This is a genomic window from Streptomyces fildesensis, assembly GCF_016107395.1.
Classification (GTDB): Bacteria; Actinomycetota; Actinomycetes; order Streptomycetales; family Streptomycetaceae; genus Actinacidiphila; species Actinacidiphila fildesensis.
On the sequence record NZ_JAAIKO010000023.1, the window covers coordinates 1 to 55,281 of the forward strand.

At 69.9% G+C, this 55,281-nt stretch carries 62 protein-coding genes and 3 pseudogenes (1 of these 65 only partly in view); 19 read left to right on the forward strand and 46 right to left on the reverse strand.

All coding sequences use genetic code 11. From position 1 onward, the window contains the following. Window positions 1-331: 331 nt before the first annotated feature. Complete coding sequence (locus C6N31_RS44180) at window positions 332-559, forward strand: hypothetical protein (protein ID WP_232485659.1); 228 nt, start codon at window positions 332-334, stop codon at window positions 557-559. A 469-nt stretch (window positions 560-1,028) separates the two neighbouring features. Here the strand turns inward: C6N31_RS44180 and C6N31_RS25720 are convergent, their stop codons facing one another. Continuing rightward, complete coding sequence (locus tag C6N31_RS25720) at window positions 1,029-2,738, reverse strand: serine/threonine-protein kinase (RefSeq protein WP_198358297.1); 1,710 nt, start codon at window positions 2,736-2,738, stop codon at window positions 1,029-1,031. A 227-nt stretch (window positions 2,739-2,965) separates the two neighbouring features. Between C6N31_RS25720 and C6N31_RS25725 the strand changes: the two are divergent. Further along, window positions 2,966-3,058 (forward strand): annotated as a pseudogene (locus tag C6N31_RS25725) (IS5/IS1182 family transposase); the annotation flags it as partial. A 306-nt stretch (window positions 3,059-3,364) separates the two neighbouring features. On the opposite strand, the gene C6N31_RS25730 reads toward C6N31_RS25725, so the two are convergent. The 17 genes from C6N31_RS25730 to C6N31_RS25805 form a co-directional block, all read right to left on the reverse strand. Continuing rightward, a complete protein-coding gene (locus C6N31_RS25730) occupies window positions 3,365-4,741 on the reverse strand; it encodes an SPDY domain-containing protein (protein ID WP_198358298.1) in 1,377 nt (458 codons plus the stop codon). Between the two features lie 63 nt (window positions 4,742-4,804). After that, window positions 4,805-5,932, reverse strand: coding sequence for a DnaB-like helicase N-terminal domain-containing protein (locus C6N31_RS25735; protein WP_198358299.1), 1,128 nt, complete (start codon window positions 5,930-5,932; stop codon window positions 4,805-4,807). Beyond that, window positions 5,932-7,128 carry a DNA cytosine methyltransferase gene (locus tag C6N31_RS25740; RefSeq protein ID WP_198358300.1) on the reverse strand — a complete coding sequence of 399 codons (1,197 nt, stop codon included), beginning with the start codon at window positions 7,126-7,128 and terminating at the stop codon, window positions 5,932-5,934. Before C6N31_RS25740 ends, C6N31_RS25735 begins: the two co-directional genes overlap by 1 nt. Beyond that, window positions 7,125-7,988 carry an adenine nucleotide alpha hydrolase family protein gene (locus C6N31_RS25745; protein WP_198358301.1) on the reverse strand — a complete coding sequence of 288 codons (864 nt, stop codon included), beginning with the start codon at window positions 7,986-7,988 and terminating at the stop codon, window positions 7,125-7,127. The genes C6N31_RS25740 and C6N31_RS25745 overlap by 4 nt, the downstream gene beginning before the upstream one ends. A 258-nt stretch (window positions 7,989-8,246) precedes the next feature. After that, complete coding sequence (locus C6N31_RS25750) at window positions 8,247-8,717, reverse strand: hypothetical protein (RefSeq protein WP_198358302.1); 471 nt, start codon at window positions 8,715-8,717, stop codon at window positions 8,247-8,249. 102 nt (window positions 8,718-8,819) lie between these two features. Next, entirely contained in the window at window positions 8,820-8,951 is a 132-nt protein-coding gene (locus tag C6N31_RS45240; protein WP_269770821.1) for a hypothetical protein, read from the reverse strand. Then, on the reverse strand, window positions 8,948-9,697 hold the full coding sequence (locus C6N31_RS25755; RefSeq protein ID WP_198358303.1) for an SPDY domain-containing protein: 750 nt from the start codon (window positions 9,695-9,697) through the stop codon (window positions 8,948-8,950). Before C6N31_RS25755 ends, C6N31_RS45240 begins: the two co-directional genes overlap by 4 nt. Then, window positions 9,694-10,311: a hypothetical protein gene (locus C6N31_RS25760; protein ID WP_198358304.1), complete on the reverse strand. Its 618-nt coding sequence runs from the start codon at window positions 10,309-10,311 to the stop codon at window positions 9,694-9,696. Before C6N31_RS25760 ends, C6N31_RS25755 begins: the two co-directional genes overlap by 4 nt. A gap of 482 nt (window positions 10,312-10,793) precedes the next feature. Further along, window positions 10,794-11,117 (reverse strand): hypothetical protein, encoded by a 324-nt coding sequence (locus C6N31_RS25765; protein ID WP_198358305.1) that lies wholly within the window; start codon window positions 11,115-11,117, stop codon window positions 10,794-10,796. 62 nt (window positions 11,118-11,179) lie between these two features. Then, window positions 11,180-12,967: a type IV secretory system conjugative DNA transfer family protein gene (locus C6N31_RS25770; RefSeq protein ID WP_198358306.1), complete on the reverse strand. Its 1,788-nt coding sequence runs from the start codon at window positions 12,965-12,967 to the stop codon at window positions 11,180-11,182. Window positions 12,968-13,167: 200 nt separating this feature from the next. Continuing rightward, window positions 13,168-13,482, reverse strand: coding sequence for a hypothetical protein (locus tag C6N31_RS44185; protein ID WP_307811542.1), 315 nt, complete (start codon window positions 13,480-13,482; stop codon window positions 13,168-13,170). 277 nt (window positions 13,483-13,759) lie between these two features. Further along, complete coding sequence (locus tag C6N31_RS25780; protein WP_198358307.1) at window positions 13,760-14,608, reverse strand: SPDY domain-containing protein; 849 nt, start codon at window positions 14,606-14,608, stop codon at window positions 13,760-13,762. Further along, window positions 14,599-14,955 carry a hypothetical protein gene (locus C6N31_RS25785; RefSeq protein WP_198358308.1) on the reverse strand — a complete coding sequence of 119 codons (357 nt, stop codon included), beginning with the start codon at window positions 14,953-14,955 and terminating at the stop codon, window positions 14,599-14,601. The genes C6N31_RS25780 and C6N31_RS25785 overlap by 10 nt, the downstream gene beginning before the upstream one ends. Before the next feature lie 31 nt (window positions 14,956-14,986). After that, window positions 14,987-15,790: an SPDY domain-containing protein gene (locus C6N31_RS25790; protein WP_198358309.1), complete on the reverse strand. Its 804-nt coding sequence runs from the start codon at window positions 15,788-15,790 to the stop codon at window positions 14,987-14,989. Further along, a complete protein-coding gene (locus C6N31_RS25795; RefSeq protein WP_198358310.1) occupies window positions 15,787-16,167 on the reverse strand; it encodes a hypothetical protein in 381 nt (126 codons plus the stop codon). The genes C6N31_RS25790 and C6N31_RS25795 overlap by 4 nt, the downstream gene beginning before the upstream one ends. A gap of 271 nt (window positions 16,168-16,438) precedes the next feature. Further along, window positions 16,439-16,846 (reverse strand): hypothetical protein, encoded by a 408-nt coding sequence (locus C6N31_RS25800; RefSeq protein WP_198358311.1) that lies wholly within the window; start codon window positions 16,844-16,846, stop codon window positions 16,439-16,441. A 20-nt stretch (window positions 16,847-16,866) separates the two neighbouring features. Continuing rightward, window positions 16,867-17,619 carry a hypothetical protein gene (locus C6N31_RS25805; RefSeq protein ID WP_198358312.1) on the reverse strand — a complete coding sequence of 251 codons (753 nt, stop codon included), beginning with the start codon at window positions 17,617-17,619 and terminating at the stop codon, window positions 16,867-16,869. Window positions 17,620-17,853: 234 nt separating this feature from the next. On the opposite strand from C6N31_RS25805, the gene C6N31_RS45245 reads away from it, so the two are divergent. Beyond that, the gene (locus C6N31_RS45245; RefSeq protein WP_269770822.1) at window positions 17,854-17,985 is read left to right on the forward strand and encodes a hypothetical protein; all 132 of its coding nucleotides are present in this window, start codon (window positions 17,854-17,856) and stop codon (window positions 17,983-17,985) included. A 13-nt stretch (window positions 17,986-17,998) separates the two neighbouring features. On the opposite strand, the gene C6N31_RS25810 is transcribed toward C6N31_RS45245, so the two are convergent. From C6N31_RS25810 to C6N31_RS25825, 4 genes are all read right to left on the reverse strand, one after another. Further along, complete coding sequence (locus C6N31_RS25810) at window positions 17,999-18,847, reverse strand: relaxase/mobilization nuclease (protein WP_198358313.1); 849 nt, start codon at window positions 18,845-18,847, stop codon at window positions 17,999-18,001. Next, entirely contained in the window at window positions 18,844-19,269 is a 426-nt protein-coding gene (locus C6N31_RS25815; protein WP_198358314.1) for a hypothetical protein, read from the reverse strand. Before C6N31_RS25815 ends, C6N31_RS25810 begins: the two co-directional genes overlap by 4 nt. A 100-nt stretch (window positions 19,270-19,369) precedes the next feature. After that, complete coding sequence (locus tag C6N31_RS25820) at window positions 19,370-19,867, reverse strand: hypothetical protein (protein WP_198358315.1); 498 nt, start codon at window positions 19,865-19,867, stop codon at window positions 19,370-19,372. Between the two features lie 12 nt (window positions 19,868-19,879). After that, window positions 19,880-21,187 carry an MFS transporter gene (locus tag C6N31_RS25825; RefSeq protein ID WP_198358316.1) on the reverse strand — a complete coding sequence of 436 codons (1,308 nt, stop codon included), beginning with the start codon at window positions 21,185-21,187 and terminating at the stop codon, window positions 19,880-19,882. A gap of 127 nt (window positions 21,188-21,314) precedes the next feature. Here C6N31_RS25825 and C6N31_RS45660 point away from each other — a divergent pair, with 127 nt between their 5' ends. Continuing rightward, on the forward strand, window positions 21,315-21,653 hold the full coding sequence (locus C6N31_RS45660) for a hypothetical protein (RefSeq protein ID WP_306665020.1): 339 nt from the start codon (window positions 21,315-21,317) through the stop codon (window positions 21,651-21,653). Between the two features lie 54 nt (window positions 21,654-21,707). Here C6N31_RS45660 and C6N31_RS45665 read toward each other — a convergent pair whose 3' ends face one another. The 8 genes and pseudogenes from C6N31_RS45665 to C6N31_RS25860 form a co-directional block, all read right to left on the reverse strand. Continuing rightward, complete coding sequence (locus C6N31_RS45665) at window positions 21,708-22,409, reverse strand: hypothetical protein (protein ID WP_306665021.1); 702 nt, start codon at window positions 22,407-22,409, stop codon at window positions 21,708-21,710. A 130-nt stretch (window positions 22,410-22,539) separates the two neighbouring features. Then, the gene (locus C6N31_RS25835) at window positions 22,540-24,342 is read right to left on the reverse strand and encodes a vWA domain-containing protein (RefSeq protein ID WP_198358317.1); all 1,803 of its coding nucleotides are present in this window, start codon (window positions 24,340-24,342) and stop codon (window positions 22,540-22,542) included. Beyond that, window positions 24,339-25,484 (reverse strand): AAA family ATPase, encoded by a 1,146-nt coding sequence (locus C6N31_RS25840; protein ID WP_198358404.1) that lies wholly within the window; start codon window positions 25,482-25,484, stop codon window positions 24,339-24,341. Before C6N31_RS25840 ends, C6N31_RS25835 begins: the two co-directional genes overlap by 4 nt. 136 nt (window positions 25,485-25,620) lie before the next feature. Next, window positions 25,621-25,885: pseudogene (locus tag C6N31_RS44190) on the reverse strand (hypothetical protein). Window positions 25,886-27,074: 1,189 nt separating this feature from the next. Then, window positions 27,075-27,791: pseudogene (locus C6N31_RS25845) on the reverse strand (glycosyltransferase family 2 protein); the annotation flags it as partial. A 45-nt stretch (window positions 27,792-27,836) separates the two neighbouring features. After that, entirely contained in the window at window positions 27,837-28,352 is a 516-nt protein-coding gene (locus C6N31_RS25850; protein WP_198358318.1) for a hypothetical protein, read from the reverse strand. Window positions 28,353-28,459: 107 nt separating this feature from the next. After that, on the reverse strand, window positions 28,460-28,996 hold the full coding sequence (locus C6N31_RS44195) for a hypothetical protein (protein ID WP_232485661.1): 537 nt from the start codon (window positions 28,994-28,996) through the stop codon (window positions 28,460-28,462). A 24-nt stretch (window positions 28,997-29,020) separates the two neighbouring features. Beyond that, window positions 29,021-29,920 carry a DUF8094 domain-containing protein gene (locus C6N31_RS25860; protein ID WP_307811543.1) on the reverse strand — a complete coding sequence of 300 codons (900 nt, stop codon included), beginning with the start codon at window positions 29,918-29,920 and terminating at the stop codon, window positions 29,021-29,023. 111 nt (window positions 29,921-30,031) lie between these two features. Here C6N31_RS25860 and C6N31_RS25865 point away from each other — a divergent pair, with 111 nt between their 5' ends. From C6N31_RS25865 to C6N31_RS25875, 3 genes are read left to right on the forward strand one after another with little or no spacing between them, the layout of a single operon-like run. Beyond that, a complete protein-coding gene (locus C6N31_RS25865; protein WP_307811544.1) occupies window positions 30,032-31,225 on the forward strand; it encodes a site-specific integrase in 1,194 nt (397 codons plus the stop codon). After that, window positions 31,222-33,852, forward strand: a complete 2,631-nt coding sequence (locus C6N31_RS25870) for a tyrosine-type recombinase/integrase (protein ID WP_307811545.1) — start codon at window positions 31,222-31,224, stop codon at window positions 33,850-33,852. The genes C6N31_RS25865 and C6N31_RS25870 overlap by 4 nt, the downstream gene beginning before the upstream one ends. A gap of 9 nt (window positions 33,853-33,861) precedes the next feature. Beyond that, complete coding sequence (locus C6N31_RS25875; protein ID WP_198358319.1) at window positions 33,862-34,443, forward strand: DUF6262 family protein; 582 nt, start codon at window positions 33,862-33,864, stop codon at window positions 34,441-34,443. A 44-nt stretch (window positions 34,444-34,487) separates the two neighbouring features. Here the strand turns inward: C6N31_RS25875 and C6N31_RS25880 are convergent, their stop codons facing one another. From C6N31_RS25880 to C6N31_RS44200, 8 genes are all read right to left on the reverse strand, one after another. Then, window positions 34,488-34,727 carry a hypothetical protein gene (locus tag C6N31_RS25880; protein ID WP_198358320.1) on the reverse strand — a complete coding sequence of 80 codons (240 nt, stop codon included), beginning with the start codon at window positions 34,725-34,727 and terminating at the stop codon, window positions 34,488-34,490. 10 nt (window positions 34,728-34,737) lie between these two features. Further along, a complete protein-coding gene (locus C6N31_RS25885) occupies window positions 34,738-35,337 on the reverse strand; it encodes a hypothetical protein (RefSeq protein ID WP_198358321.1) in 600 nt (199 codons plus the stop codon). Next, window positions 35,321-36,088, reverse strand: a complete 768-nt coding sequence (locus C6N31_RS25890; RefSeq protein WP_198358322.1) for a hypothetical protein — start codon at window positions 36,086-36,088, stop codon at window positions 35,321-35,323. Before C6N31_RS25890 ends, C6N31_RS25885 begins: the two co-directional genes overlap by 17 nt. 40 nt (window positions 36,089-36,128) lie before the next feature. Further along, window positions 36,129-36,974, reverse strand: coding sequence for a hypothetical protein (locus C6N31_RS25895; RefSeq protein WP_198358323.1), 846 nt, complete (start codon window positions 36,972-36,974; stop codon window positions 36,129-36,131). Window positions 36,975-37,062: 88 nt separating this feature from the next. After that, window positions 37,063-37,206 (reverse strand): hypothetical protein, encoded by a 144-nt coding sequence (locus tag C6N31_RS25900; protein ID WP_198358418.1) that lies wholly within the window; start codon window positions 37,204-37,206, stop codon window positions 37,063-37,065. Between the two features lie 137 nt (window positions 37,207-37,343). Beyond that, entirely contained in the window at window positions 37,344-37,889 is a 546-nt protein-coding gene (locus C6N31_RS25905) for a hypothetical protein (RefSeq protein WP_198358324.1), read from the reverse strand. Window positions 37,890-38,042: 153 nt separating this feature from the next. Continuing rightward, entirely contained in the window at window positions 38,043-38,543 is a 501-nt protein-coding gene (locus tag C6N31_RS25910; protein ID WP_198358325.1) for a hypothetical protein, read from the reverse strand. Next, window positions 38,540-38,998, reverse strand: coding sequence for a hypothetical protein (locus tag C6N31_RS44200; protein WP_232485678.1), 459 nt, complete (start codon window positions 38,996-38,998; stop codon window positions 38,540-38,542). The genes C6N31_RS25910 and C6N31_RS44200 overlap by 4 nt, the downstream gene beginning before the upstream one ends. 120 nt (window positions 38,999-39,118) lie before the next feature. Between C6N31_RS44200 and C6N31_RS47155 the strand changes: the two genes are divergently transcribed. After that, on the forward strand, window positions 39,119-39,385 hold the full coding sequence (locus C6N31_RS47155) for a hypothetical protein (protein WP_486593468.1): 267 nt from the start codon (window positions 39,119-39,121) through the stop codon (window positions 39,383-39,385). Window positions 39,386-39,419: 34 nt separating this feature from the next. On the opposite strand, the gene C6N31_RS25920 is transcribed toward C6N31_RS47155, so the two are convergent. From C6N31_RS25920 to C6N31_RS25955, 8 genes are all read right to left on the reverse strand, one after another. After that, on the reverse strand, window positions 39,420-40,925 hold the full coding sequence (locus C6N31_RS25920) for a VirB4 family type IV secretion system protein (RefSeq protein ID WP_198358327.1): 1,506 nt from the start codon (window positions 40,923-40,925) through the stop codon (window positions 39,420-39,422). 21 nt (window positions 40,926-40,946) lie between these two features. Then, window positions 40,947-41,402: a DUF6238 family protein gene (locus tag C6N31_RS25925; protein ID WP_198358328.1), complete on the reverse strand. Its 456-nt coding sequence runs from the start codon at window positions 41,400-41,402 to the stop codon at window positions 40,947-40,949. A gap of 60 nt (window positions 41,403-41,462) precedes the next feature. Further along, on the reverse strand, window positions 41,463-42,035 hold the full coding sequence (locus C6N31_RS25930) for a hypothetical protein (RefSeq protein ID WP_198358329.1): 573 nt from the start codon (window positions 42,033-42,035) through the stop codon (window positions 41,463-41,465). Next, window positions 42,032-43,504, reverse strand: coding sequence for an SCO6880 family protein (locus C6N31_RS25935; RefSeq protein ID WP_198358330.1), 1,473 nt, complete (start codon window positions 43,502-43,504; stop codon window positions 42,032-42,034). The genes C6N31_RS25930 and C6N31_RS25935 overlap by 4 nt, the downstream gene beginning before the upstream one ends. An 81-nt stretch (window positions 43,505-43,585) precedes the next feature. After that, complete coding sequence (locus C6N31_RS25940; protein WP_198358331.1) at window positions 43,586-44,908, reverse strand: SCO6881 family protein; 1,323 nt, start codon at window positions 44,906-44,908, stop codon at window positions 43,586-43,588. Between the two features lie 32 nt (window positions 44,909-44,940). After that, a complete protein-coding gene (locus C6N31_RS25945) occupies window positions 44,941-45,630 on the reverse strand; it encodes a hypothetical protein (protein ID WP_198358332.1) in 690 nt (229 codons plus the stop codon). After that, window positions 45,630-45,944: a DUF6112 family protein gene (locus C6N31_RS25950; RefSeq protein ID WP_198358333.1), complete on the reverse strand. Its 315-nt coding sequence runs from the start codon at window positions 45,942-45,944 to the stop codon at window positions 45,630-45,632. The genes C6N31_RS25945 and C6N31_RS25950 overlap by 1 nt, the downstream gene beginning before the upstream one ends. 139 nt (window positions 45,945-46,083) lie before the next feature. Further along, window positions 46,084-47,199 carry a C40 family peptidase gene (locus C6N31_RS25955; RefSeq protein WP_198358334.1) on the reverse strand — a complete coding sequence of 372 codons (1,116 nt, stop codon included), beginning with the start codon at window positions 47,197-47,199 and terminating at the stop codon, window positions 46,084-46,086. Between the two features lie 513 nt (window positions 47,200-47,712). On the opposite strand from C6N31_RS25955, the gene C6N31_RS25960 reads away from it, so the two are divergent. The 11 genes from C6N31_RS25960 to C6N31_RS26010 all read left to right on the forward strand — a co-directional run. After that, complete coding sequence (locus C6N31_RS25960) at window positions 47,713-48,468, forward strand: DNA-methyltransferase (RefSeq protein WP_198358335.1); 756 nt, start codon at window positions 47,713-47,715, stop codon at window positions 48,466-48,468. Between the two features lie 249 nt (window positions 48,469-48,717). Then, window positions 48,718-49,260, forward strand: coding sequence for a DUF4913 domain-containing protein (locus C6N31_RS25965; protein WP_198358409.1), 543 nt, complete (start codon window positions 48,718-48,720; stop codon window positions 49,258-49,260). After that, on the forward strand, window positions 49,257-49,736 hold the full coding sequence (locus C6N31_RS25970) for a hypothetical protein (protein ID WP_198358336.1): 480 nt from the start codon (window positions 49,257-49,259) through the stop codon (window positions 49,734-49,736). The genes C6N31_RS25965 and C6N31_RS25970 overlap by 4 nt, the downstream gene beginning before the upstream one ends. A gap of 19 nt (window positions 49,737-49,755) precedes the next feature. After that, entirely contained in the window at window positions 49,756-50,457 is a 702-nt protein-coding gene (locus C6N31_RS25975) for a hypothetical protein (protein ID WP_198358337.1), read from the forward strand. Window positions 50,458-50,481: 24 nt separating this feature from the next. Next, on the forward strand, window positions 50,482-51,201 hold the full coding sequence (locus C6N31_RS25980) for a hypothetical protein (RefSeq protein ID WP_198358338.1): 720 nt from the start codon (window positions 50,482-50,484) through the stop codon (window positions 51,199-51,201). Between the two features lie 282 nt (window positions 51,202-51,483). After that, the gene (locus C6N31_RS25985) at window positions 51,484-51,969 is read left to right on the forward strand and encodes a hypothetical protein (RefSeq protein ID WP_198358339.1); all 486 of its coding nucleotides are present in this window, start codon (window positions 51,484-51,486) and stop codon (window positions 51,967-51,969) included. After that, a complete protein-coding gene (locus C6N31_RS25990) occupies window positions 51,966-52,415 on the forward strand; it encodes a hypothetical protein (protein WP_198358340.1) in 450 nt (149 codons plus the stop codon). The genes C6N31_RS25985 and C6N31_RS25990 overlap by 4 nt, the downstream gene beginning before the upstream one ends. 10 nt (window positions 52,416-52,425) lie before the next feature. Continuing rightward, window positions 52,426-52,836 (forward strand): hypothetical protein, encoded by a 411-nt coding sequence (locus tag C6N31_RS25995; protein WP_198358341.1) that lies wholly within the window; start codon window positions 52,426-52,428, stop codon window positions 52,834-52,836. Between the two features lie 46 nt (window positions 52,837-52,882). Beyond that, window positions 52,883-53,734: a winged helix-turn-helix transcriptional regulator gene (locus C6N31_RS26000; RefSeq protein WP_198358342.1), complete on the forward strand. Its 852-nt coding sequence runs from the start codon at window positions 52,883-52,885 to the stop codon at window positions 53,732-53,734. Further along, window positions 53,731-54,225, forward strand: coding sequence for a regulator (locus C6N31_RS26005; protein WP_198358343.1), 495 nt, complete (start codon window positions 53,731-53,733; stop codon window positions 54,223-54,225). The genes C6N31_RS26000 and C6N31_RS26005 overlap by 4 nt, the downstream gene beginning before the upstream one ends. Beyond that, window positions 54,222-55,281, forward strand: partial view of an MFS transporter gene (locus tag C6N31_RS26010; protein WP_198358344.1) — the 5' portion only. Its footprint extends 176 nt past the window's final position; only the first 1,060 of its 1,236 coding nucleotides appear in the window; its start codon is at window positions 54,222-54,224; its stop codon lies off the right edge, out of view. Before C6N31_RS26005 ends, C6N31_RS26010 begins: the two co-directional genes overlap by 4 nt.

Below are 55,281 nucleotides of genomic sequence, written 5' to 3' on the forward strand. Positions count from 1 at the left end.
AAGCGGTCCGTTCGCGCGTGGGGCGTCGATCCATCCGCCGGGACGGGTAGCCGTCGCCAGTCCTCGTTCGCCAGCGAGGGCCTGTTGCTCCCGCAACGCAGCAAGGCAACCCCATGATTCCGTTGCGAGCTCGCTGGACGCGCGGAACCAGGTGCCTTCGTCAGCTCCTCCAAGCCCCGGTGTCTTCTGCACCGGGCCAGCCGGCGCAGGCACTGGCCCTGCTGCATGTGCTGGATCACCTCCAGCAGGCCACCAGCGACTCCAGTGCGAAGCAGCCGCCAACGCGGCGCACGCGGGCGCCGGCTACCCGCAGATCGGTGCCGCCTGCGGCATGACCCGCCAAGGGGCACGGCGCCGCTGGCCGGGGCTCTTCCACCAGACCCTCGCCATTTGCGGCTGGCGACAGCGTTCCTACCGGCACCCCCGGTACGGCGGCGGAAGCCTCTCGCTGATCGTGGCGCCCGGACTGCCCGACACCGACCTGGTGACCATCGGCCGCCACCTCGGATCCCCCGGCGGCCCGTACTGGCACATCAGCGTCGGCTGCACCCCGCTCTGACGCCCGATCACGCCCGCACAGACCACCAGACCGCGGTGCCGTCCGGCGCGCACCCAGCGGTACCGATCACTACCTGCCCGCGCCGGTCGGTACCGCGCCAGCGGGGGTCTGGGGGCCGGCGAAGGCCAATGCCGTTGCTTTAGGGGTGAGGGAAGGATCACGGACGGTCGGTACGTGTCGTGGCGGGTGAGCCCAAGGCCCGTACGTCTGAGGTGGGTGAAGCTCTGCGAGGACGATCGGCGATCGTGGCCCGTACTCCGCTGGACCTGGGTGAACTCGTACACGCGCCCCCGCCGACGTCCTATAGACCGCGACCTGCTCGGCATCGAGCGGAGGGGTGACGGTTGGCCGTGTCAGTGCCACGCAAGGCATGTTGCCTCCTAGGCTCCTCGGGCGTACAAGGCGTTCCACCGAGGGGAGCAGACGGCCAGCCATTGTCCTTGCCCGGTGATCGTTCCTCAGCTGACGATTACTGCGTGGTGTGGGGTTCTTGGGCGTTGCGCCAGATGGTGAGGTCGAGGGTGATGTATTGGCTCGGTTCGGTTTTGGACGATCTACCGCGGTAGGTGGCTACGGCGATGTGTCCGGCGTTGCTGAGCACGCACAGCTGCGAGCCGTCGCTGAGCTGGTCGAGGCTGATCGTGTCGGCGTATCGGGTCTCCGAGCGGCAGAGGTCCAGGGAGCCCTTCTGCGCGTTGTTGAGCAGGACCAGCTTGCCGTTGCCCGAGCCGACCTCGTCCTTTTCCACCACGTTGGTGCTTCTGGGTTGGAAGTACAGGTCGCCCTTTCTGCCGAACGCCTCCCCTTCGATAGGACGTGGCGGGCTGTCGGCCAACATGACGAGGTAGTTCTCCGTCATGTTGATGCCGTTGTAGGTGACCGGCTTCGGGTCGGGCTGCTGGCTGCTGGTGGCACTGCTGAGGGTGCTGCTGGAGTGGGTGTCCTTGGCTTCGTCCCGGTTGCTGGAGCCTGGCAGTTGGGAGAAGACGACGGCTAGGCCCACGACCGCGGCAGCCGCTGCCGCGGCGACGACCAGGTTGCGCCGCTTGCGTTGCGGCGGCGGACGGTGCGCGGCAGGCGGCTGCACCCACGGCTGCCGGCCGCCGTCAACAGGAGCGGTGGACGGGCCATAGGGTCCGGCCTGCAGTGATGGGCTCGGCCGGTTCGGCGCGGCCTGCGTGGGTGAGTAGGCGGGACCGAAGCCCGGCCGCGGGGTGTGCGGGGAGAATTGCGTGGGCGTGGCAGGTGCGGGCGGCGGGGTGCGGGCGGGCTCGGGCATCTGCCGGCGCTCGGTCAGGGAGCCGGCCAGCGACTGCGGCAGCCAGTCCTCACCCTGCCGCAGCGGGTCGGACGAGAGCGCCTGGCACCGCTCGATGACCTCGGCCGGGGTCGGCCGGCCGGTCGGATCACGGCTCAGGCACCGGGACACCAGCAACCGCAGCGCGGCGGGCAGTTGGCTGAGGTCGGGCTCCTCGTGCACGATCCGGTACAGCACCGCATGCGAGGGACCGTCACCGTACGCGGACGCCCCGATCGCCGCGAAGGCCACGATCTGCCCGAGCGCGAAGAGGTCGGTGGCGTGGGTGACGATGCCGGCCGACGCCTGCTCGGGCGCCATGAAGGCCGGGGTGCCCACGGTGACTCCGGTGCCGGTCAGGGCAGTGCTGTCGGCGGCGCGGGCGATGCCGAAGTCGATGACACGCGGCCCGTCCGCGGACAGCAGCACATTGGCAGGCTTCAAGTCGCGGTGCACGATGCCCGCCGCGTGGATGGCATGCAGCGCCTCGGCAACGCCAACCGTCAAAAGGAGCACGGTGCGCAGCGGCAGGGCACCGTGCTGCGCCACGGCGTGCGCGAGCGACGGGCCGGGGACGTAGGCGGTGGCGAGCCAGGGCTGCGGGGCGTCGGCGTCAGCATCGATGACCGGCGCCGTGTAGAGGCCCTGGACTCTTTGGGCGGAGAGCACTTCCTGCTGGAAGCGGCGCCGGAACTCGGGATCCTCGCTGAACTCCGGTCGGATGACCTTCAGCGCGAGGGGCCGCCCGCCGGGCGTGTACGTCAGGTACACCTTGCCCATGCCGCCCGCTCCCAGTACCGCTACCAAGCGGTATCCCCCCACCACGGCCGGGTCCTCGCCCTTCAGCGGCTGGAAGGGGCCTACCGATGGTGTACCGCTCATGCCGAACCATCCTTGTCGACGCCAGTCCCAACCGTGCCTGCCCGTACCCGAAGCCGCAGCGATCGTATCGAAGTCCTTAGACGCCCCCTTGTCCCGGGCTCTTCCACGGTGCTGCTGCCGCAGCCAATTCACCGCCGTCAGGAGGCGATACAGGCGCCTCGACGATCGGCGCGCTTCTGGGCGCTCCTAGAGCGTGTCTCTTTGGTGGGTTGATCAGTTGATCGGATATGCCTGTCCGGCTAGTGATCACCGATGCGATGTGGGACCGGATCGAGCCGCTGATGCCGGCCGACCCGGTCCGTGGACGAAGGTGGGCCGACGGGTTGATCGGCCAACGTGATGCGGGAGCAAGGGGTGTAGGCACACCGCACCACGCTGGTCATCGAAGCCACGGGCAGCTGCCTGCCAGCATGACCCGCTCCCCGCAGGCGGCCCCGCCAGACACGCCGCGGCCACACCCACATCTGCAACGCGGCCAAGCGTCAAGTACACCGCTCCCGGTAGAACCTCAGCATCGGCCCCTGCAGCGGGGTCGGCGCCTGCCGGGATGACGAGGCGTTGAAGCTGTTCGGGGGCCGCGCCAGGCATGCGTCCCACCGTTAGTCTTCCCGATTGGTACTCGATCTTCATGGTGTCCGGATGGCTCGTCCCGCGGCGGCCGGTGGGATCAGGGGGATGGTCCGCGGTGTGGGACTGCGCCTCGTTGTGTGTTGGCGGACCGTGGTCTGCGCCGGGCGGGTTCCGGTTTCATGGGCGAGGGTTTCGGCGAGGTCGGCCAGCAGGCCACTGGGGGTGCGCGGGGATGCGGTGAGGGTCCAGTCGGGGCGGTCAGGGTTCGGGCCGGCCCAGAGGGTCCAGGTGGCGAGGTTCTGGGTCGGATGCTGGGCGGCGAAGGCATCAAACTGGACCCCCGCGTCCGCGGCCGGTGACGCCCAGCGGATCCAGCGTCCGTCGAGGGTGTGCTTCCAGTCGGCCTCGGTGAGGGGCTGGGTGGCGGCGGTTACCGTCTTTTCGTCCACCGGAGTCCCGACGGTTGTATCCCAGTCGTAGCCGTCGGCGAGGCGATCCAGCAGCTCCTGCAGAACAGGTGCGGGGGTGGACCCGGTTGCGGTGAGCACCCACATGCGGTCGGAGACCGGCGTCTCGTACGCCGCCACGGTCCAGGCGGTCTCGTGGGCCGGGGCGTCGTGGATGCGCTCGATGCGCAGGGTCTGGTCTTCGTGGATGGCGTGGGTCGTGTCATCGGACCAGGTCCTCCATTTTTGCCAGTCCCGGTTGGCGTCAAGGAATGTCTTCAGGAGGGCATCGTGGTCGCCGGCATCGGCGGCGTATGCGGGGACGGTCTCCGGTTCTGCTCGCGGGAGCGTGGGCTCGACGCCGGTTGTGCTGACCGAGGTGCGGGCCTGGAGGGCGTCGCGTTCGGTGTCGGTCAGGGGGGCCGGGCCAGGCCGCAGGGTGCCGCCGTGGGCTTTCTCGAAGGCTGCCACGGCCTGGGCGAGTGAGTCGAACGTGTCGGCGATCTGACGCAGGTGGTTCTCGCCGTGGAGGTAGACGCTCTTCCCGGTGTCGAGGTACGTGCCCACGGCGACGGTGGTGTGGCCGTCGTTCGCGTGGGCGTGGATGAGGAGCCGGCCGTGGCGGATGTTGTCGTAGATCGTCTGGGCTTCGTCGGAGACCTCGCGGATTTCCGCGCGGGTGCACCAGGGCATCGGGTAGTCGGCCCAGGTCCAGTCCTCGTCCATGGCCTTGCGGAGGCCGGGCGTGATCTCGACGGAGACCCCGTCAGCGGCCATTTGCTGGGTTGCCTGCTCGGCCCAGTAGGGCTCCTCGTGGTCGATGCGGGCCAGGACCAGGGTGTTGGGGGCGACGACGTGCCAGTTGGCGGCCTCCAGGCCCACGTGGGGGATGTGGGCCTGTGAGCCGGTCAGGACGGCGGTCACGGCGCTGGCGTGGGTGGGGTGGGTGTCGACGAGGACGTGCGCGTCCAGGGAGAGGGTCGACATGAAGGCGGCTCTCTTCTGCCGGTCGCCGGGCCGCGAGAGGGCCTGGCGGCCCGGGCGGGTGGCTTAGCGGGAGATGCGGGCGGCGGGAGGGGTGGTGGTCTGCGGTGGGCCGGCCCGGGGTGCGGCCGTGCCTTTTGCGGTCCTGGTGCGTGCCGGTCGGGTCGTGGGTGCGGGTTCGGTGGTGGCGTGCTGCCAACGGGTTCGCACGGCGGTCAGGTCGGCGAGTGCGCGGCGGCTGCCGACGACGAGCTGGTACGGCGTGTTGGCCGGGTCGTGGGTGAGTGCCTCGATGCGCCGGCCGAGGTGGTGGGCGGCGGCCAGCACGGAGCGGTGCAGGATGCGCTCGCCCCAGTGCTCCGGGGTTCCGACCGGCCCGGCGAGGAGGTCCAGCAGCTCTTGGGGTTCGGCTCCGGTGCTGAGAAGGCCGCGGTGTTGTGCTTCCCACAGGACGGTTACGGGGTCGACCGGGGTGTTGCGGCGGATCAGGGTGGTCAGGCACGGCCACAGCCCGGCGTGCAGGGGGTGCGTGAAGTCGCCGGGCGTCAGCCAGCGCATCTGCTTGATGCTGTTGGGGTGGGCGGTCGCGGTGGCGAGCAGCAGCCGTTCTTCGTCGAGCGCGTCCTGGTCGTGGGTGGTGGCCTGCGGGGGCGTGGGGGTGCGGGGCAGGGAGCCGGCGTGCGGTGGGAAGCGGGTGGCGATGTCGTCCACCACGCAGCCCAGGGCGTCGGCCTCGTCGAAGGTGGCGGTCACGCGCAGGGGGAGAGAGGTGTCGTGGGCGCTGTGCATGAGGCGCTGGGCGGCAGTGGCTAGACGGCGCCTGCAGTGCTCCGCCTCGATCATTCGCGCGTACGCGGGTGTGTGCGGGGGCCACGGGCAGACCTGGATCAGGCTGTGCAGGTAGGTGGCGGTCAGCCCGGGCGCCTGCTCACGAGCGACGGCAAGGACGGCGTCGAGCCACTGCGGGTGTGCGGCGTGCTCTGCCTGGTCGGGGGCCGGCAGGGAGCTGATCGCGGCGAACAGGGCGGCGTGTGCGGCGGTGGAGAAGGCGTCGGGGGCGATCCCGGTCGCCTCGCCGAGGCGTTGTGGTTCGAGCAGGAAGGCGCCGAGGAGGGCTTGCTCGACGTGGAAGACCGGGTGTGGCGGAGCGACGGCGTCGAGGCCGTCCTGGTCGGGTTCGGGGGTGTGGGCCATTAGGCGGCCAGGGTGAAGTCGTCGGGGTTGAGCGGAATGTTCAGGTGCGGGGCGAGGAGGTGGGCGGCGAGCAGTGGGGGGACGGCGTTGCCGATCTGTGAGAACTGCTGGCCCTTGTTGCCCGCCCAGGGGTAGTCGGCGGGGAAGGTCTGCAACAGCCCGGCCTCGCGGGCGGTGATCCGGATCGGGTCGGGGACGGCCTGGGAGGCGCTGTTCTGCTGGTGGATGGTGGGGGCTTCGGCGATCCAGGTGCATTCGTTCGCGCGGTGCCCGAAGAACAGCGTCCCGGCGGGCTCCTCGATGGATCGGATGGTGGCGTTGGCCTGGTTGTTGCTCCGCAGGGACCACGCCCAGCGTGCCGCGGCGTCCCGGCGGGGCTGAAGGGCGATATCCGGGGGTCGGGGTGTCCAGGTGCCGCGGTCACGGGCGTTGGCGAGGGTCTTTCGGGAGCCGGAGGGGAAGGGTTCGGGGCCGCCACCGGGTCCGCCGCCGGCGCAGACGGTGGGAACGGGCCGATCGGTGGCACCCCACCCCAGGGCCTGGGCCATGCTGACCCAGCCGGTCCGGCCCGGACCAAACAGACTCTCCTGCTCGGCGACACGGGCGTGCGTGGGCGCAGGCGGCTGGGCGGTGCGGATCCGGGAGGCGAGCAGGATCGCTCGCTTCCTGGTCTGGGGCACCCCGTAGTCGGCCGCATTCAGGATTCCGCACCACACGGAGAACCCCCAGCTCCGGAGCACGGCGGCGTACTGCTTCCACAGGGGCAGAACGTCCGGGACCTCTTCCATGGCGATCCACTCCGGCTCGCCTACGGTGTTCAGGGCGTGGAGGTAGCGCATGGGCTCGGCGGCCAGCAGGGAGCGTTGGTCCCGGCAGGCGGACAGCAACCGTTCGCGGATATCGCGGCCGGCGGCAAGATGCTCCACGGCCTCGTGCACGAGGGGCTGGTCCAGCAGGCCGAGGCGTTTGCCGGCCATACTCCACGCCTGACACGGAGGCGACGCCAACAACCCACGGGTCCGGCCGACCCACGGCCACGTCGGATACCCGGCCACGTCGGCCCGCACCGTCCACTGCCCGGCGGCCACCCGCGTTTTGCAGGCCCACTCGTCCCATTCCAGGCCGACGTCCCGCACACCCAACACCGTCAGCGCCCAGCTCCAACCCCCCGGACCTGCAAAAAGGTCCAAAATCAAGTGGCCAGCCCGTAATCGTCCTGCGTCGGCCCGTCCGCATCTCCCCGGCACGCCCAAGGGGAGCAGCCGTCCACGACGCCGTTCTCCAACTCCTCCGCGTCACCCAGTTCGGGCTGCAAGGTGGCGCGTTCGGCCGCGGTGACGTGGTCGATGGGCGCCTGGCCAAGCGGCACGCGCGAGCGGTGGAGGAACGCCTGGCCGAGCAAGGCGTTGCCCGTGGCGTTCGCACGGGCGTTGCCCTTGCGGATAGCGGCGTCGAATTCCACGACGTCCTGCCACTCGTCGGGGCTCGTGTCGCGAATGTTGCGCCACTGCGCATTGCCGTGGAAGGGGCAGCCGAGACACGACGATTTTGGAGTGTCGGCGAGGCCGATCGATGTCAAGTACCGGACGCAGTCGCCGCGTGACCAGCCCATGTCGATGAGGGGGTGAACGTTGCGCATGTAGCGGACGTCGGCATCCTTGGCACGGTGGAACTCATCCGTCGAAATCCCGACCCACTGCTCGACGAAGACACCCTTGGGAACGCGCTGCGGGTACGGGTATCCGAGGAGTTCTCGGACCTTTTTCTTTATCGGCCTTATCTTATATTCGCCGGTGCATTGGCGCCGGGTCATGCCTTGCTTTCCGTCCTTGTTCAGGATGTAGAGCGGCATGGACGCGAATCGGTGATCAGCGTCGAGTGCGTCGTTGCGAATATTTCCGGAGCTGACTCGCAGCACGGGTATTCCGGCAGGTTCAGCGACCTCTTTAACGAGTCGGTCAAGATGAGTGTATACAGCACGGGGCTCCCATCCGGTATCGGCGAAGATTGCGTAGTCGACCTTCGGGAGAACGCCCTCGGCGGAGAGGGCGAGCATAGCGCTGGACTGGATTCCCGCGCCGAGGGAAATAGCACGGAACTGCGGGTTCGGGGAAATAGAGAGTCCTGATGGTGAGGAGGGGTGACGGCACGGCAGTGCGGGGCGGGCGAAGGCGGTGACGGTGGCGCTCGCCTCGTGAGAGCCAGCCCTTGATGGAGAGCCGGACCGGGGACGACGATGGCGTTCACCGGAGGCACCGCAGCGGTGCCCGACGAGCCCAGCACGAGGCCACCGGTGGCGGCGTCGTTGCTGCGGTCAGCGGCGATGGCCGGCCGGGGGAGTTGAGATGGTGACGGGGACAACGGCGCTCGCGCGCGGTTGCGGACCGGGCACGGCGCCCGTGGGCCGGCCACTGAAGGCGGGAGCGACCTGGTCGAGGGCCTGGGCGACCTGCTGGGCCTGGGCTCGGGCTTGACGGAGCTGTTCGGCCACCTCGTGGGGGAGGTGCTCCCACTGGGCCGTGTACTGGTAGTCCCGAAGGATTTCGGCGGCGTTGCGGAGCTGTTCGGCGACCTGTCGCAGGATCGCGGCCTGCTGTTGTGGGCTGGTCGCAGTACGGGTGTGCTGCAGGAGTGCGTCGAGTGCGGCGGGCAGTGGGTCGGTGTCGGCGGGGAGACCGAACAGGTGGGCGTGCAGGGACGCTGCGAAGGCGGTGACGGGCCCACCCCGGGAGCGGTGGCCGAACTCGGCTGCCGCCTGCGGCCGGACGTGGAAACTGACGATCACGTCACGGGGTGCGGCGTCGGGATGGATCTGATCGGCGAGGGCCCGGGCAAGGTCATGTGTCGTGGGTGGGTTGGAGGGCGTGGTGGCTCCCAGGTGGGGTGGTCAGCGGGCCGCGCTGCGTGCGGTGAGTTCCGGGTCGCGCAGGAGAGCGAGGTCGTTCAGCGCGTCGTGGTGGCGGGTGCAGTCGGCACCCAGGGCCAGCAGGCGTTCGAGGACCGTGTGAGTAGGGGTCATCGTCTCGGGTGTCGGTCGGCGTGCGCCCGGGCAGCCTGGGCGACGGCGTGGTGCGCGTGGGGGCTGACCGCGGCACCGCTCACGGGTGTGATCAGCGCGCTGTCGCTGTTCTGGACCAGGAACGGCACCTCTTTGAGGACCCGTTCGACGGGTTCATCGCTGGCGAGGTGGGTGAAGAACTGGGCGACCAGGCGCTCGGGGGTATCGCGGGTGAAGGTGGCGTTCCACTCGGTGTCGAAGCCCTCGTAGAGCGAGTGCTCGAACCGCCAGGGCACCTCGGTGTCCGGCTCGTGGCGCAGGTGACAGTGCTCGTCGGGGGAGGTGAACAGGGTGATCGGCCCCGCCCGCACGATCGCCCACCCGTTGAGCTCCGCAGTCTGGGCGAGCGTGTTCGTGGTGAGCGGGATGCGATCGGCGTGCCGGGTGTCGCCCAGAAGCTGGGGCAGAACTTGTGTGACCGCGGCCAGGGCCTCCGCCGGTGTTTGCCGGCTGAACCGGGCTGTCCAGTTCGGCTCGTGGTGGCGCAGTTCCCACCAGATGCCGTCCCGCTGGTTGGGCTCGAAGTCGAGGAAGACGCTGCCGCAGGGGCTGTCGATATCGATCCGCCCGGTGCTCGGGTTGTGTTCGTAGCGCCAGTTGAACAGGTGGACCAGCGGACCGATCCCATCGTTGAACTTGCTTATCCCGCCGCCGGCGAGGTGCCGCGGAGAGACCATGACCCGCTCATCGGGGCTGAACTCGGTCATCGACGCGGCCCCTTCGTCGCTGCCGCGGCGGACGGCGTGATGGCCGCACCCTTGCTCGTTGCGTGATGGGCCAGTGCGTGGTGCCCCTCGGGGGTGACGGTGATGCTCCGCCCCTGGTACAGGGGTACGGAGGTGTCGAGGTGCAGCAGGCCGCGCTTGTCCAGGGACTGGAAGGTGGCGATGGTGATCACGGTGAGGTCGGGTGTGCAGACCATGGTGGAGCCACGACCTCGCGTCTGCATCGTCGCCCCGCCCTGCGCGAGCGAGCGCAGCGCCTGGTACTGGGCGTCGCTGAGCCGGTGCGGTACTGGCCGGCCGGCGCTGGTGCTTGCGGTGCGTTCGAGATCGCGGGTGATCCCGGAGGCGGTGTAGTGGCAGCAGGTCGCGCACAGGTTGAGGTGGTGGGCGGCGGTGGTCAGGCTCTGGGCTAGGAGGGGCGCGGCTTCCGCGTGCCGGGCCTGGCGCATGACCGCGTCATCGGCCGGCGGACCGCCGGCGAAGGTGGAGGCTTCGAGAGGGTTGTCCGCCACAGCCCTCGCCAGTTGCCAGGCGGCGAAGCAGGCGGAGGCGACGACTTCGCCGAGTGTTTCCAGGGAGGAGCGGCTGCCGGGCACGGCCGTGTACTGACTGCCGTCGAGAACGGACAGGTGGACCAGGGTGCGGCCGGTCAGCTCGTGGATGGCGAGGATCTTCGGGCCGAGTTGCTGCAGTAGTTCGCTGCCCGGTCGGGCATCCAGTGCGGTGAGCGTGGTGTGCAGGGCGGCGAAGTCGACACCGAGCTGCCGCAGCTGGCCGATCTGCAGCGGCAGATCAATGGGGCGCAGGGTGATGGTGGGGCTCCGATACGTCGAGGTCAGCGGGTGCGCCCTGGTGCCGGCACGGGGACCGGCAGGCCGGGGGCGGTGGTGGCGGTGATACCGGGACCGGTGAGGGCACGGTCGATGAGTCGTTGGTCCTGTCGCTGGGCTGCGGTGGAGGCCAGGCGACGAGAAAGCCGTCGCGCCAGCCCGCGGTACGCCGTGGCCGCGGCGTCCATCCGTTCGGTGGCGTCGGTCAGGACGCGCCGGCTCGCCTGGGGCGTCTCATCGGCGTCCGCTTACAGCAGTACTTCGGTGCGGGCGTGGATGGCGACGGTGCACATGGCGGCGGCGAGCGACACCTGGGCGGACACCTCCGCGACTTCGGCCAGGTTCTCGTGTCCGTTGTGCAAGGCCGCGTACTGGCTGGTGGAGAGAGTGGCCAGTTGCTGCGTGCAGCTCGTCGCCAGTTCCTGAGCGCGCACGGCGATGGGAGCCAGTTCGCGGACGGGCTTGGAGATCTCTCCGGCGTGGACCTGTTCCACGTCCGCTTGCAGCGATTCCAAGGTGGCCGCCACCTGTCCGAGGAGGCGGGTCTGCTCCGCCAGGTCGATGAACTGCAATCCGAACTCCAAAGAAGGGGCTGAGCGAAGAGGCCCGGTTGACGAGCGGGGCGGACAGAGAGCTACGCGGCAGGTCCGAAGTCGGACTGCTTCGGTGCGTGCTTGGCGATGGCGCGGTCGGTGATGGCCTTCGAGGCGCGGGCGGAGGCGGCGGACAGTTCGGCGGCGCCGGGTTCCCGGTACCAGGGGCGCAGGTCGAGCATGGCCACGCGCATGCCGGTGGCGAAGCACAGGGCGCTGCCCTTGGGCAGGGCGCGGATCGCGTCGGCGGGCAGGATCCGTTCCTGCCGCATTGACACGGAGGTCGATTTCCCGGATTCGGAGTGCGAGGTGGATGTGGTTTCCACGTCGTGGTCGCCGATCAGCCGGGACAGTTTGTCGGCGAAGTCCGGGTCGTCGATGCCGGCCCCGATGACTTTCACGGTGGAGGCGGACCACATGGCGTCCATGCCGGCGTCGCCCCAGACTTTCTGGCCCTGGCGGTAGCTCTGCAGGATCGTGATGGGGATGATCCCGCGGCTGCCGAGGTGGGAGTACAGGTCCGGCAGGTCGCTGATCTTGCAGACGTTGGCGGCCTCGTCGAGGATCGCCAGCATCGGAGGGTCGAGACGTCCTCCGGCGCGCTCAGCCTGGGTGGTGGCGGCCCGCATCACCGAGTCCGCGCACGCCGCGATCAGCGCCGAGGCGCCGCCGCCGCCGTCCTTGCTGAGCAGGAACAGGGTGTCGGTGGAGGTGACGAAGTCGGCGGGCCGGAACTCGGCGACGTCCTTCTGCGGTGTCACCCATGCTGCGATCTCGGTGTTGAGCAGGGCTGCGGCGTACTGGCGGGCGGTTTCGTAGATGCCGTCGCGTGTCTCGGGTGGTCCTTCGACGGTGCCCTTGAGCTGGGCTGCGACGGCGGTGAAGTCGTGGTCGCGCAGGATGTCGAGCGGGGTGCGGTCGGCGGGGAACGCGAGCCACTGCATGATGTCGGTGATCGGCCGCTCGTCGAGGGCTGCCGCGAGGAGCAGTTGGCTCAGGATGTTGCTGCCGGCTTTGGACCAGAAGTCGCCCTGGGCGCTGGCGTCGACGCTCGCGGCGAGGAAGTGGCCGGCCAGCCGGCCGGCGCCGTCGAGGGTCGTCGCGCTGGCCAGGGGGTTCCACCACATGTCGCGGGCAGCGTGAGCGATCTGCTGCGGGTCCATGGTCCACACCTGACCGACCTGGGTGCGGGCGTCGTAGGCGGCGGTGAAGGCGTCGCCGGCGGCCTTGTTCGAGGTCAGAAGGACCGGGCCGGGTGCGTTGAGGATGGAGGGGATGGCGAGCGAGGTGGTCTTGCCGGACCGGGGGGCCATGATCGCGACAGCGACGTCCTCGAACCCCATCCGCACCTCGTGCCGGGTGCCTTGGAGGTTGCCGAGCAGGATCCCGGTGTCCTGGGCGTCGATGCGTTTGGTGTCCTTCAGACTCGGCCGCAGCGAGCGGGCCTTTTCGGTGATCGCCTTGGCCATGAGGGGCTCGATGTCCCGGGCCTTGGCCATACCGGTGATCTTCTTCCGGCCGCCGTTGCGGTTGTTGTGCCGGGCCCACAGGACGCCGGCGACTGTTGCGAGGGCTAGGACGAGGAGACCCGGCACGATGCGAGTGCCAATCAGCAGTGACGTTTCTGCGGCATGCGGCCAGAGCTGTTCGGGGTGGAGCAGGGCGGTGGTCGGCTGGTACGGCGCCCAGGGGGTGCCGGTGAGGTTGGCGGTGATGTTGCCGGCTAGCCAGGCGAGGTTCGAAAGGGGCACGACGACGGCGAAGACTCCCAGCAGCAGCCGGAAAGCGATGTCGTACCCGTCGGTGGAGTTGTTCGAGGAAGGGGGCAAAGAGGTACGTACTTCCGGGCGGGGACGGAGGGATCAGCGGCTACGGCCGTTCTGGGCAGGTTGCCGTCGCGGGGGGATGCGGGCTGGCCGTAGTTCCCGTCGCAGGCGCGGCGGGGGGACGGTCCAAGCGGCGCCACGCCGCCGGCCAGGTAGGGCGGCGCGATGAGCGCGACCTGGACGGTCTCAGGCCCGGGCCACGGTTACCTCCGCACCGGGGTGGCGCGAACAGGCGTGGGTGTCTTGGCCGGTGGCGGGGCCAGGGGTGAGCGGGAGTGCCGGGCGGCCGTGTTGATCTCACGCAGAGCACTCCCGTGGGTGGCCCAGTCGTCGAGGTAGCCCCACGATTCGGCGTGGTACTCGGCGAGGGCATCATCGAACGTCGGGGTGCCAGGCGGGGCGTCGGCGGGGAGGCTGTCACGGGCGTGCACCCACTGCTCGTGCAGCGCGTCGAGCTTGTCGATGGCCGAGCGCAGGTGGCCCAGCTGGTACGCCCAACGGTTCTGCACCGTGTTCACGGGAAGGCGGGCAAGTTGCATCTCAGCTGTGGCCAGCAGGCTCCGGGCGCCGGCGCGGACGGTCTCGAACGCCTCGACGGTGTCGGCATCGCGCTGGCGCTGACGGGTCCCGTAGGCGTGGTCGTCATGGGGCCAACCGTCGAGGTCGGTGTGCTCGTCGGAGTAGGCGTCCCAGGCGTCACAGATGTTCCTGCTGTCGTTCAGGTAGTCGTCGAGATGCTGGAGGAGATCGCGGGCGGCGGTGGTATCGGGGGAGATGGGGAGGGTCCTGTCGGGGTCAGCGGCGAGCGGCCGAACGAGCGGTGGCCGGCGTCGCCGGGGCTGTCGCGGGTGTCGGCTGCTTCTGGCGGCGGGCGGCGCGGGCCTGCGCGCGGATGGCGTTGATACGAGTGGTGTGCGCGTCGACCACCTGCTGCGGAGTCAGCGGGCTGGGCTGTTGCACGGCGCTGTAGTGGGCGGTGCGGTCGAACATGGCGCGCTGCAACGGGGCGGAATCGATGAGCGCGGTGACGAACGCGGTCACGAGGTGTTCGGGTGCGTGGCCGTCGAACCAGGCGTGCCACAGACGGGGCCCGCGAGCCGTGAGTTCGTCGTCGCCGCGGGCCTCGATCTGCCAGGACACACGCTCTGGTTCCCGCCAGGGCACGGTGCCGGTGCCGTTCTCCGCCCGGCGCTCCACCCTGCACCCCGACGGGTCGGAGTAGGCAACCCCGCGGCCGTCGATGATCCATCCGGCACCTTCCAGCACCGGCTGGAGGGTGGCCGACTCGCCCGAAGTGGGAGCGATGAGTGTGTCGGTGAGGCCGGCGAGGACTTCGGCGGGAACGAGTTCGCCGAACTCGGCGTACCACCCGTGTTGGGTGGTGGCCGGCTCGGCCTGCAGCCGCCACCACGCGGAGGTGGAGGACTGCGGGTCGAACTGCAGGCTGTGCCGGTGATCGGGGCTGCGCAGGACGATCTCGGCGCTCAATGGGTCGGAAGTGGGGGTCCAACCGGCGGCGGCCAGGCCGTGGGTAATGTGGCGGGCGTCGCCGGGGCCGGCGAGATGACGCGGGCTGGTATCGAAGGGAATCCGCCAGGAGTGGATTTCGGCGAAAGCGGCGAGCTGCCGTTCACTTACCGGCACTCGCCGCCCTCCGGCTTGGTCTCCGGGGCGTTGTCGATCAGGGCACGCACGTGGTCCAGGGAGTAGTGGAGGGTGTGCTGGTCGGACTGCTCCCACGCGGCGGCGCGCAACTCATCGACCAGGACGCTGACATCCCTGCTACGCGGGGTGCCCGGGTGTTCCTGCAGGGAACGGGCGAAGGCGCGCAGGATGTCGCCGAACTGCACGGGAATGCCGGTGCACTCATCGAGCAGCGGAGCGACGAGGGCGAACGCCTCCTGCGGGTCGGGCTTGTCGCGCAGGTATGCGGTCAGGCGGGACAGGGTCTCCGTCACGGTGCGGATGGCGTCCAGGGTGGGTGCGGGCATCGGGCTCCTCGGAGGATGGGCGGTTGGGGGTTCAGCGGCGGGCGCGGGTGCCGCCGGCGTGAGCGTGGGGTCGGGCCGCGGTGCGGGGGCGGCTAGCGCGCGTGGGGCTGCGGGCCCAGGCGGTGGCGCGGGCGGCAGTGATGCGTGCCTGCTGCCAAGCTCGGAGCTGGGAGGGCAGTACGGAAACCGATGTGGTGCGGATCTGCGCGCTGTGCGGGACTCGGCCCAGTGGTCGCATCACCGGCTCGGGGCTGGAAAGGGCGGTGGAGAAGGCTTGGACCAGGTGCATCGGGGTGCTGGCGGTGAACTGGGCGCTCCATCCGTTGCCCTGCTGGTCCTTCACACCCGACGACCACATCGCGTTGCCGCCGGCGGCCTGGTGGTACTGCATCCAGGCACTGCCGTCGGGGCTCGTCACGGTGGGATGCGCGGCGTGGGGATCATGGCGCCAGCGCTGCTCCTGCAGCGGTGCCCACACGTTGGGGGCGTGCGCGGAGCGGGGCTGGGTGAGGGCGTCGGTGAGACCGGCGACGATCTCCACCGGCGTCTGCCGGCCAAGGACCGCCCACCACTCGTCCTGCTGGCCGTTCGCCTTGCCGTGGATGGTCCATCCGCCGGGCAGGACGTAGGGGTCATAGCCGACGCGCATGGTGCGGTCCGGGCTCTCCATGACCAAAGGGCCACCCGTCTTGGACTTGTCCCGCCATCCCGAAGCGCGCAGGAATTCCGAGACGTGCCGCAGATCACCACCGCCCGCAAGTCCGCGCGGTGCGACGAGATAATGCTGCTCTGGCTGCTCGATCACCCCCCAGCCTTGCGTCTGCTTTCTCGTCACCGGCGCCGCCGGGCGACGAGGGGAGCAGGGGACGGCGGCTTCGCAGTGGCGGACGGGGGCTGCGTGCCGACGCGCTGAAGAGTCTGAGCGTATTCGTCCAGGTCCAGGGCGATGTCGTTGAGTTCGTTCGAGCCCCGGCCCAAAGCGAGCCACACCTCGGCCGGCAGCGCACCGCGTTCGGCTTCGTGCTGAGCGAACTTGCTGCTGGTGGCCAAGAGGTAGGTGACGCCGCCCAGGAGGCCGTTGTCCGGATCCAGGACGCGGGCGATGACCTGCGTGGCCTCGCGCGGGGGCAGGTGGGCGAGGTGGTCGGCAAGCTGGGTGAGCCGGCGTGTGATGTCATCGGCCATCATCACCGGGTAAGGGGTGCCGGGCATGTTCCTCCAGGTCAGGGATGGTCAGTCGTGATCGAGGTGTTCGATCGGCAGCGTCTCGGTGTTCCCGGCTTCGGATCGCGCGTCGGCCAGAGGTGAGGGTCGGTCGGGCCGGTGGGGATGCTGGCGAGCAAGTAGCGGTGGAACACAGCTGTCGCCAGGCGGGGCTTGCGGTGAGGGGAATATCGGTGGGGGTGTGTGGGGTCCCACGGAACTCTCCATGGGTCGAACGGGGCGAAGCGGCCCCGACCAGGCGCCGGGGCCGTCGGACGGCTTACGGGGTTCGGCGGGCCGGGGAGGTGCGTGAGGGAGAAGCGGCCGGTGGCGCGTGCTGAGCCCGGTGGCGGCGCTTGCCGGAGCGGATCTCCTGGACGGCCTGGTGGTAAGCGGCCTCGTCGAAGACTTCCAGGGCGCAGTTGACCTGGTAACCGGCCACCACAAGAGCGGGGATGGCGCGGCTGACCAGGCGCTTTTGCGCGTCGGCGCTGAGGTGTTCGGGGACCTCGTGCCAGGTGTAGACGGGGCCGGCGGTGCGGACCTCCCGCCGCTCCAGACCGAGCTGGTCGAGCAGGTCGAGCAGTCCCCCAGGGGTGCCTGTGGCGGAGTCGGCGTGGATGGTGGTGCTCAGGGCCTTGATGTAGATCTCGACGTCGGTGCCGTACTCATCGGCCAGATTCGCCATCGACGGGCCCTCCAGTCGCCCTATCGAGTCCTGCTGGCCGGGCTACGGGTCGCAGCCGGCGCCGACGGCACCGCGGGTGTAGCGGTGGGTGCGATCCGCCCCGAGGGGTGCTGGAGGGCGGTGCCGATGCCCTGGGCGTCGAGCTGGCGTCCGGTCTCGCGCACGGCGCGGGCCTGCGCCTGGGTGTCGTCGCCGCTGAGACGGTAAATGCCGCTCGGGTCCTGCACGAAGCCGTTGGCCGCCAGGACTTCGGCGGCCTGCTCGCCGACGGGTGCGGCGGCGAGGCTGCCGTCCTGCTGCCAGGTCAGGACGACCCGCTCCGCCTGGGACGGCTGAACACCGCCCAGAGCGTTGTACCTGATCTGGGCGAGGGCGGTGTCGTAGCGGGAGAGCAGGTCGCCCGCGACGGTTTCGGCGCTCAGGAAGGGATCGTCGGTCAGCGCGATGCCGTTGGGTTCACGGACTGCGCGGTATGCCTCATCGGGGAGGGCGCGGGGGGCGACGGCGGCGATGAGGAATCCGTCATGGTCGTCGTGCCGGTCCAGGACGACGAGCTGGGCGCCGTCCGGGCGGCTCAGGGTGGCTGCGTGCTGGAGGGGATGCTCGGCCAGGGATGCGGCGACGAGGTCCAGGTCCCAGATGCGTTCGGTCAGTTCAGTGAGGTCGTCCTTGTCCTGGGGCGAGTGGTAGGTGCTGCTCCAGGTCCCGGGAAGTTCACCGGCGACGATGTCGGCGTAGGAAGCGAGGCGCTCGGAGTTTTCGTGGTCGAACATGGTGTCCTTGGGTGAGGTGGGTGTCATCGGCACAGGCCGGCGGACACGGGAGGTGGCGGGACCGGAAGAGCGCGCGGCGGGGGCGGGCAGGCGCACACGGCGGAGCGCTCGCATTCGGTGGCGGGAACCTCCCGGGCGCAGGTGCTGCGGCCTGGGTGCGGGGCGTGCCGGTCGGTGAGGGCGTTGCGTGTCGCTGTCCTCATCGAGGCCCGTCGGGGCGCGGTGGTAGGTCTCGTGGACGCGGATGATGGGGACGAGCCCGGTCCGCTGCAGAATGCTGTGCGCCTGCGGGTCGCCGCCGCGGGCGCGGACTTCCTCGGAGTGCGGATCGCGGCGGATGTCCAGGAAGCAGTCGGCGCGAGGTGAAGAAACGTTTCTCTTACGGTGATCGGTGGGTGGCGGACCGGGCGGCGGGCGGTGCGGGGGCCACGCTGGGGCGGACGATCGACAGGTGGGCTGCCGTGGTGTCCAGGTCCTGCTGGATGACGTAGAGCCGGCGGGCGATCAGCTCCAGACGGTGTGCCGTGTCCGGCCTGGTGGCTCCTGGCTGGCGGGCGATCCGGTGGGCGGTGTGCTCGATGAGTGAGCGCACCGTGGCCAGCGGCCCGGCGTGCTCGTCGGCGAGCTGCAACAGGACGCTCGCCAGGTGGCCTGTGGCAGTGGGTACAGGCGCGGGGGCCTGCGGCTGGGGAGCGGTGGGTGCCGGGGTCAGGCGCAGGTCCCCTTCGATGCGGCGGGCTTCGACCGAAAGGCGCTGCAGGACGTTGGCGGGCTGGGTGTTCCAGTCGCCGTCGAGGTGGATCAGGTTGGCGATCAGGTCGAGGCGGCCGGGTTGGGCTTGGACGGCGATCCACTGGCAGCCGTTTTCGTCACCCGGGATCTCGATGCCGGCGGCGCGGGCGAGACGGTGGGCGGTCTCGGCCCATTGGGGTCCGGTCAGCACCCGGTCATCGCGGTGGAGGCGGATTTCGAGGTGGAGGATCGCTCGCCGGTCGTCGTTCGGGCTGGCAGCGAACGGGTGCTCCAGCAGCGGGTCTTCGAGGTGCTGGGCCCACTGGGCGGACGTCCACGTCGCCTGCTCGTCGTCCAGGGTGTAGGAGTCGAGCCCCGGCCAGTAGGCGACGACGGTGTACTCGGTCAGCCCGTCATCCGGTGAGACCGGCCGGCCCAGCGCGGCAGTGAGCGGGTCGTGCGGGGTATGGGTGCGCTCGTGGACCTGGAGGATCACCGGCCGCCCCGGACGTCGGCGACGTGCACGAGCTGGTGGAGGGCGGTGATGGTGTACCAGCCGCAGTCGACCAGGGCGTTGGCGTCGGTGTGCTTCGGCAGGAGGTAGTCCTCCATGGCCCGCAGGTGGATCAGGCAGTCCGGGCAGCGGCGCGTGAGGTGGACGAGATAGCGGGGGTGGGCGGTGAGGTACGACTGCGCTCCGCCGGTCGCGTCGCGCACCCGCCATCCGTCCTCGTTGGTCGGGGTGTGCCAGGAGGAGGCGACCACGCGCACGGCGTCACCCCACAGTTCGCCGCCGGCGACCCCCCTCAGGACGACGACCTGGTCGCCGGCCTGAAAATGGCCGTGGGTGATGTCCCGGACGGGGGTGAACGGGTCGGGTGTCGCAGCGAACGCCGGTGTGGGTGGGGGTAGGGTCATCCGGTTCCTTCCACGGGAGACGTGATGCGGTGGGAGGAACAATGGTCCGGAAGAACGCCGGTTTGGCTAACCGGCGATCTCCGGCTATGTTCCCCCTCCGTCACCGGAACGGGTTCTCCGTCCCCCGGTCGTCCCCACCCGCCGCGTCGAGGAGTTCCGGCAGGTCAGAGCCCTCTACGTCCCGCTGATCGATCCACCACCCGGCCCGCGAGATGGCCCGCGCCTTCTCCTCCACCTCCGCCCAGTCCGCCTCGTCCCAGGTCCCCTCGACCACCAGCACGGTGTGCGCGGCAGCCATCAGCTGATGACGGGAGCGCACACCCCAGTCCAGGGCCTTCTCCGGGCCTTCCAACGGCGGCATATCGAACTTCTCCGCCCACTCGACAGCAGCCTGCTGCTCCTGGGCACGCTTGCCGGCGAGCCACTGCTCCTTGGATGCGCTGTCAGCGTCACGCGCTGCTCTCCAGCAGTCAGAGCAGTCCTTCGTCGCGAGCCAGCGGGCGAATCCGGCCCGTTTGTCGGCGGGACGGCCGGACAGGTCGTGCTCGACTGCGTGGGAACAAGGGTGCTGGACGGTCCATCGGGTGCGCACTGCCATAGATGTGTCTCCTCAAGTAACCAAAATGGAAGCGGTGTTGGGCTGCTGGTCGGGGGATGTCGCTTCGGCCTGGGGCCGCGCGGTGGTACCGGCAGGGCCGGGAAGGTGTCCGGCCCCGTGCAGGTGTGGGCGCCCGGCGAGCAGGACGGTGAGTGCGAAGGCGGCGCCGGCTGCGGGGAGTGCGGCGCTGGCGAGGTGGTGCTCGGCGAGGCGCCCGGCCAGCGCGGTGCCGGTGGACTGCCCGGCACCGATCGACAGGATCAGCCACGCGTACGCCTCGCTGGTGCGGCCGACCGGTGCGAGGGTGTCCGTGGTCAAGAACGCGCAGGCGACCACGACGGTGAGGAACGCCCCGGGCACGATGACCGCGGCGGTGGCAGCGCCCGGGCCCAAGACGGCCAGGAGCGGGAGCCACCCGGCCAGGAACGCTGCCCCACCGGTGATCAGCCGGCTGGTGGTGGTGCCCTTCCACATGCGACGTCCGTAGACGAGGCCACCCAGGAGGCTGCCGGTGGAGAAGGCGGCGGGGATGATCCCGGACAGCATGCTCTGTCCGTGCTGCTCGGCCAGAGCGACGGACCAGACGTTCATCGCTCCGATCGCGAACCCGACCCCGGCAAGAGCGACGAACAGCAGCACCAGGCCCAGGCTGATCAATCGGCGGCCTGGCCCGCCGTCGGTGGCGGCGGCCTGTGCGGGGCGTCGGCTCCGGGAGGGCGGCGTGAGGGCGACGACGGCGGTGCCAATCAGGCCGAGTGCGGCGGTGACGACGAGCGCGCAGGACGGGTTGTAGCCGGCGGTGAGTGCGGCGACGAGCAGCGGGCCGACGATGTACAGCAGGCCCTGGCTGCCGGTATCGAGGGCGAGTGCGGCGTGTCGCATCCGGGGGTTGGGCAGCACGGTCGGCCACAGGGCCCGGAGCCCCGCTTCCAGGGGTGGCGTGGTCAGGCCCGCAGCGACGACGATCGCGGTGCTCAGCGCCGGCCCGCCGTGGTGGCCGATCGCCGCGAGAGCAACCAAGAGCGTGGCGTTGAGCAGGGCCGCCGGCAGGTGCACGGCGCTCTGCCCGTGGCGGTCCATCAGGCGCCCCTTGACCGGCTGGACCAGCGACGACGCCAGCCCGTACAGGGCGCTGAGCAGCCCACCGAGGGCGATACCGCCTCCGCAGGCGGTGGCCCACAGCACGATGGCGACGGGAGCCATCGCGTTGGGCAGGCGTCCGGTGAGGGTGCCGGCGAGGAGCCGGGCGACGTGCGGGCTGCCAAGCACCGCGCGGTAGGTGACGCACGGTGCCGAGGTCGAGGGTGTGGTCAGGGACAACGGGGGGCTCTCTAAGAACGGGCGGTTATGGGCGGCGCGCGGTTGTCGGAGTGCGAGGTGGCGGTGCGGCTGGAGGTGTCGTCTCCAGCGCCGGGCGCGAGCGGATCCGAGCAGGGTTCGGGACGCGGTGCGGCGGCAGGACAGCGACGGTGGCGCCGAGATCCTCTGCCACGTCATGGACCTCGTCCATCAGGAAGCCGAGCTGCCGCGCGAGTGCGTGGATCCGGGCGCCGATCTGCTGGCCGCGCACGGTGCCGAGAGCGTCGGAGAACTCCTCGACGGCGTACAGGAGGTGCCCCAGGCGAACCATCGCACCCGCGCCGACGCCCTCTTGCGTGGCACTGAGCAGGACCTCGGAGACATCGCCGGCGGTACGGGCCTCGACAATCTCCCGGAGCAGCTCCTGCACGGGCTGCTCGGGGACGGGCTCTGGGCGGTTGAACCGGGACGCGGCGTCGGGCCGTAGGACTCCGGGCGGCACAGCTCGGGGCAACGCCTGCCCGGCCGCGTACTCATGGACCTAGTGCCCGATGATCTCCCAGTCCGAGGCGTCCGGGTCTCCGGCGAGCGCGACCACCGTGGAGTCGTCGTCCTCGACGAGGTACGCGAGCGTGATGCGGCGACCGTCAGCCACATGCCACGACTCGATCAAGTCCAATGCCCCGCCCTGCCGCAGCGCGGCGTGCGCCCGCGCGGTCCAGCTCTGCCGCTCCTCATACGTCAGCCCAGGTTCGGGCTCGTGGTGCTGATCGGCCAGGTCAGCGGCGATGGATCCGTAGTCCGCCCATGCAGCGAGGTGAGGCCACACCAGGGCGTACTGGACACGCAGCGCGGCCGAGTCAGGCACGGCCGGACGGTCGAGAACGCGGACGATCTCGGTGTGGGAGGTGGCGAGCGAGTCGAGCACCTCGCGCCACGCGCTCAGGGGTCCGGTGGGCGGCAGTTCATCGAGCGCGCGGTGAGCGGCGCCGAGCAGGGCGTCGGCGTGCGGGGCGAGGTAGGTGGTGTACACCTCCACGGCTGCCGTGTTGCGGTGAGCGAGAGCATCCGCGGCGGCGCCGGGGTGCGCGGTGCGGCCGTAGCGGTCACGGGTCGTGTCGAGCGCGTACTGGGTCTGGGTGTTGATCACGGACATTCGTAGCCGGAACTCGCGTGCTTGTTGCGCGAGGCGCGATGCCTCGGCCTGGAGGCTGTCGGGATACGGGTCGCCGGCGGGCGTCATCGGGCTCGCCCCTCGCCCGAGAACAACGGGCTGCGGGTCGGGGCAACAAGGCCCAGGCCGGAGCGCTTTGCGAAGCAGATGTGGTCAGACAGGAGGAATCCCTCGGTCGTCGTGGTCGTGTGGTGGTGTCTCAGCGTGTTCTGCGGATGGCGTCGGTGGCGGCTTGGGCGATGGCGGCGGGGGCGTTGGAGGGTCGGGGCAGGTGAAGTGGGGTGGTGCCCGGCAGGTGGCGGGACTCCTTGGTGAGGGTGAGTTGGAGTACGGCGCAGCCGGCGGTGGTGAGGCGTTTGATGCGGGTGAGGGCTTGGGCGGTTTCGCCGTCGGTGTAGTGGGCGTCGGTGACGATCACCAGGAGGCGGCCGGTGCCGGGTCGGCTGAGGTCGAGGCCGTGGTCGAGTGCGTCGATGGCGTCGCCGAGGTTGTGGTTGCCGCCGTTGGCATGGAACGTCGTCACGCGCTCTGGTGCCCGGTGGGTGGGTCGGGTCAGTGCGGTCAGGTTCATGTCGTAGGCGATGGTGGCGGTGCGGGAGTCGGGGTCGGTCAGGGCTGCTGCGCGGGCCACGATCCATGCGGCGGACGCGACGGGTTTGCAGGCTGCCGACATGGAGCCCGAGACGTCGACCGCGATCCCCACCCTCAACGGTGGGGTGGGGGAGTTGCGGCGGCGGGTGTGGGTGAAAGGTTCCGCGGTGGGTGTCGAGCCGGCGGCGCGCTGGGCGTCGCGGGCGAGGGCTTGGCGCATGTTGAGGCGGCCGGGCGGGGTGGGGCTGGTGGTCCGTTCCTCGGCGCGTTCGCGGTAGGCGGCGGCGCGAAGGGCGCGGCTCAGGCGCGCTGCGGCGCTCTGCTCGGCGGCGGTGGGTTTGCGGCTGCCGGTGACCGGGTTGCTGGAGGGCGCGGGTGTGCCGTCGGGGCTGACGGTGGTGCCGCGTGGGTTGAAGACCGACTTGGCGGTGGCGGCGGCTTTGCGTCGCTGGCCGACCTGTTGGGCGCGGTCGTTGGCCTTCGCCCGGGACTGCGCTGCCACGGCGTTGTTCGAGGCGGCCTGTGCTGCGAGGTCGGCGGCGTCGTTGGCGGCCATGTGGTCCAGGACGACCGTGACGGCGCCGGTCAGCAGGTCGGTGAGGTCTTGCGGCGCGGCGGGCAGGGCCGGGGCGGCGGTGTCCAGGGCGTCGCACCAGTCCTGGGCGTGTTGGAGCATGGTGGTGGCGTCGTGGTCGGCGCACCGGTGGGCTGCGGTCCAGATGCCGGTGAGGGTGGCCAGCAGGGGCGCGCCCAGGACCCTTTCGCACAGGTCGGCGACGGCTTTGGTCTCGCCGGCGTCCAGGATGTCGGCGTCCCGGCGCCCGAGCATCAGGGCGGCCACGCTGGCGGCCTGCTGGACGCCGTGGAAGGCGGGGTTGGCGATGTCGGGCATGACCAGGGTCCGGGCACTGGTGCGCAGGTACGTGCGGTCGGTGGGCCGCCTGGTCAAATGGGCGCCCTCGACACGGCTCTCCTCCAGCAGGAGCGCGGCCTCCACGACGCGGGGCTCCGCACCGGCCGGCTGCTCCCACACGGAGTGGGCTGCGTGGGCGGCCTCGTGGACGAGCACTCCCCAGGCGGCGGGATAGTGCTCCTCATCGCCCACGATCCGCGGACGGACCTCGTGGGGTTGCAGAGGTGCGAACAGTTTGGCGTCGAACTCGATCTCCGCCAGGCCGGGGAAGTAAGCCGCCGGTGCGCCGGAGCGGGTGCCGGGACGGCAGGTGACGAGCAGGTCCTGGCGGCCGGACAGGGCGACCAGCCGGTCGCCGAGCTCGGCTCCCACCCGCAGCCACGCGGCCGGGGAAGAACGGGGCTGCGCGGGCGGGGCACCGTCGTCGTCCCAGCGCGCGAGGCCGGCGTCCTCGTCGCGCGTGGTAGCGGAGGACTGGACGTGGTGATGGGCGCTCAACGCGAGCTCCGGCGCGCAGGTCCGGCGCTGCCCGGGGGCTGCCGGGCGACCGACGCACTGCCAGCGGAGAGCTGTCGGCCCAGGGTGAGGGGCGCGACCTGCTTGACACCGGCGATCTTGCCGACGGCGTCGGCGACAGCGTCGCGGTCCTCCAAAGGAGCGATACCGATCAGGTTCGCCAGCGCGGCCCTGGTGCCGAGCACGGCCTCGGTCTTCTGGTAGCTGAGCAGCTCCCGCAGCTGCGGGGCCCAGCCCATCTCGCCGAGTTCGACCTGCCTCGCGAGATGCCGGGCGATCCGGACCACCCGAGCATCGATCTTCAGGGCCAGGGCGAGATCGTAATCCGTGCCGACCTGGATCTGCACGCTGAACCGGGACGCCAGCGCCTCCGTCAGCACAGCTCCGTGCACGCCCGGATTGTGGCCCGCAACCACGTAGAAGCCCGGCTCGGCCTTGATGGTCTCGCCCCGGTGGGCCTTGACCTGGATCTGGCGGCGCCCGTCCATGGCCGGGTAAAGGGCGGCCAGCACCTTCGGCGAGATCAACGTGGCGTCGTCGATCAGCAGCGCACGACCCTCGGTCATCGCGGCGACCAGCGGACCGTACTGAAAGACGTACCCTCCGCCGTCGGCCTGCGTGTACTCGCCGATCAGGTCGCCGACCGTGGTGTCACCATCGCCGGCGACGGTGACCAGGTCAGGAAACGCGGCCTCCACCAGAGACGTCTTGCCGGTTCCCGGAGGACCGTAGAGCAGCACCGGCACGTCGGCGTCACGCAGACGATTCAGCGCCTCGACGTCAGGCAGGTCGGCCAGCTCCCGGGGGTGGTAGAGCTGGCCTCCCGCGCGGCGGATCGGACCGCCCTGCTGGGGCGCGCGGGCTGCAGGAGCGCTGGTGCGAGCCGTGGCCGCTGGGCGGGGTGAGTGGGTTCCCGGTGGGCTGATCACCGCGGCCTGCGCGGCTGCGGCGGTCTTCTGGTTCGCGCGGAAGTGCGGCTGTCCGGTGCCGTGCTGGTCGGCCTCGCCGCGTCGCGCCAGGGTCAGGGCGGCGTTGCGGACAGCGCCGTGGGAGTGGCCCAGCTGCCTGGCCATGTCCCCGATGGTGAGGCTGTCCGCGGGCCGGTCGGCCAGCAGCCTGGCCACCTTGGCCCGTAGCTCGCCGGCTTTCGTGCGTGCTGTGGCGGGCGGTCCGGGTGTGGTCAAAGAGAGGGTCCTTCAACGGGTTGGCGTGCGTTCGGGGTTGGCACTGCAGGTGCGGGTGGCCTCGGCGTGGGAGGTCTTATCGCTGGTCGGTGCGGGCGTGCCCGACGGGGGCGCACCGTCGGCGTTCACAGGCTGGCCGATGCTCGGTCCAGGGGCACGGGGTGGCCGGCGGCGAGCGGTTCACCGGCTGCCGGGCAGGTCCGCGGCTCCGGTCCGCGGCGGTTTCCGCGGGTTGGGCGGGCTCAGCCGGGAGTCTCCTCGAAGCCGGACTGAAGCAGGATCCTCCGGGCGGCGGCGTTATAGCCGGTGGTGGTGATCTCGCCAGTGGTGCTGTGCCGGATCGGCGCGAACGGCTGGACTGCGCGCTCTGCTGGCGCCGCCGCCTCGTGGACGGGCGAGGGCCCCTGGACGACGTGGATGCGGGTCGCCGACAGGGATTCGAGCGCTTCCCTGCGGCGGTCGGTCAGGTCCTGTTCGATCCTGGCCAGAGCGTGCGTCAGCGTGTAGGCGGGGACGGATTCCGGGTTGGGGTGGGTCTCGTCGAGGCAGGGGTCGACTGCGGTACGGGCACGGGCGATAAGCCGCTGGGCGGCGTGGAGCGGGCCGCCGTCCTGCAGGAGGTGTTCCAGGAGTTGGCCGGGCTGATCGGTGTCGGCTGTGGTGAGGTGGCCGGCGAGTTCGTGCAGTGCCGCAGCGCTGGCCTTGACGTTGGCGACGGAGTCGAGAGGATGCGAGGTCAGGATTTCTCCGGGATGTTCGATTGCGGCTTGGAGGGCTTGGGCGGCCGGCGCCAGCCGTGCTCCGGGGCGGGACTCGGCGTGCGGGGCCGGTACGGGCGGGCCGTAGCCGGCCTTCCACTGTCCGCATGTTTCTCGGCCGGCGTCCGGTCGTCGTGTGTCAGGTGACGGTGACGGTGCGGTTGTCGTGGGCGGAGTCGGGCCGTCCGCGGGGTTGCTCCGTCATTTAGCGGTGCGCGCGAGTCGGCAGTCCTGCAGCAAGCACCGGCGGGCGGGTGCTGGTAGCGGGCTTGGGCGGTGTAGGTTCCGCGATTCGCTGAGCACTCGCGAGTTCCTGACCTGCGGTGTTGGAGCCGGTGAGCACTGGTAGCTGCCGAGTCCGTCGCCCGATCATGAGCAATCTGGTTCGTTGAGAGCTGACTTGGCGGTCGGTAACCGCGAAGAATCCGCAGGTCACGAGATCCATTGCTCACCGAACCGCGGAATTGCTCGAACGCTGCTCATGATCACGCGGAACTACTCGCGAATCTGCGGAACCTACAGGCGGTGTAGGTTCCGCGTCCTCGCGCGCACTGGGGCCTGCGGAAATGCAGGATTCCAGGCTCGATGCGCAGCCATGCGGTCTGCCGGGGATGCGCAATCCGGCAGCGGTGCCACGGTCTGACAATGGATCGCCTTCGACATCGACGCTGGTCACGAGATCCATTGCGCACTCAGGCCCGGAAATGCGCATCGAGTGCGCATCTGGCGCGACCGTTGCGCACCGAATCGTGGAACCTACAGGCGGATGGTTGCGGAGGGCGGACCGCAGGCTGCGGCCGTACTGCCAGGCATGCTCGCGGGCCGCCGCCTCCAACTCGTCATATCCGTGCTGGGCTGTGAGCTGGCCGGCGTGCTTGCGGTACCTGTAGACCGGAACGGGCAGCAGGATTCCGGGGGCAAGATTCGAGATGCCGACGGCCGTGCAGTAGTCCTCGCCCTGGACGAGGCCGCCCATCGGGGCGGCGCGCACGAGTTCGGTGCGGGCCAGGATCGTGGTCGGCCCGATCGGGATGGTGTCGGCCGGGGACTTCCAGTACGTCCATACGTCGCCAGCCTCGTGCCGGCCCGGTGCCGCGGGGCACCGCCACAACGTGGTCGAGCCGTCCGGGTGAAGGTCCTCACTCCACCCGGCACACCAGCCCACCCCGGCCGATTCCAGGGCGTTCAGTCGCAGGGACATGGCGTCGTCGGTGAACTCATCGTCGTCGTCCGCCCAATTGGTGTACTTGGTGTCGACTTGGGCGAGGGCGAGGTTCCTGGCGCAGGCGGCACCGACCGGACGGGGGAGCGCCAGGGTGCGGACCCGGGGGTCGTCGGCGAGCGGGGCCGGCAGCCGCTCGGCCGAGACACCGTCGAGCGCGATCACGGCCTGCCAGGGGACGGTCTGGCGGGTGAGGCTGGCGTGCATGGCGGTCAGGTAGTCGAGGCGGTCCTCACGCAGGCGGGTGGCGATGACGACGGTAATCAGGGGAGCGGCGTACGGGGGCAGGGAAGACTCCAGGGACGGGGGTGGCTAGCGGCGGCCGGTGTGCCGCGGGGTGCCGGCCTGCGCGGGGGCCGCGGCGGGCGTGGTGCGGGGTGGTGCCGCGTGGGCCGGCTGGATGATGGGGGCCGGTGCGATGGGGGACCAGTGCTCGGGGTGGTCGCTGAAGTTGGTGCGCGGGTCTGTGGTCCAGTCCACGAGCCGGCCGGAGCCCTCGTGGGGCGCGCCGATCACTTCGATGCCGTGCTGGTGCAGGAGGTAGCCCCATTGCATGTCCTGCGCGTCGGCGGTGTCGTCGGTGACCGTCATGCGCACCGGTGGGGTCCCGTCGGGGGTGATCAGGTGGTCCAGCGTGCTGCTGGGCCACTGTTCGCCGCCGGTCAGCGCGGTGAGGAGCGCGGGTGGGGCGCCGTCGAGGAGATCGGTGCCCAGTTCGTCCCAGCCGACGGCGACGTCGTCGATGAGGTGACGGGACATGGCCTGTAGGTCGCGCCCGAACTTGTGCTGGTAGGCGGCCAGGAGCAGGGGCAGATGGTGGCTGGGCACGCCGTCGTGGTGGACGTAAATGCCGCTGTAGCCCGAGGTGGTGGGGCGGGCGATGAAGGAGCGTGTGGACAGGGAGGTCTCCAGGTCGCAGGACCGGTTGAGGGAGGTCAGCGCGCCGGTCGGTGCGGGGGCGCCTGGCCCGGTGGTGTGCTGCTCGGCGGGAGCGCGGAACGGCCGGGGGCCGGGTGCTTCGGCGCCGGCGCAGGGTCGTATGCGGCCCGCAGCGCCTCCAGGTCGCCTTGGTCGGCGATGGCCAGCGCGGACAGGGCGCGGCCGGCTGCTTCCAGGAGCAGTCTGGGTGGGGAGCCCTTCGCCGCCTCGCGGTGCTGACCGCGCCACTGGGCGGCGGCCAGGAGGTAGTCGCTCATCGCGCGGAGCGCGGGTTCTGCGGCGTCCAGGAGGCGGCTGGTGACGGCGTGGACCTCGGCGGGCGTCTGGGCCGCGGTGAGTGCCGCCAGGTATGGGGCCGGATCCGGGCTGGGTAGGGGGCTGTCCGGCAGCGGGTGCTCGGCCAGGAAGGGCACGGCGTCGCGCCGTGCCCACCGCAGCAGGTCGGCGCGGGTGGCGATGCCGTGGCGGGCGGCGCTGATCTGTTCGGCGTCGCGGCCGGCGTTGTCGTACAGCTCGAAATCAGGGTGGGACAAGGGCGCTCCTTGGTGGCGCGGGGTCTATGCGCGCTTGAACTGCTGGGGTGTGGACGGCGGGCCGGAGGCGTCGGTGCGGGCGCACGTGTAGCCGATCAGCCGGGCGGGGCCGACTGTCGCAGGAACGGTGGCGGCGTCGTTGCACACGAAGGTGTACTGGATGGAGCTGCGAGGGATGTCGTGGAGCCAGGCCCGGTCGTCCTTGTTGGGGATGATCTCCAGGCCGGCGCGGGTGACGGTGTCGGTCTGACTGTGGGTGTGGGAGAACAGGATCAGCGCGCCACCGTCGGTGGTCTTGAGCGCGTAGGCGTCCGGGAAGCGGTTGGTGGTCCCGGCGAACACGCTGATGCCCAGAGCCCCGTACTGGCGGCCGGTCTCGGCGTGGACCTTCATCTGCCGCTTGCTCGCCTCGGTCGCAGCGAACACCTTCTGGCCGGTAGTGGTGCCGCCGGTGGCGAAGTTGTCGAGGATCGCGGCGCGCAGGAGGTCGGGGCTGGCCGCGAGCTGCTGGGTGCCGTTGGCGGGGACGGCGGTGGCGTACCCGTCGGAGTCCAGCGCGATCGAGGGCAGCGTGGTGTCGTCGAGGTCGGTCACCGAGACCATCTCCCACCGCTGGTGCTCCGGCTGCTCGGCGAACACCGCGAGCCGGGAGGGGGCTTTGCCCTGGGCGGTGGACAGCGCGGCGACGAACCAGCGGGGCTGGCCGGCGGTGACCCGCGGGATATACAGGCGGGCGCTCGCCAGGTCGTAGGACCACGGCTTGTACGGCTTGCGCTCGGCCTTGGTCAGCCCGCCGTATTCCGTGTACTCCGCGAGCGACATGGCATAGAGCGAACCGTCCTCGACGGTGTCGAGCAGGGCGCGATCAGAGGTGGCATTGGCCTGGTTGTTGATCACCGAGTAACGGGCGATTTTACCGACCACGTTGTGAGTCTCCGGTTCATTCGTTGGAGTGGTCCGCACGAGCGTCTCGTGTCCGTTAACCGACCCGCCCCGTTCCCTTCGTGACGTAGCGGGAGTTGGCGAGGAGGTCGCGTGCGACGCTCGGTGGTGCTTGGGGACCTGCGGGTACAGAAGATGGCTCGGGCTGGGGGCGGCTGGTCGTACACGATCGTGTGGCCAGACGTCACGGTGGACGAGGAAGCCGATGGCTACCTGCGTACGCACGAGGGCAGCGGATCCCAGAAGACCTACGCCTACTTTCTGGTCGATCACCTGCGTTGGCGCGTCCGTGAGCGACTCACCACAGAGTCGATCACGGCCCTTGACCTGTTCCGGTACCTCGGGGCAGTGGGGGCGAAGGTGGACCTGCCGTACGGGCTGCCGTGGCGGGTGCCACCGAAGCGCCCGTACGGGCAGTCCGCGCTGGAGGTCCTGGCGGCCTGCTTGAAGGGCTTCTACCTCCACCAGTGCGCCGTGCAGAGAGCGAATCCTGAGTTGCGGGACGCGCTGGACACGCGGCGACTTCCCACCCAGGCCGACCGCAACCGCGCCTTGCTGGGCCACGTGAAGACCTCGATGCCGGCCAACCCGCTGGCCCCGAAGAAGGGGACGCGACGGCGTCACCCCAAGATGCTGCCCGAGGGGACTCGGCCCGGACTGTTGGACGTGGTGAACACCGCCCGGGACAGGATGGTTGTGACCTGGCTGTCCGATTCGAGCTTGCGTATCGGCGCCCTGACCGGCCTCCACCTGGTCGACTTGCATCTGCGCGACAACGCTCCATGCGGTGACTGCAAGGCCCCGCACATCCACGTCTGTCACCGGTGGGGCAATCCCAACGGGGCGGCTGCGAAAATCAAGCCGGACTGGGCGATTGTCGACGGGACAATCACCAAGGGTGAGATCTACCGGGTCAGCCCCGCCATGACCAGTAGCTACTACGGGTACATGACGACGGAGTACGCCAGGCGCGCTGCTGGGCACGGCATGCTCCTGATCCAGCTGTCCGGACCGCGCTGCGGTGAGCCCTGGTCGGCGGACGCGGCCCGCGGCATGCTGCGGCGAGCCGGACGCCGGGCTGACTTGCCGGGCAGGATCAAGCCTCAGGCTTTTCGGCACCAGTTCACGAACGACGTCATGGACGTCACGAACAACGATCCGCACGTGGCCAAGGCCGTCGGGAACTGGGCCTCGGCTCAGATGGTCGATGAGGTCTATGGGCATCCTGACCTGCACTCCTCGCAGTTCATTGACGCGCTGGACAAGGTCTGGGGCAAAGAGGAGTGACGGCGACCGCCGCGCAGTTGCTGCCGCTGATCGGTCCCGGAGGCCCGGCACCGACCCGCACGACGCGCGATCGGCTGGAGCTTTTGCACGCACTGATCACGGCGCCGAGGTTCGACCCGGTGTTCCGGCCTGACGTGATGCACGTCCCACGCGATCACCCGGTCTATGGCTGGGGCTGTGGTGTCACTGCCTGCGAACGCACCCGGAACACGCGCTACGACTACTGCAAGGAGCACAACGACGACTGGATCGCTGTCCAGGAGGCGGGCGGGACCATCACGGAGTTCCTGGCAACCGCTGAGCCCAAGAAGTCGATGGCCTGGCTGGTTCCTCCACCCTGCCTCGTCTGCCCTGACGTTCCGGCCCGGAGCCAGAACCAGTTGTGCTACTTCCACGCCCAACAATGGACCTACCACCGCCGGTACTCCCGCACGAAGTACCAGCGCGAGGTAGTCCTCGAGGATTGGCTGGCTCAGGCCCGCCCCTTCCCCGGATTCGGGCCCTGCCAAGTACGGTCCTGCCCTTACGGCGCCGATCATCCCCTCGGGCTGTGCCACCGCCACCGCAACAGCTACATCCAGCAGAAGCATCCTGGCGGGGCCCGGCTGCCGAACTACTGGAGCCGCGAGTTGGTGACGACGGGAAACCCCGTCCCGGTCCGGTTCGACGACGAGGCCGCATTCCGTAAGTGGTGCGAGGATACGGACCCTCCGCACCGCGCCAACGGAAACCTGACACTGCTGGGACTGCGCCCTCTGATCAAGGCAGAGATCAAGTGGTGCATCTTCCACCACGCCAAGGGCGAGGAAGGCAGTATCTGGCCCATCTCCTGGATTCAGCGGCTCATCGACGAATGCCGTCGCCAGGACGTGAATTCGCTGGCAGACCTCGATCTGGAGGCTTGCAAGCAACACCCGCGGCAGATCAGCAGAGTGATGCTCCACTATCTGCGGCTGGTCTACTTCACCCGCGAGGACACCAAGGACGCCGGCTTCATCGAGACCGAGCACTTCGGCGTCCGCTTTCCGAAGGCCCGCAGCCACATCGACCTCTCCCGCATCACTCAGAGGTGGCTGCGGGACCTGTGCTGGGAGCTGATGGCCAGCCGTCTCCTCACCGGCCAGGCGCGGTCGCGCGCCGCCTTCGACTTCGACAGGCGCGGCTGCCACGAAATCAGTGCCTATTTGGAAATCGAGGCCCCGGCAGGTGGCCACGACCCCACCTTGCTGACCGAATCTCACATGATCGACTTCGTGGCAGATCAGAGGCACCGTGCCAGGCATAGGTTGCCCTCGCTCGGCCAGCGAACTAGCGGCAATTCCCTCGAGAACGGCATTACCACTCCCGGCACTCTGGCCACCATCTTCGATGGTGCCCGCCGGGTGCTCCGGTCCGGTCTGGAGACGGGCGCGGTCGAGAGCATCGGTCTCGACCGCCGGTTCATCCTCGCCCTGCCCTTCGGGGCGAAGACCAAAGGACGCCGCCGGCCGTTCTCCGACGAAGTGGCCCGCGCGCTCGCCGGCGAGAAGAACCTCCAGATGCTTGCCGCGAGCGATGTCGAGGACCGCGGCCTGCGCGATGTGTGGGAGGGACTGATCGTCACCGGGCGGCGGTGCACGGAGATCCTCGACGTGCGCCTGGAGTGCATTAGCCGCATCGGCAAGGTCCCGATGTTCTGGCACGACCAGAGCAAAGTCGGCAACGTTGACGAGGGTATTCGTATCCCCGAACGCTTCTACCAGCGCCTCGAAGAACGCCAGTCCAAGACCGTCGCGCGATTCGTCCAGCGCAAGGGCCGCCCGCCCACACCCGAGGAACGACTCCAGCTTGCCCTGTTTCCCAGGAAACACACGAACCGTGAACTCCTGAAGGGTTGTGGCTACAGTTGGTTCCACACTTTGTTTCGCGACTGGGTCCTTACGCTTGACATCGGCAAGGCCGTCCCGCACCAGGCTCGCCACACTCTGGCCACCAACCTGTTGAAGGCGGGCGCCAACCTTACGCACGTCAGGCGCTACCTCGGCCAGGTCTCCGAGGCGATGGCCGAGCACTACACGCACATCGCCAATACCGACCCGGTACTCAACGACGCACTTCAGGCGGTCTGGGTCGGCGGACCCGGATCGTTCGAGCCAGGCATCGTGCTCTGTGGCAGCGAACCGCTGAACCGAGAAGAAGCCGAGGCAATGCTGATCGACCTCACCCGAAAGTCCACGCCAGCCGAAGGTGGGTTTTGCACTTTCCAGCCCGTCGTCAACGGTGAAGCCTGCCCCTGGGACCTCAATTGCCATTCGTGCACGGAGTTCGTCATGACCGGCGCTGATCTCGTCTACTGGCACCGCAAGCGTGAGCAGTGGCGCACCATCGCGGAGGGTGCCGCAGACGACGCCACCCGGGACTACCTGCACCGCCTCTTCGAACCAACGGCCCGCGCGATCGACGGCCTCGAAAGGGCCCTCGCCGCCGTCGGCCTGCTCGAAGAAGCCCTCCAGCTGGACCTTCGCCGACCGCAGGACTACTTCGGCCGGGTCTGGTCCTCCGCCTTCCGCGCCGACGAGCTCGTCCGCCAGGTCGAGGCCGATCGCATCGGATCCGAAGACGAGTACGCCATCGATGCAGACGAGTGAGGTGCAGGCGTGACCACCAGCCCCCAGACCGCAGCCGCTACGGCCGCCCGCCGTCGGCAGACACAAGACAAGCTCCGGCAAGTCGAGAAGGCAATCAGCCAACTCCGCCGGGAACGCGGGCGACTCACCGTCCGAGCAATCGCCTATCGGGCAGACGTCTCTCCCACCTTCCTCTACGAGAACGCTGCGGCTCGCGCCCTGGTCCAGAACGCAGTCCAGGCCAGCAAGAGCCGTCACGACCACCAGACACGCATGGAACACGACCGGGTCGAAGCGACATGGCGGGAGCGGGCCCTGAACGCAGAGGAGGGCCTGACCCAGGCTCAGAAAGAGATCCTCACGCAGCGGCAACGAATCGGCGAACTCATGGGCCGCCTCCGCGACACCGAGCAGATGGTCTCCGGCGAGTCCGTCCAACAGCTCGTCACCGAGAACACAACCCTCAAGAGGCGCATCCACCAGCTGAATCAGGACCACCGGTCGCTTCAGGAACGGCTGGAAGGCGCACGTTCCAACTTGCGCTTCGCAGGGAAACGCACCGCTGACCTTGAGGCAGAACTCCTCGGCATGAAAGCGTCCCTCCGTGACTGAATCAGCCAGGCGCCCTCGCACGTCACGAACACCTACGTGAGGCATCACCACACGTCAGACAAGACACGGACGCCTTTGCGGTCGGTAAAGGTGATGACGGCCTTGGCCTGGGCAGTACTGAGAGCGGGCGGCGGCTTTGCCACGAAGCTGGTGGTGGGGGTCGGTTCGGCGTGGGAGGAGCTGGTGTCGGTGGTGCAGGCGGCTAGGGCCAGGGTGAGGCAGGCGGCGCCGGCGATCAGCGGCAGTGAACGATGGGCAATGCGGATGGAGACTCCAAAGGTCAACGGGAAGTGGTCAGCGCGTACGGGGCGAAGAGGGGCTCACGGCCTGAACGGCGGCGGGTGTCGGCGCACGGCGGGGTGGGAGTGCTGTCGGGGCGAGGTGATCCGCGTCGAGGCGCAGCTGGTGCGCTGCCTGATAGAGGTGATCGCGGGCGCTGTTGAGCAGCTGGTCGAGGGCGGAGCGGTTGACGTGCCGGGCTCGGGTCAGCTCCGGCAGGCCCGCGAGGGGGGCGGCGTTTTGCAGGAGCCCGGCGTGGGCGACGGCTGTCCCGAGATCGGCCACGACGCGCCCCAGGGTGCCCACGGCCTGCGTCAGCGCGGTGACCCTGCGCTGGGTGACGCCGTCCCGGGTGCCGGCCGGGCTGCTGATGCCCCGGTTGGCGAAAGCTGCGCTGCTCGTGACGTGCATGATCAACCCGGCGATATCGCGGATCCGGTCTTCCAGCTCGTCGAGGTTGTCGCTGACGCAGTGCCGGGCGTCGGTGAAGGGCATGTCCTCGCCGGCCTGGTGGATGCCCTCGGCCAGAGAGCGCAGTTGGCTCCTGGCGTCGAGGTCGGACAGCCGATGGGATCCGGGAGGCGCGCTCAGGAGCGGGTCAACGCTGGGGCGCACGGGCGGCGGGCGGCGAGGCCGGCGGAAGGCCGCGCTCGGTGGTCGGTGCGACGTGGCGAAGGTTCACTCCGATGCCCTTGGCCGCGAGTAGTCGGGCCACGGCTTGGATCCGCAGCGCCCGACCGTTCTCCCCATACTCGGTCGGCAGGAGGAAGGCGGCCTGGTGCGGGTGGTACTGAAAGCCCCAGGCGTACAGCGTCAAACGGGCCTGCTCGGGCACGCTTTTGTACGGCGCGCCCAGAGCCCCGTCGTTGTACAGCGTCAAGGTGAGGACCTGGTCGACATGCGGCGGGTCGGGCCGATGCGGCGGGTCGGGCTGGACCGCCGCATTGTCGAACACCTGCTCCAGTGCATGCTCGTAGCGGGGCAGCACCCGTCGCGCGACGTGGGCCGCGGCCCGGACCGGATCGTGGGAGACGGCGATGCCGTTGGGCTCCTCGACACCGTCGAAGTGGTGGGCCTTGACGCCGTCCTCGTCGGGTTCGAGTGGAGCGACGACAAACTGGTGCCGGTAGCGGGGCCGGTCGGTGACGTAAAGCCGTTGGCGCTCCGGGCCGTGCAGGATGGCGTCGTGGGCCAGGACGTACTCGCTGACGATGTAGTGGATGTGCCCGTTGTCCCAGAGCTGCTCGGCCCGGGGGAACTGGTCCTCATACCGTTCGTGGCGTTGGTAGTCGCTGGTCCAGGACCCGGGCAGGCGGGCGGCCAGAGCGCCGGCGAAGTCGGACAGGTCGGATCGGGTTGCGGTCATGGATTCCTGAGGGGAGAGGGTGCCGAAGCCGCCGGCGGCGTCAGCGTGTGTGCCGCGGCGGCGCCGGCGGGAGCACCGACGCAGGGGGACGCGGTGTACGGGCGGGTGCCATGGTGGGCCGGGAAGCTGGAGCTTGGGCGGTCAGTGCTCGCATCCGGTCCTCGGCGACGTGCAGCACTTCCCCGAGGTTGCGGATCTCGCAAGCGGCGTCGGCGAGGTCGTAGGACAGGTCGAAGCCGTCGTCCTCCTGGGCTTCCTTGGCCTTCTCGCCGGCTGCTTCGAAGAACTCGCCGAGCCGTTCCAGCAGACCGTTGATCGGGTCCAGGATCTGGTGCAGCAGCGCGGCGGCCTCGGCGTGCGATCCGGCCCCGTTGAGCTGGTCGGTGAGGGCGAGCAGAGCGTTGCCGTAGACGTACACGGCGCTGCTGTCTGCGACCTCGGCGGGAGGTTCCGGTGCTTCGGCCTGGGCTGCGGCGGACATGCTCGGGCTGTCGGTGGACGCGAGAGGTACGGGCAGCAGTCTGAGTTGGGTGAGCCGCTGGTCGATGGCCTCGATCATTGGCGTGGTACTGCCCCCGTGGCGGACTTCGGGCCGCTCAGGGGCGCCGGGGTCGGTCGGGGGGACCGAGTCGTAGATCAGATCGAACAGCTCTGGCCGGTCCTGGTGTTGGCGGGTCACGATCCACCCCTCGGGATCCCCTGGCGGACGCTCGCAGGACGGCTCTTGGAGTGGGCCGATGATCAGGTAGCTGTCGTCGGGGAGCGATACGTGCACGAGGTACGAGCTGAGCCCGAAGACGATGTCGCACTGCAGCCCGCGCTGCCGCAGGGGCGTGATGATGTGCGCGTGGCGCCGCCACAGCTCCCGCCACCAGTCGGTATGCACGTTGCGGTGGTCCGGAAGCGGTGCGAGTGGGGAAGGGCCGGCAGGCGTGCTGTGCGCGGCGGGGACGGAATACGGGGAACTGTTGTTGTCAGCGGCCACGGTTGCGCCTGCGGGGGATCAGTGCGCGAAGGCGCGGAGTCCGGGGGGCGGGGCGGGACTGCAACTCCGGTCGGGCTGAGACCGCGAAGTCGCATTCGTAGGCGTCGTAGGCGGCGAGCAGGTCGTGTTCCATCTGAGCTTCGTAATCGGCGATCTGTGCCATGAGGTCGTCGTGTTCGGCCTGGTTCTGCTGGTACGCAGCCCAGTCAGCATCGCTGAAATGAGTGGGGCGGTTCAGGGGACTCCTTGGGAAGGGGTGCGTCGGCTCGGTTAGAGACGGTGCGGGCTCGGTTGGGGCGGTACGGGTGCCGGGAAGAAGCGGTGCAGGTCGAGGTACCTGTCGAGTTCCTTGACCGCATCGCGCAGCGCTTCCGACGTGCGCCGCAAGTAGGCGCGGGCCGTGGCGTGGTCGAGGACCATGCGGTTTTCCGCGTACTGCCGGTCGGTCGGGTTGCGGGACCGGGCCAGGGAAAACGCGGTCTCTGCGGTTTCGGCGAAGTGCGGTGCGGCGAAGGCAGACAAGGTGGCGGCTGTCGCGAGGTGGGTCAAGGCGGCGCTGCCGACACGGCTCGTGCTGTGGGCGCTCCGCGCCCATGCGGTGGTCAGTTCCATGACGGCGTGAGAGAGAATCTGCGCGTCGGCGGCGTGTTGGATCAGCTCGGCATAGGGCGGAGAGGCCGGTACGCGGCCGGTGTCGTCCAGGAGCTGCCACTGCTGGGCGGCCTGGCTGAGCTTGGTCTTCACGACGTCGAGTGCGCCGATCAGGCGGAGGGTGTCGCTGTGCGGCATCAGTTCGCGCTGGAAATCCGGATTCATAGGCACCTCACGTGTGCTGCTCCTGCGCGGGTTCGATGGCCACGTGCACGGTGCGGTGCTCTGCAGCTGCGGGCCGGCGAGCGGTCGGGCGAGGGATGCAGAATCCTCGTTCCGGGTCTCCGAGTCCTACGGGTATCGACAAGCCTGTGCGGGCTACGGCTCATCGAAGTCGAGGTCGTCGAGGGTGCCCTGCCGGTAGTGGAAGACGTGCTCTTCGAGCTGGGCGAGACGGCCGTAGGCGGGGTTGTCGCGGAAGGCGTCGGTCCGGTCGAGGGCATACTGCTGCTTTTCTGCCTCCGCGGTGAGGACACGGGCGGCATTTCGGGAGGAGACGCTCGCCCACTGGGCCATGTCGGTGGGGGTGGCGTCCTTCATCCACGCCCAGGTGCCCCGGCCGAGCCGCAGAATGCTCTCCGGGTGGTAGAGCCCGCCGGTCTTGCGATGGCGGCGAGGACTTCGCCGCTCGGCGAAGTCGCGCGCGACCGACTGAGTGGCTTTGTAGATGGCGGCGTCGTACAGCTCCGGGACCTGCCGGATCCGCCCGTCCAGAGCGGCGTGGAGGTCTGCCAAGTGGATGCGGCCGTTGTCGGCGGTGACCTCTTCGGCCGCTTCCAGCGCGAGCTTGCGCAGTCGCGCGTCGAAGTCGTTACTCACGGAAGGTCACGCTCCTTCCACACAGTCGCCATCTCGTCCAGTGCCGTCATGGCGTGGGCAATGACCTCGCGGGTCACAGCGCGTCCAGGGGCGGCGAACTGGGGGTCGTACAAAGCGAAGGTCTGGCTCCCCCGGACCTGGGCGAGCGAGGGCAGGACCTCGCACAGGAGCTGGGTGGCGACCCGGCGCTGCCGCTTGTCCTCCTCGCTGCGCTCGGTGCGCTCCGCCCACGCGCCGGCCAGCGTCAGAGAACCCTCGACGACTCGGTCGGCCAGTTCGGGATCCTCCTTGCGCAGGCGGGCGAGCTGGACCTCGGCGGAGTTGGCCTTGGCCTTGTTCTCCTGCGCGACCGCGTATGCCTCGTTGAGTCCGGTAGCGCCGCTGATCACCGGGTCGACGTGGTCGGGCGCGTGCTGCAGCACGACGTTGGCCTTGCTCACGATGCCTCGCGACATTCCCAACTGTCCACTCAGGAAACGGGAGGACTGTCCACTCGGTGGACGGTCGCTCTGTTCACTCAGGAGACAGGCTTTAGCCGTGATCATGGCCAGCTGGCCCTTGGTCAGGTTGCGCCGGTGAAGGTTCGCAGACAGGACGTAGCCGTCGGGGTCGTCGCCTTCGTACGTGGTGAACGAGGGCTCGGTCTCAGCGATCTCGCAAGCCTTCAGACGGTTGCGTCCGTCGAGGACCTGGCCGCCGCGATCGAGGACGACGGGGTGCAGCAGCCCGTGTTCCTTGATGTTGTCGGCGAGGGCGGTGAGATCTTCCTCGTCGAGCGCGGGGAAGAGCAGAATGGTGGGATGGAACTGTATGGGGATCTCCTGGTGCGAAAGGGGGTGTGATGCGGCTGGTGTGGCCGACGGGGCGGATGGGATCTCAGTGCATCCGGGCATCTGTATCGAATAGTGACAATTCGTGCGGGTGGAGCTGGTGTTGCACGATGAAAGATCGTCCGGCGACCTTCCAGAGCCCTCGGCCGCGGTTGAGGTGGGAGATGGCGTCCATCTCGACGGAGGTGAGGCCGAGCAGGGTTGCTGCGGCCTGTAGCTGGTCGGTTTCCTGGCGGTAGATGATGCGGGTGGAGCAGTCGGCGAGCAGGCCCTCGGCCAGGGCGCGTCCGCGGGATCCGGCGTCGCCTGCGGTGAGCAGGTCGGACAGCCGGTGGATGACCATGAGGTTGGCGATGCCCAGGCCGCGGCTGAGTTTCCACTGGGCTTGCATGCGTTGCAGGAGGCCGGCGTGGCGCATCAGGCGCCATGCCTCGTCGTAGACGATCCAGCGCCGGCCGCCGTTGGGGTCGGTGAGCGCGGACTCCATCCAGGCGGAGGCGCACGTCATGGCCAGCACGAGGGCGGTGTCGTCGCCGGATCCGCCCAGTTGCGACAGGTCGATGGTGAGCATCGGCGCGCTGGGGTCGAAGGTCACGGTGGAGGGGGCGTCGAACATCCCGGCCAGGTCGCCGTGGATCAGCCGGCGCATGGCGTGCGCCAGGTCACGGGCCGCGTCGCCGAGCCGCCCCGACATCATCCCGGCGGCCTCGTCGAGCGCGGCGGGGTCGTTGAGGGTGGCGGCAACATCACCGAGGAGCGGGGTGCGGCCGGTATCGGTGGCGTGGGTGACGACGGCGTCGAGGGCGATGTCCAGAGCGGTGTGCTCCATGGGCATCAGGTCCCGGCCCAGGACGGTACGGGCGAGGGAGCCCAGCAGGAGCAGGCGCCGCTTGCGGATCTCCCCGACCCAGTCGGCCGCCGCGATGCTCGCCGGCCGCGGCGCTGCGTCCAGGGGATTGAGGCGGCCGGGCAAGCCCGGGCCGAGGGCCACGGAGGTGCCGCCCAGGGCCTGCGCCACCGCCGTCCACTCGCCCTTGGGATCGCACGGAACGTAGACGCGGTAGCCGAAGGCGACCGAGCGCAGCGCGAAGCTCTTGGCCAGCGCGCTCTTGCCCTGCCCGATGACGCCGGCGAGCAGGATGTTCGGGTTGGTGAAGCCCTCGATCTTGCCGTACAGGGCGAACGGGTCGAACACGAAGCTGGCTTCGGCGTGGACGTCGCGTCCGATGTAGACGCCTTCGGCGCCCAGGCCGCCTTCGGCGAGGAACGGGTACGCGCCGGCCGCCACGGCAGTCGTCATGCGGTGGGCGGGCAGCTTCAGCCGGTTCTTTCGGGCCGAAGCCGGCCCCGGCCTGCCGCTCAGGGGATAGAGGGCAGCGGGGGTCGCGTGCGCGGCGGATGTGCTGTCGGCCGGTCGGGTGCTCGCTTCGGCGCGGGCCTTCGCGGTGGCTTCAGCCACTTGGCGGCGGGCTGCTTTGCGGCTGGCCCGGTTGGTTCCCTGCGGGGTGAACAGCGCGGACGCCGAGGCGCGGCGGGCGGGCCGGTGACTCATCGGGCCCCTCTCATCGGCGGTTCATCGGACGCAGGCGGTGGTGTGCGGGCGCAGGTCGGTGGGGGTGGTCTTGCGCCGGATGCTGTGCCCGGCGGCGAGGTGGCGCTGGCAGATGGTCAGCACGGGTGGTCCCTCGGGCAGCCGCTCCGGATGGCACGCGCTCGCCTCAGCGCCTTCTGCCGCAGAGCTGGGCAGCAGGTGAAAGGCCAAATGGATCTCGGCGGTCGCCTGCCAGAGGAGGGTGTGCGCGGTGCTGAGGTGGCGGCCGGCGGCGGGGTGCGGTGGCCGCGTGGTCTCGGAGAGGTGGTCGAGGAGGTGGTGCAGGGAGGTGAGGTGGGCGTGGAGTACGTCCAGGTGCACGCGGTCCGCTGGAGCTGCGGGGGTGGTGCGTGTCAGGGCGCGGGTGTGATGGCGGACTCCGGCGCTCGCGGCCCGGAGGTAGGGGTGCGCATCGTCCGCAGGGGTGCGAAAGGTCAAAGGTGGTGTTCCTTCCTGCCATGGGCAGGGACGTTTGCGGGGATCGGTCGGTGAGGTGGGTCAGTGGGAACGGCGCGGTGCTTTCGGCGGTGGGCCCGACACGGTGGCCGCGGGCTGGTTCGGGGCCAGGACGCGCGCCTGTTCGTGACGCAGGTCGTTATACGAGCCAGGGGCGCCGGTTCCGGGATGGCTCTCCTGGGGCAGCAGCGCCGGAGCCGCGAGTGAGGGCCCGGCGGCGTCCTTCAACCATGCTTGGAACGACGGTAGTTCGTAGAGGGTGCGCTGGGCGTCGTGGAGATCGGTGGCGTGGACGACGAACCGCCAGGGGTTTTCGCCGTCTTCCTGGCCCGGGCCGGTCAGGGTCAGGGTGAAAGCGCGTCGGGTGGGGACAGCGGTCAGGAGTTCGAGGCGCTTGATCACGACGTCGAGGGTGTCGCTGGCCTCCATGGCGGTTGCCTCGCGGACCTCTTCATACGCGGTGCGCTGCTCCTCGATCACCTCTCCGTCCGCGGTGCGATGGGCGTCCAGCTGCTCCTGGTGGCGGTGGCGCATGGCCTGCAAGGGGGTGAGCAGGGCCAGGATCTCGTCCGTCAGGTGGGGGGTGCGGTCGGCGGTGGGGCGCGACCCGCTCACAGCGCGGTCCGAGCCAGGGGCAGCGCGGCGAGGGTGAAGGCTTCGGGCTGCTGGTAGTTCAGGCGCCGCAGGTCGACTCCCGAGGTCACGGCGTGGGTTTCGATCTGCGCGCAGGCGGCGTCCAGGAGGGTGTCGGTCTCGGCGGTGACGGTGACCAGGCCGGTCAGGGCCACGTCCGCGTGCCCGGCGATCAGCTGGCGCTCCCGTGTCTTGACGTCTGCGTACTCGACGGAGTCTTCCTCGCTGTCGACCTGGCCCTTGCGGGATCTCTCGTTGGCGTCGGCGATGATCGCAGCCTTCTTCCGCTGGACATCGCGCAGCGCGGACTCCAGCCCCTGCGGCGCGTAGACCAGGGACAGGGTGCGCCGTACTCCGGCGGTGAACATGATGCCGTGGAGGAACCCGGCCCCCATCTCGGTGCGGGGCCAGTTCTCCACCCAATACGTGGCGTGGCGGGCGGAGTCGGTCGCGAGCCGGTCGTACTCCTCGACCTGGACGACGGGCCCGGCGGCTGCGGGGTCCGCCTCGGCGCGACCGGTGTCGGACCACTGCTGGAGCGCGGCGAGCGCCTTGGGATCGTAGGCGGTGCGGATGACGGCGGCGATCTCCCGCGAGCTCAGCCAGCCTGTGACCATCAGTCCGGCGTTGCGGGCGGCCTGGGCGATGGACGCGGTGGTCTGCTCCATGACGGTGAAGGAGCCCGGGAGTCCTCCGCCGGCCTGGGAGATCAGTCGCCGGGCGGATTTGAGGTCGAGGGAGATGGCGAGGTAGGTCTCGTGCGGTGCGGCGGCGGGCCCGGCGGAGGCGACCAGTGCGGAGTAGATCTGGCCGGCGACCGGCGTCTGGGGGTGACCATGGTGGGCCCAGTGCCGGGTCAGGGTGTCTCCGCTGTCAGGGACCGTGCGCTCCAGCACCTGCACGGTGGCGATGTGCCCGGTGCGGGCGATGCCGGCGAGCGCGCGGCCCCAGCTGGTGACGTTGTGGTTCTGGGTGGCCGGGTCGAGCAGCGCGAAAGCGCGGCTGCTGACGCGGGCGATGGCGGTCAGTGTCTGCTGGTGCGGGTCGTACACGGCGGCAGCGCCGTTGGCGGAGTCGCCGGGGGTGACGACTTTGAGGGAGGCGGCGGTGCCGGGCAGGTGCAGGACGCCTTCCTGGCGGGGCCGGGTGACGGGCCGGGCGAGCCACAAGGTCTGCCCGGTGCTACGGCGGTGCGCGTAGCGGGCGACGATCGGCGCCCAGTCGATCAGCGACCGCCCATGCCGGCGGATCATCACGAGCGCACCCGCCGCGGCCCACAGGGGCGTTAGGGCAATGGCGCCGAGCAGCCCGGTGGAGACCACCGTCATCAGCAGCAGCGCCAACGCCGCTGAAACGAGCACGAGTTGGGGTAGGGAGAGGCCGAGGAGGATGCCGCGGCGGGAGCGGTGCGGGAACTTCACCGTGACCGGGGCGACGGACAGATCAGTCAATGGGACGGGTCCTGGGGTCGGCGGTGGGGCCCGGGGGGCGGAGGTGCAGTTGCATCTCCGCCCCCCGGACAGGGCAAGGGGTCAGGGGCCGGCCGGGGGAGTCGGCGGCCCGGTCGGCGGGCTAACCGTGGTGGCCGGTGCACCGGTGGGCGGCGGGGCGCCCTGGGGCGGCGGGCTCGTGGTCGGCGGGGCGGACATCCGACCACCTCCCGGGCTGGGTGCGGCGTTCGCTCCGGGGCCGTTCGGTTCTGTGCCGCCGATCTGGCCGCTGGTGTCGTCGGTCACGCTCGTCGGCGGGGGCTGGAGGGCCTGCTCCAGGCCGGGCGGGGCGCTCCCGCCGTCTGCGCCGGTCGGGTTGGCGGCGATGTCGCCGGGGAATCCGCCGGCCGCGTCGGGGCCTTGCGGGGCGGCCTCGGCTCCGGCTCCGGCTGCCGCGCCGCCGGCCCCGGCGGTGGCTGCTGCGGCTGCTTTACGGGCGGCCTTCTCGGCGTGCTGGCGGGCGATCTGGGCTCCGGCGCCACCGGCGCGGTGGATGGTTTCTCCGTCGGTGCCGTCGGCGGCCCAGTGCACGAACTTGAAGACCGCGTAGGGGCACAGCAGCACCAGCACCATGATCACGATGCCGGACATGACGTCGGCCAGTGCGCCGATACCGTCCTTGGACTCGGTGTTGCCCATGGCGGCGATGCCGAGTACGAAGATCACGGTCATGAGGAGTTTGGAGACCACCAGGGTGGCGGTGGCCTCGATCCAGCCGCGGCGCCAGCGGCGGGTTGCTTCCCAGCCGCCGCCCGCGCTGGCGAAGATCGCCAGGGTGACCATGACGAGGATGCCGACCTTGCGGACCATCATCACGCACCAATAGAGCATGGCGCCCAGGGCGGCACCGAGGCCGGCGAATGTCGCGATGAGCCAGCCCATGGGGATGATGGCACCGATTTCGGAGACCTTGACGATGCGGCGCACGGCCGACTCGATCGTGAGGTGCGAGGCTCTGAACAGGCCGTCGGACAGGGCGTCGACTACTTCGATGGCGACGGTGGTCAGCGCGATGGCTGCGAACGCGAAGATCACGCCGGAGGCGGTGCCGGTGAATGCCTGGGTGAGGGCCTGGCCGTCACGTTTGATGGCGGCGCGGACGAGTTGGGCGCAGAAGGTGGCGACGAGCAGGACCAGGCCCAGCGGCAGCAGCATCTGGTAGTTGTCGCGGAACCAAGGTGCGTTCAAGTCGACCTTGGTGGTGGTGTTGACCGCGGTGGCGGCCAGGTCGGCGGAGGTGGCGGCGAGTTCACCGGCGGATTTGGCCATCCAGTTGCCGATCGCTTTGCCCGGGTCGGTCGCGAAGTCCACCGCGTCGCCGACCGCGCACACCTTGCCCACGACGGGAAGGTCGCAAAAGCCCATGGAGGGGTCCGTCCTTTCTTAGTCGGAGCGGGTCACGGCGCGACGCGCGGGGCGATGGCGACCAGGGAGCAGTCGTGGGAGGGCCGGCACTGAACGGCGAGGGACACGGCCCGGTCCTCAGCTCCGCCGCCGCCCTCTTTCCAGGCGATCTGCTGCTTACCGTTGACGGTGACGAGGTAGATGTATGCCTCGGTGATCGCGGTCGGGTCATCGGCGAGGGCTTGCTTGAACGCGCTGGGGTAGTGCCCTTCGGCGACGGTGGAGGTGGCGTGCTGGGCATTGTCGGCCATCCGCGACCACAGCACCGGATCGGGGACCTGCGCTGAGATCGACGGCCAGTCCGCGAACTGGGTCTCCTTGCTCATCCACGCGTTCATGCCGGCGAGCTGCTGGTCACGGCTGGTGTTGCGGGTGTCGTAGGACCACAGCATCGCGGCGGCGGCCTTGGCATAGGTGATCGGCTCCGAGACCGCTGGTGGCTGGGGGACCGCACCCGTCCCACCGGTCGGCCGCGGCACGGCCTGGGACGGTGCAGCGCTGCCGGTAGCCGAAGGCGTGGGTGTGGCGCGGCCGGGCTGGCTACCACCCCTGGAGAACCAGGCGAGGGAGGCGACACCCGCGAGCAGGGTGGTGAGGATGATCGCGGCGACGACGATGCGCCGGTTGGGCGACCAGCCGATGCCGCGAGCGGGCCGGGGCAGGGAGGGGAAGCGTTTCTGCATCAGTGGACCTGGGACCCCAGCACACTGAAGAACGCCACGATGCCGTTGGCGGCGCCGAGGCCCAGGGCCGCGCCGGCGGCGACGACGGCGCCCTTCTTGCCGTTGGCTTCGGCCTGGTGGCCGCCGCTGTGGTGGCCCCAGGCCCACACCGCGAGCGATACGGCCAGCGCTCCGACGACGGCGACGATGCCGAACAGGTTGATGCTGTTGACGACGTTCTTCAGCACGGACAGGCCCGGCAGCCCGCCTTCCGCCGGCGCGATGTCGGGATCGTAGGCGAGGTAGGTGATGCGTTCTGCGAGGGGGAAGGGCATAGGTGTGGCAAGGCTCCTTGCGTACGCGGGCCAGGCGAAGGGCCGGCGGAAAGGGGGGAAGAGGAGGGAGAGGCGCGCTCGGCCTGGCGGAAGCGGCCGTGACGGACGGCCGCCCGGGGAGGTGTCTGGCCGGGAGGGGTCAGGCGACGCGGCGGACGGCGAGGATCGCCCAGTCCTTGAGCGGGGTGATCCGTACGGGCTTGGTCGTGCGCGGCGCCTCGATGACCAGGCCCGCGCCCAGGAACATGCCGACGTGTTCGGGACGGGCCGCGGTGCCGCGGGCGAAGATCAGGTCACCGGGTCGCAGCTGGCTGGGGGCAACCGCCCTGCCTTCGTTGACTTGCGTGTACGTGGTGCGGGTGAGGGCGATTCCGGCATGGGCGTATGCCTGCTGCATCAGGGAGCTGCAGTCGCACCGTCCCATCGGGTCAGGACCGTGCGAGTCGGTGCAACTGCCGCCCCACTGATAGAGCGTGCCGAGCTGAACCATGGCCCATTCGATGGCCTTGCGTGCCTTCGGGTCGGTGTCCAGCGGGATCTTGTACCCCTTGGGCACGCTGCCTTCGGGGATGCGGCCGTATCCGGAGCCGTCAGCGGGAGGAGCGCAGCCGGTGGCGCCGGCCCCGGGCTCCGTGCCGTCCGTGTCCTTGCCGGCGTTCGGGAAGGTTGCGGCGATAGCGCTCTGCAGCGCGGTGGCCAGGCCCTCCCACTGCGCGTACGCGTCGGGGTAACCCGATGCCTGCACGGCCTGGGCGGCCTGCGTGACGGTCAGTTGCTGCCAGCCCTTGACCTTCAACAGGTGCTGATAGAACTGCTCGGAGGCGTAGACCGGGTCACGGATCTGCTGGGCGGTGCCCCAGCCCTGCGAGGGCCGCTGCTGGAACAGGCCGAGTGAGTCGCGGTCCCCGGAGTTCAGGTTGCGCAGCCTCGACTCCTGCATCGCGGTGGCGAGGGCGACGATCTGCCCGCGCACCGGCACATGCAGGCTGATCCCGGTGGCCACGATCGTCTGGGCGTTGGGGATCTGCTCCTTGGGCAGGGTGAGGCCCTCGATGTGGACGTCCTTGTCGGACGCGCCGTCGAGGATGGCGGTGACCTGCTTGCTGATGGCGTCGATGTCGACATCGCCGAGGCAGTCGCTGAGAGAATTGGTGCTTTGCACGGCTTCGCTGGAGGAAGCCAGCATCATGGCCGTTCCCGCCAGCAGCAGGGGGGACAGGACAGCGACGCCGATGCTGGCGGTGAGCCCCTTCAACCGGAGCGAACCACTGGGGCGTTAGCGAGGACGGGTGTCGGCGGGTAGCGCGATGTCATGGGCGTGTCCTTCTAGGTGCGGTGTCCGGCGTGCCGCGTACGCGCTGGCGTGGTGGAAGGGTGCGGCGGCCGGGGGCGGGCAATCGAGACGGGCCGGTGCGGGCGAGTTGCCGCTCGCTTCGCGCGGCCGGGGGTGCGCTAGGTGTGCCGGGGCAGGGGAAACCTCCGCAAGGTGTGGCGTGGGGATGACCGACGGCTGGTGTGCGCCGGCCGGTTCAAAAACAGTAGGGCCGAAATGGCCGTTGACCAAAAAGTTGGTTCGAGGGGTCGGAATTCGACCCCTCACCGGAGACTTCTTGGTCAGCGGCGGATTCGGCCCTATAGTTTTTGGACTCCCTCTCACCCTCCCCGCCTCTGGGCCCGGGCATTTCTATGCCCCTTTCGGGCCTGCGGGGACTCGTCTGCGAGATGGGCAGTTCCCTTTGCGCCTCCCTACCCGAATCGGGGCTCCTCTTTGCCATTTTCCCTACACCAGGGCGACGCTCTCAGTGTTCTGGCCGGTCTGCCAGACGATTGCGTCGACTCCGTCATCACTGATCCGCCGTACAACTCCGGCGGCCGGACCGCGAAGGAGCGCACGACGCGCTCGGCGACGCAGAAGTACACCTCCGCCGACGCCCAGCACGCTCTGCCGGACTTCACCGGCGAGAACATGGACCAACGGTCGTACGGGTTCTGGCTGACGCAGGTCATGACCGAAGCGCAGCGTCTGACGAAGACCGGCGGCACGGCCTTGCTGTTCACCGACTGGCGTCAGTTGCCTGTCACCACGGACGCGATCCAGGCGGCCGGCTGGCTGTGGCGCGGGGTGCTGGCCTGGCACAAGCCGCAGGCCAGGCCCCAGAAGGGCCGGTTCACCCAGAACTGCGAGTTCATCGTGTGGGCGTCCAACGGCGCGATGGACGGCTCCCACAACCCCGTCTACCTGCCCGGCATGTACTCCGCCTCGCAGCCGTCGGGGGCCAAGCGGCAGCACATCACTCAGAAGCCCGTCGAGGTGATGCGCGAGCTGGTCAAGATCAGCCCCGAACGCGGCACGGTCCTCGACTTCTGCGCCGGCTCCGGCTCCACCGGCGTCGCCGCCCTGTTGGAGGGCCGCGACTTCATCGGCGTGGAGAAGACCACGCAGTACGCGGCCATCGCGGCCGACCGGCTGACCGCGACGATCCGCGAAACCCTCACCCGGGACGACATGGTCCTCGCGGTCTGACGTCACACCCAACCCCGCCCGTGCCGGCAGGCACCCTTCCCAGTTCAGGTGGCGCCTTGCCGTAGCTCGCCGGCAGCGCGCCACCTGGGCTGCCCGCGCCCACTCCAACTCCCCCTCGCTCTCCGCGTCTCGTAGGAGGCCCCACTTTTGATGCCTGAACCCCTAGAACCCATCCCCGCCCAGGAGTTGGAGCCCCTCCGTATTCCGGACCCTCAGCTGGAGGGGATCGAGGCGAGCGTCCGGCGGCTCATGGAGCAGTCGACGCAGCAGGCCCAGCAGCTCGACCATCTCGCCTCCGCCCCGGTCGCTTCGCCGTTCGCGGCGTTCGGTATGTCGGGGCTCGGCGGACCACCTCCTGTCGCGCCGCCGGAACCGCGCCCGATCTTGGAACTGGACGGGGAGGAACGCGAGGACGAACTCGACGCGCTCACCGACTGGGTCGACGACTTCCTCCTCGCGGTCTACGGGGCGGAGGTCACCACGGCGGCGCCCTGGTGCCTGCGATGGCAGGAGCACGACGACGTCGTGGCCTGGTTGCACGCCCTGTGGCTGGCCTACCAGCAGCACAAGGACCCAGAAGCCGGTCTGAGCGGCCTGTTCGTGTGGCACCGGGACTTCCTCACCCACGCCATCGCCGCGATCCGTGCGCCCGGCGGCCCGCTGTCGGCCTGTATGACTTCCCCGGAGCGTCCCGCGCACCGGCTGTTGCCTGGCCCGGCGCCGTCGGCCCGCACGGAGAAGTCAACGGCGAAGGCGACGGGACCTGCCGAGCGGGCCGAGCCGACGTCATGAACGGCAGGCGGCCGGCCTTCGGCCTGAGCTTCGACCCTCGCGCTCTGACTGATCTTCTCCAAGCTCCGGGCGACATTCGCGATCTCACCCTGTCCTACCTGCAGGAGCTGGTGAACGCCGAGCGCTTCGGGCTCCGGCTCGACGGGGACTTGGAGGGCTACCGCAAACTGTTCGTGGACTCCCGCAAGGACTGGCGCGTCGTTTACGGCGTACGCCCGGCGCCGGAGGACTCCGTGCATCGGCGGGAGATCCACGTCGTGGCGGTCCGGCCGCGTGCCGGCAATGACGTCTACGACGAGGTCGGCCGCCGCCTGGGCATGAACCGCCGGCCGCTCAGTGCCCGCACCCACGCTGCACGCTCCCGTTCCCCGCAGCTCACGACCCGCGGCCCCGTACCGAAGCCGGGACCGCCGCCCTCCCCGATGCCCGGCCTGCCCCACCCCCCGCAAAGCCCCTCGCACCACCACACCCACTGAGTCCACGGAGCCTTCGCCTATGCCCCCTGATCCCGCGCCGGCAACAGCCCGGCGTGCGGTCTCCTCGCTCGACCACCGCATCGAGGCCGTCACCGGCCATGACGTCGACACCCTGTGGGCCTACCGCGACCGCGGCGTCCTCGAAGAGCCGCTCACCCACCTGATCGACCGGCACCGCGAGCTGGCCCACGCGGAAACCGGTGTGACCTTCTACCGCACCCTCCTGCACCGCCTGACCAGCGGAGAGTTCCCCGTCGACGGCCCCCTGTTCGCGCGCATCGACCGCACCGTGGACCAGCTGGAAGAAGCCGCCGGCACACGTGACACCGCAGAGCAGCGGGTGATCGCCGCTCTGGAACCGATCGAGGCCACGGCGCAGGACGGTCCGTCGGACGGAGGAGAACCGATTTCGGCTGGCGACCAGGCGGCGCTGCTGTCCCTCGCGGCCGGCGCCAAGGTGCACGCGCACCTGCTCACGGGGCGGATGTCGGTGCCCACCGCCTCCGGCAGCAGGATTCCGTACGCCCACCTGCAGCGGCTCGAAGCAGCCGGACTGGTCTCCCGCGATACCAGCCACACAGTCGAGGCCGGGCAGCCGGTCACCTTGACCGATACGGGCCGTGCCGCACTTGCCGGCAGCCGCAGTCACCGGCCGGCAGCCGCACCACCGGCGCCCAGGCCCGGAACATGGCCCGTCGCCCCCATCCGGCCCCGCCGCTGAATCCGGCCGCCAAGAAGGAGACCTTTGCCCACACCCGAACTCGATCTTCACCTCGACGGCTTCGAGGCCGCGGACCCACAGACCGAGCGCGCATTTTGGATCACGATCGGGGTGTGCCAGGACGAGTTGCTTCCCCTGGCCGAACATCACAGCCCCTCCGGAACGAACAGCTTCTACGTCCTGCACGACAGCGCGGCCACCTGGGGCCATCCCGGAGACCCGCAGATCGTTGCACTGCATCTGCAACGCGATGTGACGGCGAAGACGTTCAGGTTCGAAGCCAAAACCCTGCCCCTGGCGTCGATGGCGCAATCCTGGCTCATTCACCGCGGCTGCCCCGCCACGGCCATCGACCTCAACCCCGACCTGGGCCCTGCTCCGGCAGACGAGGCGACACGCGCCTTGGAGCTGCGACTCATGGGGGACGGAGACCACTTCGCGTACGGGTACTCCTACACCCGCGACGACCCGAACGACTGGGTCACCGTCGTGGCCCTGCGCGCGATGGACGAACGAGCCCCTTCACCGTTCCGCGTCGTAGTCGAAGAAGTCGACACCGAAACATGGACCCACACCCTGCGCGAGGGCGGCTTTGCCACCGTCGAGGAAGCCCTCCAATGGTGCGACGAGCGGATCGCCGGCACCGCCGGGCCTCTCCCACCCGTCCGCCCGGCCACTTCCTTCACCCGCCCCGCTGCGCGCCCGATGGCCCCCGCTGCGCGTCCGCCCGGGCGCTCGCGTTGAACATCAATACCGGTTGGCGCCGCGCAACATAGCCGACGATCGCCGGTTGGCCAAACCGGCGATTCTCCGGACTCTTATTCAGACGCCGGGCAGCAACGTCGGTGCGATTCAACGCAATCCCTATGCCTGCACGGAGGTTTCTTCCGCATGCGCTCAACCCGAACAGCTTTTTCCCCCGGCCAAGTGGTCACGACGTAGCGCGTTGCCCGCTCGTCCATCCTCGTCCACCAGTTCTCTACCTCTGCAATCCGGGCGCCTACGCCCCCAGGAAAGGAGTTTCCCTTGTCCGATGAACTATTCGACAGCACGCAGGATGTCGTGGGCGTACTCACCGACCAGATCGAAGCCCACTTCGACATGGACATCGCGCAGTTGAAGGCCGCGGTCGCCGTCCAGCCGACTGCCAGCCCTGATGCCACCGAGGTCGTCAGGTGGCACGGCCTTCTCGTCGGCGCCCAGAGTGTCCTCGACCGTGCGGAGGACGACCTCCTCGCCGCGCTGGAAACGCAGCCCAGCGAGGTCGACGACCCCACGATGGGCCTCGCCCACCGCGTCAACGCAGCCGTCACCGCACGCGACGGGCGCGCCCTGGTCGTGCGCTGGCTCTTGGACCCGGGCGCCCCCGGCAAGAAGGACCCCGCCGCCCAGCGTCCCGGCCAGCTCCAGCGCGCCGACCGCACCGGGCCGGCCGTGCAGACCAGCGTCGCGCCCCGGCCTGCGAGCGCACCGGCATCGGCGGCACGAACGGGGAAGGCAGCGCAGCGATGAGCGACAGGTTCACGCCGAGCAGCGCCGACAGTCACCTGTGCGATGTCTTCGGCGCCTCGCTCGCCGAACTGCACGCAACGGCCTTCCGGCCCGATGCGCCCCCTGCGCTGTTCAGGGCCCTGGAACTGCGGTCATTCCTCACCGTGGTCGAGGAGCAGGTCGCCCGGGTGCGTGACCGTGTGCACGAAGCGATGCGGCCCGACCGCGACATGGGCGAGTTGTCAGCCGATGACCTGCGCTTCGATGCGCAGTGGCTGCAGGCGGCCCTCGATGCGCGCGACGGCTATCGGACCGCGCTCGGCGAGCTGCTGGGCACCATGCCACCGCCCGGCCCGCAGTCCCGTCCCGCCCGCGTGACAGCGCCCACGGCCACCGTCACCCTGCCCCCGACCCTCGCCACCCCGGCACCGCAGCGTGCCGGGGCGGCGACGGCGGGCCGATTGTGAAAGCCACCGATTGCCCCACTCCACGTCCTGCGAGATAGCCGGACGGATCGAGGACCTGTACGGCGCTTCGCTGCCTGATCTCGAAGCCCGCGCCCAGGACCAGCCGCCCGGCATGCTCGCCGCCCTGCTCGCCATGCACCACGACCTCGCCCTCGCCGAGCGCAGCATCACCTTCCACCGCGACCGCCTCGCCCAGCTCGTCCACCCCGAGCGGCAGATCGGCGGACACGAGGTCTCCCACGTTCTGGACTGCGCGCGCCGGCTCGCCGAAGCGGTCGCCGTCCGCGACGTCCAGAGCAGAACAGTCGCCGCCGTTCTGCAGAGTCTCGCTCGCGTCACCACGCCCGCGCCGTCACCGGCCCCGGCGTCTGCCGCACCGGCCGCGTCCGCTCCGGCCGCACGTACCGCCCGCAGCCGCTGACCCTCGCGGCCCATCACCCCCTGCTACCGATCCAGGAGTTCCTCCCTTGGCCCTTACCGGTCTGCCCACCGACACCGACGCTGACATCGCCCGGGTCGCCGAGGCACTCGCCATGATCACTCCCCGCTGGAACGTGCGGATCCTGCTGGCCATCTCCGGCCGGGCGCTGCGCTACAGCGAGATCGCGGGCAAAGTGTCCTGGCTGCATGACAGCCAGCTCCATCCCAAACTGCGGGCCCTGTGCGACGCCGGCCTCCTCCAGCGCACCGAACACACCACGCGGCACGTCACCTACGGCCACACCGAGCGCGGCGCGGCGCTGCTGCCGGTCCTGCCGATGATCGTCACCTGGGCCGAGGAGTATCTGGAGACGGCAGAGCGCCCGTTGCCCGCGATCGAGCAGATCGAGGACAGCCTCACCCTGCTCACCCGCAAGCACGCCGCCACGATCTTGTGGGTGCTGAAGTCCAACGAGGGGGTCAGCGGTCAGGCGCTGGCCAAGATCATCATGCCCAGCAGCCACTGGACCAACATCTACCCGCCGCTACGGCAGCTCGTGACCGACGGGCTGGTCACCGCCGGCGGTACGGGGCAGCCCTACCGGTTGTCCGTAGCGGGTGACGGCCTGGGGCCCGTCTTCGGCGCCCTGTCCGCGTGGGCCGCCGGCCAGCCCCTCACGCACGCTGCCCGCCACCCGCTCTGGGGACGCCCGCAGGCCGAACCCACAGCGTTGCAGTGGGTCAGCAACCCCTCGCGGGTGCCCACCGCGCCGACATCACGGCCACCGACCCGGGGCAGTGAGACCGCGCAGCCGACGTGGCAGAACCGCGATCTGTTCTCCCACACCGCGGCGGCCCGCCCGAACGCGGTGCTCCCGGCGGGAGGCCCGCGCCGATGACTGCCTCCTCTACCTCGACCGGTCTCCGCAATGTCTTCGCCGCGCTGACGTCACCGGCTTTGATCCGGTTGATCACCGAGATCGACGATCACGGTCCGATCCCCCCGCGGCGGCTGGCCGGCACCCTGCCTGACCTCTCGCCGCACCAACTGCGCCGAGCCACCGAAATAGCTTGCGCCATGGGTTTTTGCAGGATCGGGCCCGGTGTCGGACTGGAACTGATCCCGGCGGGCACGGAACTGGCCGATCTCTACGACGCGACCGCCCGATGGGCACGGCACAACAACTACCCGCGTCCGGTCTGCGACTTCACCACGCGCGTGCGGCACACCCTGCGCCTCCTGGTGCAGAGCTTGGTGGCCGTCACCGCCGAAAGCTCCCACCGTCAAGCGGCCGACGAGGACCTGAACCGCGTACGAGCCCTGCTGTATCAGCGGCTGCACTTCGAGGCGCAGGCCGCCGCGCACGTCGAGTTCGAGCCTGCCGCGTGAGCGGGGGCGTCATCCCGCGGCACGCCCGCCCCACCGCGGGCCTGCTGCGCGGCATCTACCTGCCGCGCGCGGTAGAGGCCCTCGCCTCCGCCATGTCCACCTACGGCATCCCGCTCCTGGTCCTGACCACCACCGGCTCCGCAGCGCTGACCGGTCTGGCATTCGCCCTGGAGTGGGTGCCCAGGTTGGCGGCGTTCGGATGGGCGGGGGCGATCGTCGACCGGCGCGGAGCCTCCGTCGTCTTCTTCCTCGCTTCCCTCAGCCGCGCGCTGGCCCTCGCCGCCGGCGCGGTCCTTCTCCTCCTCCGTCCGGACGGCACGGTGGCGGCCGTGTCGGTGATGGCGCTCGCCGCCACCACCGGCGCGCTCACCGAGTTCAGTTACATCGCGGCCGAGACCGCAGGCGCTGCCGCCAGCCGCCGGGCCGCAGCACGCGCCCACCGCGTCCAAGCCGCCCTACTGGGAATCGACCAGACCGCAAACCTGGCCGGACCAGCACTCGCAGCACTACTCCTGCTCACCGGCCCCCCGCAGATGCTCACCGTGATCACCGTGCTCTCCCTGCTCGCAGCGCTGCTCGCGCTGCGCACACCTCCCTCACCGGTCGCACCTGCTCGCGCGCCGAAGGGCAACACCAGCGCGGGGCTGCGCACCGGATGGCGGACCATTCGCTCCCTGCCAGCGCTCGGATGGTTGGTGGCCGGTCTGACGCTGTCCAACCTGGCCACTGGTCTCCTGCAGGCCGCCAGCCCCGTGATCGTCGTCAACCACTTCGGGCAGTCCACCACCGCCGTCGGCCTGCTCTGGTCCGCCGCCGCCGCAGCCACGCTGCTGAGCGTCACACTCTGCCGCTTCGCGATCGACCGCGCGGGCCTGTGGCCAGTCGGCGCCACGTGCGCGGCCCTCGCCTCGCTCGCCTGCCTCGCCGCAGGCCAGGCCCCCGACTACTTCTCCTACCTGGTGCTGGTCGCCGTCCTCATGGCGGCCGAAGGCGGCCTGGCGGTGGTCCTGCGCACCCTGCGTTCCCGCCTGATCCCCCCGGACCGGTTCGGCAGCA

Excerpts from the sequence above, each read along its gene's own strand:
- C6N31_RS44180 (WP_232485659.1), top strand. The coding sequence starts at position 332 with ATGACCCGCCAAGGGGCACGGCGCCGCTGGCCGGGGCTCTTCCACCAG.
- C6N31_RS25720 (WP_198358297.1), bottom strand. The coding sequence starts at position 2,738 with ATGAGCGGTACACCATCGGTAGGCCCCTTCCAGCCGCTGAAGGGCGAG.
- C6N31_RS25730 (WP_198358298.1), bottom strand. The coding sequence starts at position 4,741 with ATGTCGACCCTCTCCCTGGACGCGCACGTCCTCGTCGACACCCACCCC.
- C6N31_RS25735 (WP_198358299.1), bottom strand. The coding sequence starts at position 5,932 with ATGGCCCACACCCCCGAACCCGACCAGGACGGCCTCGACGCCGTCGCT.
- C6N31_RS25745 (WP_198358301.1), bottom strand. The coding sequence starts at position 7,988 with ATGCTCGCCCTCTCCGCCGAGGGCGTTCTCCCGAAGGTCGACTACGCA.
- C6N31_RS45240 (WP_269770821.1), bottom strand. The coding sequence starts at position 8,951 with ATGACCCCTACTCACACGGTCCTCGAACGCCTGCTGGCCCTGGGTGCC.
- C6N31_RS25755 (WP_198358303.1), bottom strand. The coding sequence starts at position 9,697 with ATGACCGAGTTCAGCCCCGATGAGCGGGTCATGGTCTCTCCGCGGCAC.
- C6N31_RS25785 (WP_198358308.1), bottom strand. The coding sequence starts at position 14,955 with ATGCCCGCACCCACCCTGGACGCCATCCGCACCGTGACGGAGACCCTG.
- C6N31_RS25795 (WP_198358310.1), bottom strand. The coding sequence starts at position 16,167 with ATGCCCGGCACCCCTTACCCGGTGATGATGGCCGATGACATCACACGC.
- C6N31_RS25800 (WP_198358311.1), bottom strand. The coding sequence starts at position 16,846 with ATGGCGAATCTGGCCGATGAGTACGGCACCGACGTCGAGATCTACATC.
- C6N31_RS25805 (WP_198358312.1), bottom strand. The coding sequence starts at position 17,619 with ATGTTCGACCACGAAAACTCCGAGCGCCTCGCTTCCTACGCCGACATC.
- C6N31_RS25815 (WP_198358314.1), bottom strand. The coding sequence starts at position 19,269 with ATGACCCTACCCCCACCCACACCGGCGTTCGCTGCGACACCCGACCCG.
- C6N31_RS25820 (WP_198358315.1), bottom strand. The coding sequence starts at position 19,867 with ATGGCAGTGCGCACCCGATGGACCGTCCAGCACCCTTGTTCCCACGCA.
- C6N31_RS45665 (WP_306665021.1), bottom strand. The coding sequence starts at position 22,409 with ATGACGCCCGCCGGCGACCCGTATCCCGACAGCCTCCAGGCCGAGGCA.
- C6N31_RS25890 (WP_198358322.1), bottom strand. The coding sequence starts at position 36,088 with ATGACCGCAACCCGATCCGACCTGTCCGACTTCGCCGGCGCTCTGGCC.
- C6N31_RS25900 (WP_198358418.1), bottom strand. The coding sequence starts at position 37,206 with ATGGAACACGACCTGCTCGCCGCCTACGACGCCTACGAATGCGACTTC.
- C6N31_RS25905 (WP_198358324.1), bottom strand. The coding sequence starts at position 37,889 with ATGAATCCGGATTTCCAGCGCGAACTGATGCCGCACAGCGACACCCTC.
- C6N31_RS44200 (WP_232485678.1), bottom strand. The coding sequence starts at position 38,998 with ATGTCGCGAGGCATCGTGAGCAAGGCCAACGTCGTGCTGCAGCACGCG.
- C6N31_RS25920 (WP_198358327.1), bottom strand. The coding sequence starts at position 40,925 with ATGAGTCACCGGCCCGCCCGCCGCGCCTCGGCGTCCGCGCTGTTCACC.
- C6N31_RS25940 (WP_198358331.1), bottom strand. The coding sequence starts at position 44,908 with ATGGGCTTTTGCGACCTTCCCGTCGTGGGCAAGGTGTGCGCGGTCGGC.
- C6N31_RS25945 (WP_198358332.1), bottom strand. The coding sequence starts at position 45,630 with ATGCAGAAACGCTTCCCCTCCCTGCCCCGGCCCGCTCGCGGCATCGGC.
- C6N31_RS25950 (WP_198358333.1), bottom strand. The coding sequence starts at position 45,944 with ATGCCCTTCCCCCTCGCAGAACGCATCACCTACCTCGCCTACGATCCC.
- C6N31_RS25965 (WP_198358409.1), top strand. The coding sequence starts at position 48,718 with ATGGAGCAGTCGACGCAGCAGGCCCAGCAGCTCGACCATCTCGCCTCC.
- C6N31_RS25970 (WP_198358336.1), top strand. The coding sequence starts at position 49,257 with ATGAACGGCAGGCGGCCGGCCTTCGGCCTGAGCTTCGACCCTCGCGCT.
- C6N31_RS25975 (WP_198358337.1), top strand. The coding sequence starts at position 49,756 with ATGCCCCCTGATCCCGCGCCGGCAACAGCCCGGCGTGCGGTCTCCTCG.
- C6N31_RS25990 (WP_198358340.1), top strand. The coding sequence starts at position 51,966 with ATGAGCGACAGGTTCACGCCGAGCAGCGCCGACAGTCACCTGTGCGAT.
- C6N31_RS26005 (WP_198358343.1), top strand. The coding sequence starts at position 53,731 with ATGACTGCCTCCTCTACCTCGACCGGTCTCCGCAATGTCTTCGCCGCG.